Source organism: Streptomyces sp. NPDC047869 (assembly GCF_040704065.1).
GTDB lineage: Bacteria > Actinomycetota > Actinomycetes > Streptomycetales > Streptomycetaceae > Streptomyces.
In genome coordinates this window covers 1-57,671 of the sequence record NZ_JBEYRK010000037.1, presented here as the reverse complement: position 1 = coordinate 57,671, position 57,671 = coordinate 1, and the positions used below count along the sequence as shown (strand labels likewise).

The window sequence follows — 57,671 nt, the reverse complement described above, 5'->3', positions numbered from 1 at the left end:
GCGGAACCGGGCCACTTACAAGTTGTGAACTCCAAGCTCGGCTGTACGGGTTACATCAGTCAAGTCCTTGACGGAAATCGCTCTCGCTTTCACCGTTCCGCCCAGGGCACCCGGCGGACATGTACAGGCCACCCGCGAGCAGGGCGGAAGGGCGCCGCGGCGGATGCCCCGGGAGGGGGCCGGAGCGGGCGGTGCGCGGCCGGGACGGGTTCCGGCGGATCGTTCAGCCGCGGAATGCGGAGACCTGGCCGTGACCTGGGCGTGCCCCGGAGCGGTACCGGGGCGCGGGACGGCGGTGCGAATCGCGAGTGCGAAGAACGCGGGGCGGCGGGGCGCGCGGGCCACCCGGCGCGGCAGGGCCCGGCGGGCGGGACACGGGGGCCGTCGGGACGGCCGCGGACACGGACGGGCCCGGGCGCCCCCGTGGGGGACGCCCGGGCCCGTCGGCGGGGCTGCCGCTACTTCAGGGCCCCCGCGGTCAGTCCCGCCACCACCTGGCGCTGGAAGACGATGTACGCCGCCAGGACCGGCAGCATCGCCATCACCAGGCCGGCGAACAGGCCGGACCAGTCGCCCTTGTAGCCCTGGCTGACCGCGAGCTGGACCAGGCCCTGGGTGAGGACGCGCTTGTCGGGGTCGGTGTTGAGGACCGTGGGCAGCATGTACTGGTTCCACTGTCCGAGGAAGTTGAAGATGCCGACACTGATCAGGCCCGGCTTGGCCATCGGCAGCATGATCTGGAAGAACGTACGCGTGTGCGAGGCGCCGTCGACGAAGGCCGCTTCCGCCACCGAGGTGGGCAGCGTGCGGAAGAAGGCGGTCAGGAAGAACACCGTGAACGGCAGCGAGTACGCGATGTAGACGAGGATCAGGCCGTGGATGGTGTTCAGCAGGCCCATGTTGTTCACCACGTAGAACAGCGGGACCAGCGCCAGCATGATCGGGAAGCTCATGCCGCCGATGAACAGGAAGTAGATGAAGCGGTTGCCGGGGAAGTCGAAGCGGGCCAGGACGTAGGCCGCCATGGAGCCGAGCACCAGGGTGCCGACGAGCGAACCGCCGACCACCAGGATCGTGTTCAGGAAGTAGTCGCTCATGTTGGCCTGGGTCCAGGCCCTCGACCAGTTGTCGAAGTGCAGCCGGTCCGGCAGCGACCAGGGCGAGCCGAAGATGGAGGCGTCGTCCTTGAAGGACGTCATCACCGCCCACAGCAGCGGCAGGACCACCATGATCGCCCACAGGACCAGCATGCCGTGGGAGAAGACGTTGAGGACGGAACCCTCCTTCTTCTCCACGGCCGGCCGCGCCGGGGCCACCTCGACCTTCGACACGGTCGCGCCGGACTCGGCCGGCAGCGGGGCGGGGGTCTCGGTCGTCTTCATCGCTTCAGTACTCCAGCCGCTCGCGACGGCCCAGCCGCATCACGATCGCCGCGAAGGCGAGCGTGACCACGAGGAGGGCGACGCCGATGGTGGTGGCGTAGGCGGCCTGACCGTCCCGGAACGCCTTCTGGTACACGTACAGGACCATCACGGTGGTCGAGTAGTCGGGGCCGCCCGGCCCGGTCGTCATGATCTGGACGACCGCGAAGGACTCGGCGCCGAGCGCGAGGATGCCCATGTAGACCCAGCCGGACTGCACGGTGTCCCACAGCAGTGGCAGGGTGATGCGGAAGAACGTGGTGAAGCGGCTCGCCCCGTCGAGCAGGGCCGCCTCGTACATCTCGGCCGGGATCGACGCCATGCCCGCCGAGAACAGCACCACGAAGAAGCCGACCGTGGACCACACCAGCACGGCCATCACACACCACAGGGCGAGGCCCGGATCGCCCAGCCACAGGGGCTGGACGCCGTCCAGACCGATTCCGCGCAGGAAGGAGTTGATGGCGCCGCTGTCCGGGTTGTAGGCGAAGGCGAACAGCAGCGCGACGATCGCGATCGACAGCACCTGCGGGAAGAAGTAGACGATTTTGTAGAACCCCGAGCCGCGGACACCGGAAATCACCGGGCCGCCCCTCCGGCGCCGTCCGCCCACATTGATCATGAAGGAGAAGAACAGCGCCAGACAGATCGTCACCAGCGGCAGGACCAGCGCGAACAGCAGGCTGTGCTGCAACGACTTCCAGAAGATGTCGTCGTCGAACATCCTCCGGTAGTTGTCGAAGCCGACCATCTTGAATTCGGGACTCAGTCCGGTCCAGTCCGTGAACGAATAGTAGATGGACTGGATGAAGGGCCATACGACGAAAAGCGCGTAGAGCCCGAGGGGTGCCGCGAGGAACCCCACGATGAACCGGTACTTGCCGTGCTGCATTACTGCCGACCCCGATCTCCGGTCAGGTGCTGCCGCTGGTGACGAGCCCTCACTTCGGGCCTACTGGTGCTTGTAGTGCTTGATCGACGTGTCCTTCGCGGCCTCGTCGGCGAAGCCCTGGATCTTCTTGATGGCCTCCGCCGGGGTGAGGCGGCCGGCCATCATCTCGCCGAGCCCGGCCACACCGATCTTCTCCTTCTGGAGCTGCACGTACCAGTCCTGCAGCCGCGGATTCACCACGTTGGCTCCGGCCTTGTCCAGCGCCGCCACGCCCGACTTCAGGCCCGGGGTGAGGGTGATGCCGTCGGTGCCGCCGTTGAAGGCGGTCAGCGACTTCACCTTGGCGGTGAAGTTCTTCGAGGAGGCCTCGGAGAGCATGATGCGCAGCTGCTCCATGCCGCCCTCGGAGTTCGCCGCCTTGGCCGGCACGACGAAGGGCTCGCCGCCGGACGCCCAGATGGTGCCGAACGGCATCTTGTCGGAGCCGTCGAGGCCGGTGGGCGCGGAGACCGCGAGGTTGAAGTCGGCCGGGATGACGTTGGCCGACTCGTTCTCCACCCAGGAGCCGTTCGGGATGAACAGCGCCTTGCCCTTGGCCCACGCCGTCTGCGACTGGATGTGGTCCAGGCCCGGGGTGCCCTTGAGGACGTAGCCCTTCTTGTAGAGCTCGTAGTAGGCCTCGAAACAGGCCTTGACGGCCGGGTGCTTCCAGGCGTTCGGCTCCAGGTTGTCGATGGCGTCCAGCACCTCGCGGCCGCCGACCTTGCCGATCATCGGGTACAGCGAGAAGGGCAGGTAGTACGGGTACTTGCCCGCGTACGTCCAGCCCGCCATGCCCTTCTTCTTGGCCTTCTCGCAGACCTTGAGCATCTCGTCCCAGGTCTCCGGGTACTTCTCGTCGAGCGAGTCCAGGGCCTTCTGCGAGTACCAGACGCCGTACACCGTGTAGGCGTAGTACAGGATCCAGACCTTGTCGCCGTCGAACTGGCCCATCTCCACGATGCCCGGGCGCAGCGTGTCGCGGACCTTCTTGCCCGGGTCGTCGAACGACGGCGCGTCCAGCAGCGGGGTGAGGTCGGCGAGCTGGTTCTTGCCGACGAGCACGCCCATGTCCATCTGCTCGGCGCCGGAGTTGTCGATGAGGTCCGGCGGGTTGCCCTGGTTGAAGCGGGGCTGCAGGGTGGACTGGATCTTCTGGGTGGCGGAGAACTTCACCGTGGCCTTGGGGAAGTCCTTCTGGTAGATCTTCACCGCGTCCTGGGCGTACTCCTTGCCGAAGCCGCCGTCGAAGAGGACGAACTCCATCTTCGCGCCGTCGTTGACGCCGAGCGGGTTCTTCGCGGTCTTCTTGCCGGCCTTCGCCTTGTCCTGTCCGTCGCCGCCGCTGCTCGCGCAGGCGGAGAGCAGGCCCATTCCGGGGGCGGCCACCAGGCCGAGCGCCGCCGACCGCTTGATCAGATCGCGGCGGCCGACACCCTCGCCACCGTGGTGCGCAGTGGATCCCATGCTCAAGTCCTCGCCTTCTCCAGGACTCAGGCGGTGAACCGGATCCTCCCCGGCACCGCTGTCGGGTAGTGCAGGGTCATGCGGGAAACGTCGACAGGTATAGTCCACTTCCCGCCAGCGGAGCAAGATCGAATGCAAGGTTCGCGATGGGTCTTTTCCGACTTGAGACCTCGCGGAAATATGAGGCGCCTGTGGGCGCCGTGCTGGAAAAAGTCGCGACATAAGACCCTGAATGCCACGCTCAACACCCTTGACAGCACCGGCCACTTGACCACCTACTGGTTCCTGCGCATCGAGCTGACAACGTTGTCCGGAGTGAGCGCAGGAGGGGAAGCTGTAGATGCAGCGCAGAAGTCGACTCAGAAACGGTCCGGCGGTCGTGCTCACGGCCGCCTTTGTCATGGCCGTCGGCACCCAGGGCGCGGCGGTCGCCCTGCCGGCGAAGGCACCGGCCGCCGACCGGGAGTTCGCATCCTCGTTCGAGGCGGGCGATCCGGCGCCGGACTGGCTGAACACCGTGGACACGGGGGCGGACGGGGGCAAACGCGCCTCGGGCGTGGACGGCGGCTACAGCACGGGCATCCCGGGCAACGTCGACGACCATGTGACCGAGGTCCGGGCCAGCGACGAGAACGCGGGCGCGGGCGAGGTGAAGGAGAACCTCGTCGACGGCGAGCCCGGCACCAAGTGGCTGGCCTTCCAGCGCACCGGCTGGGTGGAGTTCGACCTGGACAAGCCGGTCAAGCTGGTGACGTACGCGCTCACTTCGGCCAACGACTACGCCGAGCGCGACCCGAAGGACTGGACGCTCCAGGGGTCGGCGGACGGCAAGGACTGGAAGACGCTCGACACCCGCTCGGGTGAGAGCTTCAAGGAGCGGTTCCAGACGAAGTCGTACGATCTGGCCGAGCCCGCCGAGTACCAGCACTTCCGGCTCGACGTGACCGCGAACAACGGCGCCTCGGGCATCCTGCAACTCGCCGACGTGCAGTTCTCCACCGGCGGCGGCGACACCACGGTGCCCCGGGACATGCTGTCCCTGGTCGACAAGGGGCCGATCGGCTCGCCCACGGCCAAGGCCGGCGCCGGATTCACCGGAAAGCGTGCCCTGCGCTACGCCGGACGGCACACGGCGGACGGGCGGGCGTACTCGTACAACAAGATCTTCGACGTGAACGTGAAGGTCGGCGGCGACACCCGGCTGTCCTACCGCGTCTTCCCGTCGATGGCCGACGGCGACCGCGACTACGACGCCACCAACGTCTCCGTCGACCTGGCCTTCACCGACGGCACCTACCTCAGCGGCCTCGGCGCCACCGACCAGCACGGCTTCGCGCTGACACCGCGCGGCCAGGGCGCGTCGAAGGCGCTCTACGTCAACCAGTGGAACAACGTGGCCTCCCGGATCGGCTCGGTGGCGGCCGGCAAGACGGTGGACCGGATACTGGTGGCGTACGACTCGCCGGACGGCCCGGCGAAGTTCCGCGGCTGGATGGACGACATCGCCCTGAAGCCGGTGGCGCCCGAGAAGCCGAAGGCGCACCTGTCGGACTACGCGCTGACCACCCGCGGCACCAACTCCAGCGGCAGCTTCTCGCGCGGCAACAACTTCCCGGCGACGGCCGTCCCGCACGGCTTCAACTTCTGGACGCCGGTCACCAACGCGTCTTCGCTGAGCTGGCTCTACGAGTACGCACATGCGAACAACGGCGACAACCTGCCGACGATCCAGGCGTTCAGCGCGAGCCATGAGCCGAGCCCCTGGATGGGCGACCGGCAGACCTTCCAGCTCATGCCGTCGGCCGCCTCCGGCACACCGGACACCGGTCGTGCGGCGCGCGAGCTGGCCTTCCGGCACGAGAACGAGACCGCGCGGCCGTACTACTACGGCGTCCGGTTCGAGAACGGCCTGAAGGCGGAGATAGCCCCGACCGACCACGCGGCCGCACTGCGCTTCACCTACCCGGGTGATGACGCGAGCGTGGTGTTCGACAACGTGACCGAACAGGCGGGGCTGACCCTGGACAAGGAGCACGGCGTCGTCACCGGCTACTCGGACGTGAAGTCGGGCCTGTCCACGGGCGCGACCCGGCTGTTCGTGTACGGCCGGTTCGACAAGCCGGTGACCGGCGGCGACTCCAGCGGGGTGAAGGGCTTCCTGCGTTTCGACGCGGGCGCCGACCACACGGTCACCCTGCGGCTCGCGACCTCGCTGATCAGCGTGGACCAGGCGAAGGACAACCTGGCGCAGGAGATCCCGGACGGCACCTCCTTCGGCACGGTGAAGGAGCGGGCCCAGCGGGCCTGGGACACGCTGCTCGGCAAGGTCGAGGTGGAGGGCGCGACCCCGGACCAGCTGACCACCCTGTACTCCAGCATGTACCGGCTGTACCTGTACCCGAACTCGGGCTTCGAGAAGGTCGGCGGCAAGGACCAGTACGCCTCGCCCTTCTCCCCCATGCCGGGCCCGGACTCCCCGACGCACACCGGGGCGAAGATCGTCGACGGCAAGGTGTACGTCAACAACGGCTTCTGGGACACGTACCGGACCACCTGGCCCGCGTACTCGTTCCTGACCCCGTCGCAGGCGGGTGAGATGGTCGACGGGTTCGTGCAGCAGTACAAGGACGGCGGCTGGACCTCCCGCTGGTCCTCCCCCGGCTACGCCGACCTGATGACCGGCACCTCCTCGGACGTCGCGTTCGCCGACGCGTACGTCAAGGGCGTGAAGTTCGACGCGAAGGCGGCGTACGACGCGGCGGTCAAGAACGCCACGGTCGTCCCGCCGTCCTCGGGCGTGGGCCGCAAGGGGATGAGCACCTCGCCGTTCCTCGGCTACACCAGCACCGACACGCACGAGGGCCTGTCCTGGGCGATGGAGGGCTACGTCAACGACTACGGCATCGCCAAGATGGGCGAGGCCCTCTACAAGAAGACGGGCGAGAAGCGGTACAAGGAGGAGTCGCAGTACTTCCTCAACCGCGCCCGCGACTACGTCAACCTCTTCGACTCCAAGGCCGGCTTCTTCCAGGGCCGGGACGCCAAGGGCGACTGGCGCGTGGACTCCTCGAAGTACGACCCGCGCGTGTGGGGCTACGACTACACGGAGACCAACGGCTGGGGCTACGCCTTCACCGCCCCGCAGGACAGCCGGGGCCTGGCCAACCTGTACGGCGGCCGGCAGGGCCTCGCCGACAAGCTCGACGAGTACTTCGCCACACCCGAGACGGCCTCCCCGGACCACGTCGGCTCCTACGGTGGTGTCATCCACGAGATGACCGAGGCGCGGGACGTCCGGATGGGCATGTACGGCCACTCCAACCAGGTCGCGCACCACGTCATCTACATGTACGACGCGGCCGGTGAGCCCTGGAAGGCGCAGGCGAACGTGCGTGAGGCGCTGTCCCGGCTCTACACGGGCAGCGAGATCGGCCAGGGCTACCACGGCGACGAGGACAACGGCGAGCAGTCGGCCTGGTACCTCTTCTCCTCGCTCGGCTTCTACCCGCTGGTCATGGGCGGCGACGAGTACGCCATCGGCTCCCCGCTGTTCAAGAAGGCGACCGTGCACCTGGAGAACGGCCGCGACCTGGTGATCAAGGCGCCGCACAACAGCGCGAAGAACGTGTACGTGCAGGGCGTGAAGGTGAACGGCAGCCCCTGGACGTCCACCTCGCTCCCCCACTCGCTGCTGTCCAAGGGCGGGGAGCTGGAGTTCTTCATGGGGTCCAGGCCCTCGACGTGGGGCACGGGCGCGAAGGCGGCCCCGGTCTCCGTCACCCAGGACGACAAGGTGCCGGCGCCCCGCGCGGACGTGCTGAAGGGCGACGGCGCGCTGTTCGACAACACGTCGGCGACGAGCGCGACGCTCACCACGGTGGACCTGCCGGCCGCTGACGGCGCCAAGCCGGTCCAGTACACGCTGACCTCGGCGGCGGACCACACGAAGGCGCCGGCCGGCTGGACCCTGCAGGGCTCCGCGGACGGCACGGCCTGGAAGACCCTGGACCACCGCTCCGGCGAATCGTTCCGTTGGGACCGGCAGACCAGGGCGTTCACCATCGCCGCCCCGGGCACCTACGCGAAGTACCGCCTGGTGCTCGACGGTGAGGCGACGCTGGCGGAGGTGGAGCTGCTGGGCTGACCGGCGCATGAGCGAGGGGGCGGACCCGGACGGGTCCGCCCCCTCTTCGTGTGCGCGCTCAGCCGGTGGCGATGATGAAGACGTGCAGGTCGGTGTCGTTCGGGAGGGTCACGCTGCGGACGGCCTTGCCGTCCGGGGCCGCGACGGGCTTCGTGGCGAACACGTAGGTCGCCACCGGGTCCTTGTCGGCGCCCGCGACATTGCGGTACGCCGCCTTCGCGACCACCTCGTTGCCGTAGGCCACGGTGCCGCCCCCGCCGCCGACGGTCCAGTCGGTGAAGGCGAGGTCGACGGTGCCGGTGGTGCCGTCGGTGTAGGTGACGGTGGCCTTGGTCTGCTGGTTGCCGTTGACGGCGCTGCCGATGAAGGACAACCGGGCCGCGGGCTGGGCGAGTTCGATCGTCTGACCGGAGGCCGAGGCGTTGTCCGGGCGGCCGGCGGGCGAGTTGGGCCAGTTGAAGGCGAGACCGTCCACCGTGCCGTGGCCGCCCGGGGTCAGACCGGCCGCGGCGAGGGCCTGGCGGGAGTAGCTCCAGCCGCCGCCGTCGTAGTCGGCCTCGTCGTGGTCGCCCGCGTCGTCCGAGACCCCGGTGTTGTCGTAGGCGGACAGCAGGGTGCCCTGAGCGGCCACGGTCAGGGAGACCGGCTGGTCGTAGGAGGTGTCGCCGGAGGTCACCGTGACCTTGACGTCGTAGAAGCCCTGGGTGGCGTCCTTCGCCGCGGCCAGGGTGATCCGCTGGGCGCCGTCGGTGACCGTGCCCTCGGCGGGCGTGGCCGTGACACCGGCCGGCGCCTGGACCCGGAAGCGCACCTCGGGCCCGGTGCCGCCGCTCAGCGCCAGCGCGCGGATGCCGATGCCCGTGCTGTCACCGGGTGCGACCGTGGCGGTGGTGGGGCCGACGCCGATCTGGTACGGCTGCTCGCCCTCCCGGAAGGACGGCGGCGGCGCGGACGCGCCCCAGGTGCGGTTCGGGGTGGCGGACAGGGTGTAGTCCAGCCGGCCGCCGTCACGGACGAACGAGGCGGGCAGCCAGGGGCGGTCACTGTCGCGGCCGTCGACCTTCAGGGACTGGACGTACGGCGCGTCGGCCGCCGCTCCGGTGGCCCGGACGGAGATGTCGTTGCCGTGCGGGCGGGCTATCTCCACCCGCTCGAACAGCGGTGAGGCCAGGACGAGTTCTGCACGGGAGGGCACCTGCGGGTACATGCCGAGCGCGGAGAAGACGTACCAGGACGACATGGCACCGAGGTCGTCGTTGCCGGGGATGCCGCCCGGTTCGGTCGACCAGAGCCGGCTCATCGCCGCACGGACGGTCTCCTGCGCCTTGTACGGGGCTCCGGCGTAGTCGTACAGGTAGGGCACGTTGATGGACGGTTCGTTGTCCAGCTCGGACTTGGCGCCGCCCTTGCCGCTCAGGACCCAGCTCCCGTCGGCGTTGTGGAAGAAGTCGTCGAGCCGGGCGAGCGCCTTGCCGGTGCCGCCCATCGCCGCGAAGAGCCCGGCCGGGTTGTGCTGGACCATCCAGGTGTACTGGGCGGCCGATCCCTCCACGAAGCCGTTGCCGGTGTCCGGGGTGAAGCCGGTGACCCAGCTCCCGTCGGCCTTGCGGTTCGCGATGTAGCCGCCGCCCTGGTCGGCCGCGAGGTTGAAGTTGTTCTGCCACCACTGGGCCCGGCGGGCGAAGGCGCCGGCCGTCTCCTTCTCCCCCGCCGCGGCGGCCAGTTGGGCGAGGGAGAAGTCCGCGGTGGACATCTCCAGGGTCTCGGCGGCGCCGCCCCAGGCGTTGGAGACGCTCGGCATGTAGTGCAGCTTCAGGTACTTGTCGAGCGACGGGCGCTGGCCCACCGACAGCACCGGCTTGCCGGCCGCCGACAGGTCCTGCGCCGTGGGCACGGTCGCCGCCTTCACCAGCGAGTCCAGGGCGCCCTGCAGGTCGAAGCCGGTGCCGCCGAAGGCGCGGATGCCGGCCAGGGCGGTGGGCGCGGGGTCGCCGTTCATGACGTGGGTGCCGCTCGCGCCGTGCAGCCAGCGGTCCCAGACGCCGCCGTTCTGCCGGGCGAGTTCGTACAGCGACTGGGCGATGTCGGAACCCGTGTCCGGGTCGAGCAGGGTCAGCAGCTGCACCTGGTCGCGGTAGACGTCCCAGCCGGAGAAGGTGCCGTACTGGGCGCGGTGGCCGCGGCCGGTCCGGTGCACCCTGCCGTCGGAGCCCCGGTACCGGCCGTCGGCGTCGCTGATGACGTTCGGGTGCAGCAGGGCGTGGTAGAGGGCGGTGTAGAAGGTGGTGCGCTCGGCGTCCGTGCCGCCGCCGACCCGGACGGCGCCGAGCCGGTCGCGCCAGGCGCGGCGGGCCGCGTCCGCGACCGCGTCGAAGGACCGCTTCGGGGGGTTCTCCGCCTTGAGGTTGGCCGCGGCGGCCGCCTGGCTGACGTAGGAGATGCCGACCTTGGCGTTCACCGGTCCGGTGCCGGGCGCGAACTCGACGTAACCGCCGGCGCCCTTGCCCGCCACGGGCCGGCCGCCGTGCGAGAAGCCGCCGGTGCCGCCGGTGGCCCGGGTGGAGCCGGCCTGGAGCTTGTCGTCCTGCCAGGTGCCGGTGGCCTTGAAGGCGCGGTCGAAGCGGGCGGTGAAGTACAGGGTGTAGTAGGAGCGCTGCCCCTCCGGGTCGAGGTAGCCGCAGAAGTCGCCGGAGGTGACGGAGCCGGACACGGTACGGGTCGCCGGATCGATGGTGACCGAGGAATCCTCGGAACCCAGCTCGGAGTTGGCGGTGCGGACGAGCAGCGAGGCGGGCTTGTCCGCGGGGTAGGTGAAGCGGGCCGAGCCCGTGCGGGCGGTCGCCGTGAGGTCGGCGGTGACGCCGGAGGCCAGGTCCACCTTGTAGTGCCCGGGCCCGGCGTTCTCGTCGGAGTGGCGGAAGTCCGAGGCGTAGACGGCGTCCTTGGTGTCGCTCGCCGGGGAGGAGGTGACCTCGCCCGCGTAGGGGAAGAACGGGATGTCACCGCTGCCGCCCGCGCAGCCGGTGCCGGACATGTGGGTCAGGCTGAAGCCCCGGATGCGGGTGGCGTCGTACTGGTAGCCGCCGGGCGCGGCGGTGCGGGTGGCGTCGCCTCTGGTGTTCTCCGGGCTCCAGGAGAGCATGCCGAACGGCACCACGGCGCCCGGGAAGACGTTGCCGCCGTTCCTGGTGCCGATCAGCGGATCGACGTACGGGGTCGGGTCCTTGACGAGTTCGGGGGGTGCTGCGGTCGCCGCGAGGGCGGGGGTGGCCCCGCCGGTCGCGAGCACCGCGGCCAGCAGCAGGGACGTGGGACGGAAACGCATGACGCGGCCCTTCCTCGGGATGGACGGGTCGCGCACCACAGGTCGCACAAGCCGCAGGGACAGTAGCGCGCGCCACCGGTGACACGGAAGACCGCGTGCTCCCCCGGGGCACACTCCGCTGTCACCCGGCCGGGCTATCCCAAGTGGGTTGACATCGTTGTCCGTTGGCGCGATAGAGTCATGTACGGACCATACGACAACGTTGTCGCGCTCCACTCGGTCGAGGCCTGCCCACGGCCCGGCCGCCACAAGCCAGCACCACCCGGACAGGGACCGAACCCCCCTCACCTGCCCGGCTCGCGGACCCGGTGCGTCACTTCACCGGGTCCGCCCAGAGCGGCTCAGCCGACCCGGCAGGGAAGGCCGGTGGAGCCGTCGGCGCCCGAGCCCCGGACCACATAGCCGAACGTCGTGCTCTGCCCCGGACTCAGGGAGCCGTTCCAGCCGGCGTTGTGCACCATCACGTCCTGCCCGGTGTAGGTGGCGTCGCCGTTCCAGAGACTGGCCACCGACTGGCCGGCGGGCAGGGTCCAGTCGACCATCCAGCCGAGCATCGGCACGGTCCCGGTGTTGGTCACGGTCACCTCGGACTGGTGTCCGCCGGACCAGGTGCCGGTGGTCCTGCGGCTCGCGGTGCAGGCGCCGGGCGGGGGCTCGCCGGGGCCGCCCGGGTCGTGGACGCCGGTGACCTCGCCGTCGCCGCCGTCGAAGACGACGTCGGAGCAGGAGTAGAAGGTCTCGGCGCTGTCCGAACGCTGCCACACCATGTAGACGATGTGGCGGCCCGTCTTCCCGGCCGGCAGCCTGCCCGACCAGGAGTAGTCGGCGTCGACCGTGCCGGGCGTGCCGTTCAGCGGCGGGTGGTCGACGGTGAGGAACGGCTGGTCCTCCATCTCGGACCAGGTGAGCGGTTCGGCCGGGTCGTAGCCGTCCTTGGTGACGTACACGTAGAACCAGCCGGGGTGGGCGGCCCAGGCGTTGTAGGAGAAGTCGACCGTGGCGCCGGCGGTCAGATGGGTCACCGGCCAGTCGTCGCGGGCCAGGTCGAATCCGGTGAAATTGGGGTTGCCGCCGCTGCAGAGCCGCCCGTCCGGCACGAAGCCGCGGGTGCGGCCGACGCCGTCCGAGCGGAGCACCGAGAACCAGTTGTAGAAGGGGGTCGTGCCGCCGGCCTGCTGGGCCGCCTTGCAGGCCGGGTTCACGGGCTTGATCTCACCGGTGTCGGTGAGCCCGTCCCGCCAGCACAGGAAGGTACGGCTGCCCGGCTTCATGGGGGTGCCGTGGGCGGCGGCCGGGATGCCCGCGGCGAGCATCAGGCCGAGGGCGGGGAGAGTGGTCAGCAGGGCGAGGACGACCAGGAACAGGCCTCTGCCGCGGGTGGGGTGCGGTAATCGCGGGCGCCTCGGGAGACCGGGCGCGACTATTGGCGCAGACATGACACGTACACCTCCGACTGTGTCCGGGGCCGTACGGACGGGCGGAAAGCGGACGGACGGAAAGGGGAAGGGCGGGACGGGGTGGGAGCGGACCCGGCCCGGCCACGGCGGGTTCCGGTCCACCGGGGCCGGCCCTGATATGGGAGCGCTCCCACCCCTAGTCCGTGAAGTTAGCGCGCACGGCACCCGCTGTAAACGCCTGCCGCCACACCTGTGACACGGCACTGGTGAGAAGGCGTGGGGCGCACGGGGCAGGAGGGGCGGGGGCGTCCACAGCTCGGGACGGACGTAGCCATCGTCAATCACCCAGTGCTAGAAATGTCGCATGTCGGACCAATTCGGCCGATTCAGGCGCCTGTCTTGGCGCTCGATGGTCGGCAGAAGCCCACGCAGTGTCGCCGGACAGGTCTTCCTCCTGCAGGTGGCCCTCGTGGTCCTCCTCGTGGTCTGCGCCGTCATCGCCCTCGTGCTGCAGTCGGAGCGGGACACCGCCACGGAGGCCAAGCGCCGTTCCATAGCCGTCGCGCAGACCTTCGCCCACTCGCCGGGCGTCCAGCAGGCACTGAAGAGTCCGGACCCCTCGAAGGTCCTTCAGCCGCTCACCGAGGCGGGACGCAAGACCGCGGGCGTCGACTTCATCGTGGTCATGGACACCAAGGGCATCCGCTACACCCATCCGATACCGGACCGGATCGGCAAGCGGTTCGTGGGGCGGATAGGCCCCTCGCTGGCCGGCCGGGTCTATACCGAGAGCGTGCACGGCCCGCTGGGCCACGAGGTGCAGGCGACCGTGCCCATCCGGAACGCCGACGGCAAGGTGACCGCCCTGGTCTCCGCCGGCCTGAAGGTCAAGAACGTCACCAGCGAGGTCGACCGGCAGCTGCCGATCATCCTGGCCGCCGGGGCCGGCGCGCTCGTGCTGTCGACCGGCGGGACGGCCCTGGTGGGCCGGCGGCTGCGGCGGCAGACCCACAGCCTGGCCCCGGAAGAGATGACCAGCATGTACCAGCACCACGACACGGTGCTGCACTCGGTACGGGAAGGCGTGCTCATCGTCGGCCACGACGGGCGGGTGCTGCTGGCCAACGACGAGGCCAGGCGACTGCTGGAGCTGCCCCCGCAGGCCGAGGGACGCAATGTGCGGGAGCTGTCGCACCTGGAGCCCGACACGGTGGAACTGCTCGGCTCCGGGCGCGAGGCGAGCGACGAGGTGCACTTCGCCGGCGGGCGGCTGCTGGTGGTCAACCAGCGGCCCACCGACGGCGCCGGCGCCTGCGGCGGCACCGTGGTGACGCTGCGCGACTCCACCGAGCTCCAGGCGGTGTCCGGCAGGGCCGAGGTCACCCGGGAGCGGCTGGAGCTGCTGTACGACGCGGGCCTGGGCATCGGCACCACCCTCGACGTGGTCCGCACTGCCGACGAGCTGGCCGCGGTCGCCGTCCCCCGCTTCGCGGACTTCGTCACCGTGGACCTGGCCGACAACGTCCTGCACGGGGAGGAGCCCGCCCCGACCGCCACGGACATCCGGCGGGTCACCGTGACCGGCATCCGGGACGACCACCCGCTCTACGAGAAGGGCCGGCTGATCGACTTCCTGCCCTCCACCCCCCAGGCGCGCGGTTACAACGCCGGCCGCTCCGAGCTGGTGCCCAATCTGGCGAGCGCCCCGGGCTGGCAGGCCCAGGACCCCTCCCGCACCCAGCGAATACTGGAGTACGGCATCCACTCGCTCATCGCCGCCCCGATCCAGGCGCGCGGTGTCGTCCTCGGCATGGCCAACTTCTACCGTTCCAAACAGGAGCCCTTCGACGAGGAGGAGCTGTCGCTCGCGGACGAGCTGGTGGCCCGGGCCGCGGTGAGCATCGACAACGCCCGCCGGTACACCCGTGAGCACGCCCTCGCGGTCACTCTGCAGCGCAGCCTGCTGCCGCGGGCGCTGCCCGAGCAGAGCGCCCTGGACGTCGCCTACCGCTACCTTCCGGCGCAGTCCGGCGTGAGCGGGGACTGGTTCGACGTGATCCCGCTGCCCGGGGGCCGGGTGGCGCTGGCCGTGGGCGACGTGGTCGGGCACGGCCTGCACGCGGCGGCGACGATGGGCCGGCTGCGCACCGCGGTGCACAACTTCTCCACGCTCGACCTGCCGCCGGACGAGCTGCTCAGCCATCTGGACGACCTGGTCGGCCGCATCGACCAGGACGAGGCCCGCGCCGAGGCGGCGGCGGAGATCGTCGGGGCCACCTGTCTGTACGCGATCTACGACCCGGTGACCCGCCGCTGCGCGATGGCGCGGGCCGGGCATCTGGCGCCCGCGCTGGTCTACCCCGACGGCGGGGTCACCTTCCCCGACGTACCGGCCGGGCCGCCGCTGGGCCTGGGCGGCATGCCGTTCCGTACGGCCGAGCTGGAGCTGCCCGAGGGCAGTCAGCTCGTTCTCTACACCGACGGGCTCATCGAGGACCGCAGGCGGGACCTGGACGTGAGCATGGAGCTGCTGCGCCTGGCGCTGTCGGGCCATCCCGACCGGTCGCCGGAGGAGAGCTGCCGGGCGGCGCTGGACGAGCTGCTGCCCGAGCGCCCCAAGGACGACGTGGCCCTGCTGATCGCGCGTACCCGGGCGCTGCCGCCGGAGAACGTCGCCGACTGGGACGTGCCACGCGACCCGGCCGCCGTGTCGGGGATGCGCGGTGCGGTGTCCGCCAAGCTCGAGGAGTGGGGCCTGTCGGAGCTGGGCTTCGGCATGGAACTGGTGCTGAGCGAGCTGATCACCAACGCGATCCGCTACGGCTCGGACCCGGTCCATGTGCGGCTGATCCGGGACCGTGTGCTGATCTGCGAGGTGGCCGACGGCAGCAGCACCTCGCCGCATCTGCGGTACGCCGCGACGACCGACGAGGGAGGCCGGGGTCTGTTCCTGGTCTCCCAGATGACCGAGCGCTGGGGCACCCGGTACACGCCGCAGGGCAAGGTGATCTGGGCGGAGGTGGCGCTGCCGGACCTCTCGGCGCTCCTCGGGGAGTGAGCCGCGGGCCGGCACAGTGCGGACGAGGGCCGCACCCCCGGTGCCGGGGGTGCGGCCCTCGTCCGCACTGTGCCGTGCCGCTTACTTGCGGATCAGGCTGCGCAGCACGTACTGCATGATGCCGCCGTTGCGGTAGTAGTCGGCCTCACCGGGGGTGTCGATGCGGACGACCGCGTCGAACTCGACACCGGTGTCGGTGGTGACCTTGACGGTGCGCGGGGTGGTGCCGTTGTTGAGCTCCTCGACACCGGTGAAGGAGAAGGTCTCCTCGCCGGTCAGGCCGAGGGACTCGGCGGACCGGCCCTCGGGGAACTGCAGCGGCAGGACGCCCATGCCGATCAGGTTCGAGCGGTGGATGCGCTCGTAGGACTCGGCGATGACGGCCTTGACGCCGAGCAGCGCGGTGCCCTTGGCGGCCCAGTCGCGGGACGAGCCGGAGCCGTACTCCTTGCCGGCCAGGACGACCAGCGGGATGCCCTGCTCGATGTAGTTGCGGGAGGCGTCGTAGATGAACGACACCGGCGCGTCCGCCTGGGTGAAGTCGCGGGTGTAGCCGCCCTCGGTGCCCGGCGCGATCTGGTTGCGCAGGCGGATGTTGGCGAACGTGCCGCGGATCATGACCTCGTGGTTGCCTCGGCGGGAGCCGTAGGAGTTGAAGTCACGACGCTCCACACCGTGCTCGGTGAGGTACTGGCCGGCCGGGGTGTCGGCCTTGATGGCACCGGCCGGGGAGATGTGGTCGGTGGTGACCGAGTCGCCCAGCTTGGCGAGCACGCGGGCGCCGGCGATGTCCTCGACCGGGGCCGGCTCCATGCCCATGCCCTCGAAGTACGGGGGCTTGCGGACGTAGGTGGACTCGGCGTCCCACTCGAAGGTGTTGCCGGTCGGGACCGGGAGGGACTGCCACTGGGCGTCGCCTGCGAAGACGTCGCTGTAGGACTTGGAGAACATGTCCTCGCCGATGGCGTTGGCGACGACGTCGTTGACCTCGGCCTCGGAGGGCCAGATGTCCTTCAGGAAGACCGGGTTGCCGTCGGTGTCGGTGCCCAGCGCCTCACGGGTGATGTCCACCTTCATGGAACCGGCGAGGGCGTACGCGACGACCAGCGGCGGGGACGCCAGGTAGTTCATCTTGACGTCGGGGTTGATGCGGCCCTCGAAGTTCCGGTTGCCGGAGAGGACCGAGGTGACGGCGAGGTCGTGGTCGTTGACGGCCTTGGAGACCTCCTCCGGCAGCGGGCCGGAGTTGCCGATGCAGGTGGTGCAGCCGTAGCCGACCAGGTTGAAGCCGACCTTGTCGAGGTACGGGGTCAGGCCCGCCTTCTCGAAGTAGTCGGTGACGACCTTGGAGCCCGGGGCGAGGGTGGTCTTGACCCACGGCTTGCGGGTCAGGCCCTTCTCGACCGCCTTCTTGGCCACCAGGGCGGCGGCGACCATGACGTACGGGTTGGAGGTGTTGGTGCAGGAGGTGATGGCCGCGACCGTCACCGCACCGTGGTCCAGCTCGTAGGTGGTGCCGTCGGGGGCGGTCACCTGGACCGGGTTCGACGGGACGGAACCGGTGCCCTGGCCGTGCCGCGGGGCGCCGGCGCCGTTCTCCTCGTGGCCGTAGGCGGGGGCGTCGGAGGCCGGGAAGGACTCGGCGCTCGCCTCGTCGACCACCGAGGCGGCGGCGGCCGGCGTCTGGGCGACGGGGGCCTCGACGTAGTTCAGGATGTCCTTGGCGAACTGCTGGGCGGCCTCGGCCAGGACGATGCGGTCCTGCGGGCGCTTCGGGCCGGCGATGGACGGCACGACGGTGGACAGGTCCAGCTCGAGCTTCTCGGAGAAGTCCGGCTCGGCCTTCGGGTCCAGCCAGAGGCCCTGCTCCTTGGCGTACGCCTCGACGAGCGCGACCTGCTGGTCGGACCGGCCGGTCAGGCGCAGGTAGTTCAGGGTCTCGTCGTCGATCGGGAAGATCGCGGCGGTGGAGCCGAACTCCGGCGACATGTTGCCGATGGTGGCGCGGTTGGCGAGGCTCGTGGCGGACACGCCCTCGCCGTAGAACTCGACGAACTTGCCGACCACACCGTGCTTGCGCAGCATCTCGGTGATGGTGAGCACGAGGTCGGTGGCGGTGGTGCCGGCCTGCAGCTCACCGGTGAGCTTGAAGCCGACGACGCGCGGGATGAGCATGGAGACCGGCTGGCCGAGCATGGCGGCCTCGGCCTCGATGCCGCCGACGCCCCAGCCGAGGACGCCGAGGCCATTGACCATGGTGGTGTGCGAGTCGGTGCCGACCAGGGTGTCGGGGTACGCCTGGCCGCCCCGGACCATCACGGTGCGGGCGAGGTGCTCGATGTTCACCTGGTGGACGATGCCGGTGCCCGGCGGGACGACCTTGAACTCGTCGAAGGCGGTCTGGCCCCAGCGCAGGAACTGGTAGCGCTCCTTGTTGCGGCCGTACTCCAGCTCGACGTTCTGCTTGAAGGCGTCGTTCGTGCCGAACTTGTCGGCGATGACGGAGTGGTCGATGACCAGCTCGGCCGGCGCCAGCGGGTTGATCTTCGCCGGGTCGCCGCCCAGCTCCTTCACGGCCTCACGCATGGTGGCGAGGTCCACGACGCAGGGGACGCCGGTGAAGTCCTGCATGATCACGCGAGCCGGCGTGAACTGGATCTCCTGGGACGGCTGGGCCTGGGAGTCCCAGCCGCCGACGGCACGGATGTGGTCGGCGGTGATGTTCGCGCCGTCCTCCGTGCGGAGCAGGTTCTCCAGCAGGACCTTGAGGCTGTACGGCAGGCGAGCGGAGCCCTCCACCTTGTCCAGCCGGAAGATCTCGTACGACTCGTCGCCCACCTGCAGCGTGCTGCGGGCGTCGAAGCTGTTCGCCGACACGACAGTCTCCTTCATTGATGTGCGCGTACCACCGTCAATCGTGCCGCCACGTCGGCTTGGCCGATTCAGTAAGGTCAGGCTAAGTTAGGCAAGCCTTACTGAAATGGCGGCTACGGTGCGCCTCGGCAGATATCTCGATGTCGAGATAACTCTAGTACATGGGGCCCGGCTGGTCATGCCCGGCCGGGTCCGGCCCCGCCGTTTTCCGGTGGCGTCCGCCACAGCGGAGCCCGTCGCGCGGGGCGGAACGGCGCACACCGGACACGGCCTCGCGGCCGTCCGCGACAACCCCGCCATCTCTCCGCGGTTACGGGGTATCCGGGTTGAGCACCACCCGGCCCTAAACCATCGAAGGAGGCACCCATGCCGCTCACTTTCCGCAAGAGCTTCCGGATCCTGCCCGGGGTACGGCTGAACATCAACCGGCACTCCTGGTCCATCACCACCGGCGGAAAGAACGGCCCGCGACACACCCACAGCAGCACCGGACGACGTACGACATCAGTGGATTTGCCCGGACCTTTCGGATGGCGCCGCACCCGTACGAGCAGGGACCATTGACGGGGCATCACCCGAATGGACCCCCCAAGAGGCGCCATCTCATATCTGAGATAACCTCGGCCTCATGGCAGACGACTACCTCGTACGCATCGGCAAGCTCATCCGTGACGCCCGGCAACACCGGGGCTGGACACAGGCACAGCTCGCGGAGGCGCTCGGCACCAGCCAGAGCGCCGTCAATCGCATCGAGCGCGGGAACCAGAACATCAGCCTTGAGATGATCGCCCGGATCGGTGAAGCCCTGGACAGCGAGATCGTGTCGCTGGGCTACGCGGGTCCGATGCATCTGCGGGTGGTCGGCGGCCGCCGGCTGTCCGGTGCCATCGACGTCAAGACCAGCAAGAACGCCTGCGTGGCGCTGCTGTGCGCCTCACTGCTCAACAAGGGGCGCACGGTGCTGCGCCGGGTGGCCCGGATCGAGGAGGTGTACCGCCTGCTGGAGGTGCTCAACTCCATCGGCGTGCGCACCCGCTGGATCAACGACGGCGTCGACCTGGAACTCGTCCCGCCGGCCGAGCTGGAGATGGCGGCGATCGACGCCGAGGCGGCCGTCCGCACCCGCTCCATCATCATGTTCCTCGGCCCGCTGCTGCACCGCATGGACAGCTTCAAGCTGCCGTACGCCGGCGGCTGCGACCTCGGCACGCGGACCATCGAACCGCACATGATCGCGCTGCGCCGGTTCGGCCTGGACGTCGCGGCCACCGAGGGCCAGTACCACGCCCAGGTGGACCGCACCGTCAGCCCCGACCGCCCGATCGTCCTGACCGAGCGCGGCGACACGGTGACCGAGAACGCCCTGCTCGCCGCCGCCCGGCACGACGGCGTGACGGTCATCCGCAACGCCTCCTCCAACTACATGGTCCAGGACCTGTGCTTCTTCCTGGAGGCGCTGGGGGTCAGGGTCGAGGGCATCGGCACCACGACCCTGACCGTGCACGGTGTGCCGAACATCGACGCCGACGTCGACTACTCCCCTTCCGAGGACCCGGTCGAGGCGATGAGCCTGCTGGCCGCCGCCGTGGTGACCGAATCGGAGCTGACGGTACGCCGGGTGCCGATCGAGTTCCTGGAGATCGAGCTGGCGGTCCTGGAGGAGATGGGCCTCGACCACGACCGGTCCCCCGAGTACTTCGCGGACAACGGCCGCACCCGCCTGGTCGACCTCACCGTCCGCCCCTCCAAGCTCGAAGCCCCGATCGACAAGATCCACCCCATGCCCTTCCCGGGCCTGAACATCGACAACGTCCCCTTCTTCGCTGCCATCGCGGCGGTGGCCTCCGGCCAGACCCTGATCCACGACTGGGTCTACGACAACCGCGCGATCTACCTGACCGACCTCAACCGCCTCGGCGGCCGCCTGCAGTTGCTCGACCCGCACCGCGTCCTGGTCGAGGGCCCGACCCGCTGGCGCGCCGCCGAGATGATGTGCCCGCCGGCCCTGCGCCCCGCGGTCGTGGTCCTGCTGGCGATGATGGCGGCCGAGGGCACCTCGGTCCTGCGCAACGTGTACGTCATCAACCGGGGTTACGAGGACCTGGCGGAGCGGCTGAACTCGATCGGGGCGCAGATCGAGATCTTCCGGGACATCTGAGGATCCTCGGAGAGACATCACCGCACCCCTCCGGCCCGCGCCAACGCCGGCCAGGAGGGGTGCGGTGGCGTCACCCCATGGGGTTCGAGGGCTTCTCGCGCTTCCCGGAGGTGACGACGAAGGCCATGATCAGCGCGCCGGTGAGGAACACCCCGGCACCGCCGGCCAGGGCGCGCGTGTAGCCGTACGTCATGGCGTCCTGGGCGCGCGCCACGAGGGCCGTGTCACCCCGGTCCACGGCGTCCAGGTAGACCAGGCCGGCCCGCGGCAGGCGGGTGTCGGCGACGGTGGCCGCCAGCATGGCGAGGCCGGCGATGCCGAGCGCGCCCCCGATCTGCTGGGCGGTGTTGAGGAGGCCCGACGCGCTGCCCGAGTCGGACTCGTCGACGCCGCTCACCGCGCCGAGCGTCAACGGCACGAAGGAGCAGCCGAGTCCGGCGGCGGTGACGAACATGGCGGGCAGCAGGGTGCTCGTGTAGGAGGAGTGCGGGGTCAGCCGGCTCAGCCACAGCATCCCGGCCGCGGCGACGGCCAGGCCGGGAGCGGCCACCAGCCGGGGCGGCAGCCTGACCACCAGCTTCGAGGCGATCGGGGCCGTCATGCCGATGCCGACGCTGAACGGCAGGTACGCCAGGCCGGTCCTGACCGCTCCGTAGTCCAGCACGTGCTGCATGTAGAAGGTCAGGAAGTAGAAGGTCGAGAACATGCCGAACCCGGTGAGGAACAGCGTCGCGTACGTGCCGGCCCGGTCGCGGTCCTTGAGGATGTGCAGGGGCAGCATGGGGTGTGCGATGCGCGCCTGCCGCTCCATGAACACCACCAGCAGCACCGTGGCGACCGCGATGTAGACCGATGTGACCAGGCCGGTCCAGTGGGTCTGTCCGCCGCGGGTGACCCCGTAGATCAGGCAGAGCAGACCGGCCGTGCCGACCGCCGCGCCCAGGGCGTCGAGCCGGCCGTTGTCGCGGTCGGCCTCTTCGAGCACCGTCGTCCCGGCCAGCACGCCGATTCCGATGGGGATGTTCACCAGCAGCACCCAGCGCCAGTCGAGGTACTCGGTGAGGAGTCCGCCGAGGATCAGGCCCAGGACCGACCCGACGCCGGCCATCGCGGCGTACGTGCCCATGGCCCGGTTGCGCGGCTTGCCCTCGGGGAAGTTCGTCGCGATCAGTGCGAGCGCCGTGGGTGCCGCGACGGCCGCGCCGAGGCCCTGGAGCACCCGGGCGGAGATGAGCAGCGCCGCGTTGGGGGCCAGGCCGCCGAGCACGGAGGCCAGCACGAAGGTCACGATGCCGATCCGGAACACGCGGCGGCGGCCGAAGAGGTCGCCGGCCCGGCCGCCGAGGAGCATCAGCCCGCCGAAGGTGACCGCGTACGCGTTGACCACCCAGGCCAGGCCGCTGTCGGACATGTCCAGCCCGTTCTGGATGCTCGGCAGGGCGATGTTCACGATGGTGGCGTCGAGCACCACCATCAGTTCCGCCGCGGCGATGACCAGCAGGGCGAGTACCGGACGGCGGCTGAACCCCGCGGCCTTTGTGCCGGGGCTCGCGCCGGTCTGTACTGCGGATGACATGGGACCTCCAGGTCGTGGCCCCCGCTACCGTGGACTCCTCGTCCCCGCGGCGATGTGTGCAGCAAGAGCCTGATTGCTCAACTGAGGGAAGACAAATGCGTGTTCGCGTAACGAAGGCCATTGCGGTCACCGCCACCGGACTGCTCGCCGGCGCGTTCGGCTACGGCGCGGTCAATCTGGGACCGACCTTCTGGAGCGTGCCGCTGGACATGCGGCTGTCGTTCCACGCCGAACTCATGAAGATGAACTCTCCGGTGATGCTGACGGCGATGGGCACCGCCGCTCTCGGCTCACTGGCCCTGGCCCTGCAGACGAGGGGCCGCGAGCGCGGGCTCGCGGCCGGGGCGACGGCGTTGACCGCGACCTCGTTCCTGGTCACGCGCTTCGGCAACGTACCGATCAACGCGCGGATCAAGACATGGGCGGTCACCTCGCCACCGGCCGACTACGCCGAGATCCTGCACCGCTGGGACCTGTTCAACCGGACCCGCACCGTCACGGCGCTGGCCGCCTTCGTGCTGCTGGTCATCGCTCAGAGTGGTTCCGGGCCGCGTGAGACCCCTTCCGACAGCCCTTCGAGCTGACGGTCGAGAGCCAGCTCCGTCTCCGTCAGGGGCTGGTGCCGGAGCATGCTTTCGGGGTGCCCGGATGCCGCCGGCCGGCCGGGGTCCGGGCCGGGGATGAAGAAGTGGCTCTGGCCGTAGGCGGTGAAACCGTCCGCGCAAAAGCGCCACAGGGACCTCAGGAACAAGCGCATGTGAACATCGTGGCCGGTCATGAAAAAGCACGGATAAAGCCCGGATTTCCTCATGACCGGCCGTCGTCCGTCCCTCAGGCGGACGCGCGCAGCAACGTGTGGAACGCCTCGTCGTCGGCGAGCACGGTCTGGTGGGCCATGCGCAGTTCCAGCCCCGGTTCGATGCCGAGTTCCTCGATGAGGTGCGCCCGGGTGCGACGGTAGGAGGCGAGAGCGTCGCCGCTGCGGCCGCTGCGGTGCAGCACCGTCATGAGCCGGGCGCAGAACCCCTCGCTGAGCGGGTTCTCCGCCACCAGCCTGCTGAGTTCACCGATGAGTTCGAGGTGCCGGCCCAGCTCCAGGTCCAGGTCGATGCGCCGCTTGAGCGCGCTCATCCAGGCCTCGTCGTACTGCAGCGCGGTGCCCGAGAGGGCCGAGCTCTCCCGCAGGCCCTCCAGCGTGGGCCCCCGGCGGAGGTCCAGCGCTTCCCGGTACTGCTTCGAGGCCAGTTCATGGTGGCCCGCCGCCGCGGACTCCGCGGCCATCGCGCAGAGCCGGTCGAAGCACACGGTGTCCAGGATGCCCTCGTTGACCTGGAGCTGGTAACCGGGTGCCCGGGTGCGCAGGGTGCACCAGCGGCCGTCGAGCTCGTATCGGATCAGGAACTTGCGGAGCTGCGAGACGTACACGCGGAGGGCGGCGAGCGCGGTGGTCGGCGGCGTGTCGCCCCACAGCTCGCGGATGAGGGCCTCGTTGGACACCGTCGCGTTGGGCCGCACGAGCAGGGCGGCCAGGAGCTGGCGCAACTTACGCTGGGGCAGCGGGACTTCCGACGCCCCCACGACGATCTCGAGTGGGCCCAGCAGGCGCAGCGCGACCCCGCGCGGGGTGATGTCCTGCAGCCCGTGCGTCGGCTGCTCCTCCATGGTGACGGTCATCCCTGCACCTCCAGGCGCGGGTGGCCGCTGCGGAAGTAGGTCAGCGGCTGCTCCTCGCGCAGCAGGCCCAGGTCGACGACCTCACCGACGACGATGGTGTGGTCCCCGCCCGGGAAGGTGGTGTGCAGCCGGCAGTCGAGGAAGGCCAGCGCGTCCCCCAGAACCGGGGAGCCGGTCACGCCGGCGTCGTGCGGCAGGCCGCCGAAATCCGCGGTGTCGCGGCGTGCGAAGGCCCGGCACAGGGCCGCCTGGTCGGCTGCCAGGATGTTGACGGCGAAAGCGCCGGCTTTCTCGACCGCGGCGAGCGCCCGCGAATCCCTGTGCATGCAGAACAGCACCAGGGCCGGGTCGAGGGAGACCGAAGTGAAGGAATTCACAGTGACCCCGACCGGGTTCTCTCCACCGGCTCCCCGGCACGTCACCACGGCGACTCCGGTCGGATAGCGGCCGCAGATCTCGCGCAGCACCCGTGTCTCCACGGGCGCTGCGCCCCTATCTCCAGTCACGGAAACGGTCATGCTGTCCAACGTGTTTCCCCCTAGAAATACAGCGCTCGCCTCTCTCACCGGCACCAAGCGTGCGCCGGGAACGGGCCGCGCTGACACCCGACCCTAACGAGACCGGTCGGCACCGCCTACGTCCCAAAGGACGAGGCGGGACGTACTTTCGGCCGGGCAGCCCCTACCTGAGCACGGTACTGATCACATAACCCCTGCTCAAGGCCTGGTCGGGAGGACGATTCGAGCCAGGACGACACCACCGACTGGGCAATCTGGGAGAGCCGGGGGACGGGCACGCGGCGGGCCGCCGGCTCCGGCCGCGGCCAGGGTCACCGCGCGGCACCCCCGCGGTCGCCGCTCTTTCCCCGGCCGTTTTTCCCCGCCCTCATCCGCGCTTTATCGCACCGAGTGAATCTGTTTTGGCCGGTCACCCAGCGACCGGACCCGGAACGGAAGGAATCCGAATGCGCAGCACTCTCATCGTGGCTCGCATGAAGCCGTCCGCCGAATCTGACGTGAAGCGCATCTTCGCCGAATCCGACGCCGGCGAACTTCCCCATCTGATCGGCGTGAAGGAACGCAGGCTGTTTCGCTTCCACGATCTCTACATGCATTACATGGCGTCCGACAAGGACGTGCGCGGACCGATCTCCGAAATGAAGGGGCACGAGCTCTTCGCCTCTGTCAGCGAGCGGCTGAGCCCCTACATCGCGGCTTACGCCCCGGAGACGTGGCGCGGCCCTCAGGACGCCATGGCCCAGGAGTTCTACACCTGGCGCGCGGAGGGCTGAGGCAACCCGCGCCCGCACGGCCCGGCGACGACGCGTCACCGGTTGGGGGGCCCGCACCGCCGGTGCGGGACAGCGAGAGGAGGCTGGCGTGGCCAGCGAAGGAATGACCAAGATCGCGGCGAAGGACGTCGAGTCCAACCGGCGCCGGGGCGGTGACCTGCGCACGCTGCTCAGCCCGGCCACCGCACAGGCCACCGCGGGCTTCATGGGGGTGCTCACTCTCCAGCCGGGCGAGGTCGTCACCGAGCACTACCACCCGTACTCCGAGGAGTTCCTGTACCTGGTCAGCGGGAACCTGCTGGCGAGGATCGACGGGAAGCCCGTCCCGCTCGCCTCGGGTGAGGCGCTGCATCTGCAGATCAACGTCCGTCACCGGCTGGAGAACCACGGCACGGAGCCGGCCTTCATGGTCTTCCAACTGGGCCCGCTGGCGCCCCGTCCCGAGCTGGGGCACGTCGACACCGAGCCCCTGCCGGGCCAGGAGCCGGCGTGACCCGGCGCAGGGCCGTCATCACCGGGATCGGGGTCGTGGCTCCGGGCGACACCGGCACCAAGGCCTTCTGGCAGCTGCTGACCGACGGCCGTACCGCCACCCGCGCCATCTCCCACTTCGACGCCTCGGCCTACCGCTCGAGGATCGCGGCGGAGTGCGACTTCGACGGCACCGCCGCGGGGCTCGCCCCCGAGGAGGTCGAACGCATGGACCGGGCCGCGCAGTTCGCCGTGGTCGCCGCGCGGGAGGCGCTGACGGACAGCGGCGCGGTGACCGAACGGGTGCCGCCGCACCGCATCGGCGTCTCGATCGGCAGCGCGGTGGGTGCCACCAGCACGCTGGAGCAGCAGTACGTCAAGGTCAGCGACCGCGGCGACAACTGGGTCGTGGACGCCTCGAACCCGTACCCGCACCTGTACGGGGCGCTGGTTCCGGGCACGCTCGCCGCCGAGGTGGCGTGGACGGCCGGCGCCCAGGGGCCGGTCCGGGTGGTGTCGACGGGCTGCACCTCGGGGCTCGACTCCGTGGCCCAGGGCGCCCAGTTCATCGAGGACGGGTCGGCGGACGTCGTCCTGGCCGGCGCCACCGAGGCGCCCATCTCGCCGATCACCGTCGCCTGTTTCGACGCGATCAGGGCGACCTCGCCGAACAACGCGGACCCCGCTCACGCCTCGCGGCCCTTCGACCGGGACCGGGACGGCTTCGTGCTCGGCGAGGGCGCGGCCGTACTGGTGCTGGAGGACGAGGAGTCGGCGCGGCGCCGTGGGGCGCGCGTGTACTGCGAGGTGGCGGGATACGCGCAGCGCAGCAACGCGTTCCACATGACCGGGCTGCGCCCCGACGGCAAGGAGCTGGCCGAGGCGGTACGGGTGGCGCTGGACCGCGCACGGGTGCCGGCCGATGCCGTGGACTACGTCAACGCCCATGGTTCGGGCACCCGCCAGAACGACAAGCACGAGACGGCCGCGGTGAAGGTCTCGCTCGGCGAGCACGCGTACCGGGTCCCGATGAGTTCGATCAAGTCGATGGTGGGTCACTCCCTCGGTGCGATCGGTGCCCTGGAGGTCGCCGCCTGCGCCCTCGCCATCGAGCAGGACACCATCCCGCCCACCGCCAACCTCCATGTCGCCGATCCGGAACTCGGCCTGGACTACGTCCCGTTGACGGCGCGTGAGCAGCGGACCGACACCGTGCTCAGCGTGGGCAGCGGCTTCGGCGGGTTCCAGACGGCGATGGTGCTGACCGCGCCGGGGAAGGCGGGCCGCCATGTCTGACACCGTGACGGCCACGCGCCGTGCGGTGGTCACCGGGATCTCGGCGGTGGCACCGAACGGGGTCGGCGTCAAGGAGTTCCGCGAGGCCGTACTGGAAGGCCGCGGCGGTCTCGGTCCGGTGACGCACTTCGAGGCGGACGGCTTTCCCGTGCGTACCGTCGGCGAGGTCTTCGGGGACGGCACCCTGCCCGGCGTCGATCCCCGGCTGGCGGTGCAGACCGACCGCTGGAGCCAGTTCGCGCTGCTGGCGGCGGACGAGGCGCTGGCGGACGCCGGCGTGCGGCCGGAGGAGTTCTCCCCGTACGACCTCGGAGTCATCACGGCGTCCTCTTCCGGGGGGAACGCCTTCGGCCAGCGCGAGATCGCGGCCCTGTGGTCGAAGGGGCCGCGGCACGTCGGCCCGTACCAGTCGATCGCCTGGTTCTACGCGGCCACCACCGGCCAGCTGTCCATCCGGCACGGCATGAAGGGACCGTGCGGTGTCGCCGTGGCCGAGCAGGCCGGCGGCCTGGACGCGATCGCGCAGGCCCGCCACGCGCTGCGGCGGGGCGATGCCAGGGCCGTCCTGACCGGCGGCACCGAGGCGCCGCTGAGCCCCTACGCGCTGACCTGCCAGATCACCTCCGGGCGGCTGAGCGACAGCGCGGACCCGGAGCGTGCCTACCTGCCGTTCGACGCGACCGCCCGGGGCCACGTGCCCGGTGAGGGCGGAGCGATCCTCGTGCTGGAGGACGAGGAGAGCGCGCGCGAGCGCGGCGTCGAGACGCCGTACGGAGAGATCGCCGGTCACGGGGCCACCTTCGACCCCGCTCCCGGCACACCGCGGGCCGGGACCGGCGACGCGCTGCGCCGGGCCGTCCTGCTCGCCCTGGCCGACGCCCGGGTGCGGCCGGACGAGGTCGACGTCGTCTTCGCGGACGCGGCCGGCACGCCCGAACTCGACCGGGCCGAGGCGGACTGCCTGGCCGAGGTCTTCGGGCCGTGCGCGGTGCCGGTCACGGCGCCCAAGGCGCGCTACGGGCGGCTGTACGCGGGCGGCGCGCCACTCGACGTCGTGACCGCCCTGCTCGCCCTGCGCGAGCAGGTCGTCCCTCCGACCGGGCCGGGTGTGGTGGCGGACGCCTCCTACGGCCTCGACCTCGTGACGCGGCCGCGGCCCGCGCGGCTGCGCACGGCCGTGGTCATCGCCCGCGGCCACGGCGGCTTCAACTCCGCGCTCGTCGTCCGGGCCCTCACACCATGACGACGCATCAGACGAACCCAGATCCATGCGACAGCGAAAGGACCCCGCCCATGACCGCGGCGCCCCTTGAGTACGACTTCTTCCTGACCATCGTCGAGCAGTGCACCGGCGTCTCCCGGGACACGCTCCGGACGGACGACCCGACGACGAGCGTCGTCGACCTGGGCATCGACTCGCTGGGCCTGATCAACGTCCTCACCGAGGTGGAGAACCGCTACGACATCCGCCTGGACGCCGAGGGCCTCACCCGCCTCCCGGAGGTCTGTGCCCTGATCAACGAGCAGCTCCGGCCGGCGGCCGCGCGCACCGGGAACAGCATCGTCATCGACGCGCCGTTCGACCTGGTCTGGGAGATGACCAACGACGTGGCGAACTGGCCGAACCTGTTCAGCGAGTACGCCTCGGCCGAGATCCTGGAGCGGCACGGCGACACGGTGCGCTTCCGTCTCGCCCTCCACCCTGAGGCCGACGGCAAGGTCTGGAGCTGGGTCTCCGAGCGCGTCATGGACCGCGCCGGCCGGACGGTCAGGGCGCACCGGGTCGAGACCGGCCCGTTCGCCTTCATGAACATCAACTGGACGTACGTGGAGACCGGCGCCGGTGTGGAGATGCGCTGGGAGCAGGAGTTCCGCATGAAGCCGGACGCCCCGGTGGACGACGCGGCCATGACGGAGCGCATCAACAGGAACTCGAAGATCCAGCTGGCGCTCATCAAGCAGCGCGTGGAGGCGGCCGCGCGCGCCGGCGCGGGTGCGGTGGTGGCCCGATGAGCGGCCTGGACTTCGGTCTCAAGGGCCGGCACGCCCTCGTCACCGGCGGCGCCCGGGGCATCGGGCGGGCCACCGTGCTCGCCCTGGCGGAACAGGGCGCCGCGGTGACGGCCTGCTACGTCAACGAGAGCGAGCAGGTCGGGACGCTGCGCGCGGAGCTGGCGCAACTGGGCGCCGACGGCACCCTCGTGCGCTGCGACATAGCCGATCACGGGCAGGCCGCCCGGCTGTCGGCCGGGGCGCGCGAACAGTACGGGCCGATCGACGTCGTCGTGAACAACGCGGGTGTCATCAGCCACCTCCCGCTCACGGACCTGTCTCCCGACGAGTGGCACCGCGTCCTCGACACCAACCTGTCCGGCATGTACCACGTGATCCGCGGGGCACTGCCGCACCTCACCAAGGCCGCCTCGATCGTCAACATCAGCTCCGCGGTGGCCCACCACGGCATGCCGGCCGCCGCCCACTACGTGGCGTCCAAGGCCGGCGTGATGGGCCTCACCCGGGCGCTGGCCAAGGAGCTGGGCCCGCGTGGCGTCCGGGTCAACTGCATCGCCTCCGGACTGGTCGAGACGGACCAGATGAAGGCCGTCACCGCCGAGGGCCGGGCCGCCTACGAACAGCGGATCTCGCTGCGCAGGCTCGGCCGGCCGGCGGAGATCGCCGACGCGGTGCTGTTCCTCGCCTCGGACGCCGCCCGCTACGTCACCGGCGCCACGCTCGACGTCGACGGTGGCATCTGACTGACGAGGAGACCGAACGCCGTGCTCCGCACCGTGTTGGAGATGACGGTCCGGGAGGGCTGCGAGGACGCGTTCCGAGCGGCCTGGCTGGAGACCGCGCGGGCCGCCGCGCGACTGCCGGGCTCCGTGGCCCAGTCACTGCTCCGGGACCCGCGCGACCCCAGGACGCACCTGGTGATGGCCGACTGGGCCGACCGGGCAGCCCTCGAGGCCTTCCAGAACGGCCCCGAGAGGGAGCGGCTCAGCGCCCGTCTGGAGCCGTTCCGTGAATCCGCCCGCAAGCACGTGCTCGACGTCGTCGAGCACGTGCCGGGCGCCGCATCGATGAAAGGTGGTCCGTCGTGACCGTACGCATCATGGTTTCCGCCCGGGTCCAGGAGAAGGACCGGGAGGCCTTCGAGGAGGCCTACCGGCAGGTCACCGCCGTGGTCCAGGGCACCCCGGGCCACCTGCGCGACGAGCTGCTGCACGACGCCGAGCAGCCCGGCCGCTACATCCTGCTCGCCGAGTGGGAGAGCGAGCAGGCGTTCCGCGCCTGGGAGGACGCCCCTTCCCACCGCGAGATGGCGGCCCCGATGTACCCGTACTGGAGCGGCGGCGACATCGAGCGGCGCATCTTCGATCTGCGCGCCCGCCTCGACGGCGTGCCGACCCAGGCCTGAGCGGGTCACTTCCATGGCGACCATCCGCAAGGCCCTGGTGATCGGGGCCGGTATCGGCGGACTCACCACGGCGGCGGGCCTGCTGCGGCAGGGCATCGCGTGCGAGGTCTTCGAGGCGCGTGCGAGCCCCGGCCGGCTGCTGACGGGCGGTGGGTTCATGCTCTGGCACAACGCCTTCCTGGCGCTGCGGCGGATCGGACTCGACGAGGCCGTCGCCGCGGACGCGGTGCGCATGCGCTTCCACGAGTTCCGTTCCGACTCCGGGCGGCGCCTCGCGCGATGGCCGCTGGACGGTCCGACGGAGCAGGCCGGCGCGCCGGCCTGCGCGCTGCGGCGGTCCGTTCTGCACACGGTGCTCACCGAGGCGGTCGGTGAGCACCGGATCCACCTCGGCCGCCGGCTGACCGGCTGTACCGAGGACGCCGACGGAGTCGTCGCGCACTTCGAGGACGGATCCACGGCCCGGGGCGACGTGCTGGTCGGGGCGGACGGCCTGCGCTCCACCGTGCGGGCCGCGATGCGGGGCGGGTTCGAGCGGCCGCCACGGTACGCCGGCTACACGGCCTGGCAGGCCATCACCCGGCTGCCCGGGGAGTCGCTGGTGCCCACCGGCACGTTCTTCAACCTGTGGGGCAAGGGCGGGCTGCGCTTCCTGTACTGCCGGCTCAACGAGAACGAGGTCTACTGGGACGCCATCACCAGTGACAGGGCGTCGGCCGGTATCGACACCCTGCGTCTCACGCGGGGGGCGGCGCTGTCGGCCGCCTACCGCGACTGGCCGGACCCGATCGGCACGATCATCTCCTCGACGGACGAGGAGGCGATCCTGCCGGTGCCCATCCACGACCGGCCGCCGGCCGGCGGCTGGAGCAAGGGCCGGGTCGTGCTCGTCGGTGACGCCGCCCACCCGATGACCCTCAACCTCAGCCAGGGCGCCGGACAGGCCATCGAGAGCGGCGTGGTGCTCGCCGACATGCTGGGGCGCTGCGAGCCGGACGCCGTGCCCGCGACGCTGGGTGCCTTCGAGGCGGCGCGCCGTCCGCGGGCCGCGGACATGGTGACGACCTCGTGGCGGATCGGCACGCTGGGGCTGGTGCACTCCGGTCCGCTGTGCCGGCTGCGCGACGTGATGATGTACGCGTTCTTCGACTCGGTCGCACGTGCCCAGAGCTACTCGCTGATGCTGGACGACCGGCTGGAGCGGGCTCCGCTGCGGACGGCCGAGCCGCTCGGCCACGGGGCGGGGTGAGCCGGCCCGTGCTGGTCGAGTTCCTGGCCGTCGTCCTCGTCCTGTGCACGGGGGTCCTGGCGGGTGCCCTGATCGCGGTGGAGCGCGCCGTCGTGCCCATGTTGCTGCGGCTGCCGCGGCAGACGTGGTCCGACGTGCACCGGCTGCTGGATCCCGGGTTCGACCCGCTGATGCCGACCGTCAACAAGGTGGGCCTGGCAGCGGGTCTGGGCCTCGCCGTACTGGCCCCCGGTGCCGCCGCGAAGACCGTCTTCGCGGCGGCACTGGCCGCGGTGGCCGGCGTCGCCCTGGTGTCGGAGCTGCGCAACGTCCGGATGAACCGGCGGATCGACGACTGGGCCGCGGCCGGGGTGATCCCCGACGACTGGGACACGCTGCGCGCCCGCTGGGCGCGCGCCAACCGGCTGCGGACCCTCTTCGCCGCCCTCGCGTTCTGCGTCACGCTCGGCGGCTGCTGGCTGGTGTGGGCCTGAGCGGGCCCCGCGGGTCCTGCCGGCCCCGCCCGTCTCCCGCCCGCGCTTCGTTTCCGTACTCCGTCCTCCGGACGACGAGTACCCGTTCCCGATGTGAGGAGCTGATCCGGTGAACCCGGCACACATGGAGCCCGAACCGCACGCGTCCGAGCCCGAGGCCGCCGGGCGGACGCCCGAACCCCCCGAGTTCCAGGGCCGGGTCGCCCTGGTCACGGGCGCCGCCCGCGGCATCGGCGCGGCCACCGCGCGCATCCTGGCGGCCCGCGGCGCCCGGGTCGCGGTCAACTACCACAAGAGCGCGGACCGGGCCGAGGAGGTCGTGGCCGCGATCCGGCAGCGCGGCGGGGAGGCGGTGGCCGTGCAGGGCGACGTCACCGACCCCGACGGGGTGTCGGCTCTGGTCGGGTCCGTCGGGGCCGAACTGGGCCCGGTCGACGTCCTGGTGCTCAACGCCGCGGGCCTGGGCGCCCACGAGGCGCGCATCGCCCCGGCCGCCGACCTGGCCTGGGAGGACCTCGAGCACGTGGTGAACCAGCAGCTCAAGGCGCTGTTCCTGTGCGTGCGCGCGGTGCTCCCGGAGATGACCGCCCGGGGCGGCGGCTCGGTGGTGGCGGTCGGGGCGGCGCTCGCCCGCCGGCCGGCGCCGCGGTTCCTGCCGCTGACCGTGGCCAAGGCCGGTGTCGAGGCCGCCGTGCGCACCCTGGCCCTGGAGGCGGGGCCGCACGGGGTGCGGGTCAACGCGGTGGAGCCGAACCTCATTCTCACCGAACTCGCCCGCTTCATCCCCGAGGAGCAGCGCCGGGCCGCCGCCGAGCGCGCCGCGCTGCGGCGCAACGGCACTCCGGAGGACATCGCCGAGGTCATCGCGTTCCTCGCCTCGGAGCGCGCCGCGTACCTGACGGGCAGCTGCCTCGTCGCGGACGGCGGCACGGCGCTCGCCTGACCGGGACCGGGCCGGCGCCCGCCGTGAGGTAGCGCAGCTCGTCGGGACCCTCGTGGCGCAGCCACTTCGCCATCCGCCGCCTTCGGATTTTCCCCGTCTTTATCAGCGCCTTTGCGGCCGCTGATTGCCTGTCACCACGGTTGCCGTCCGCTTCGGACGACCCCAGCGAGAGGAATGAACCTTGTCGAAGACCGAACGGAAGGTCGTCAGCCGCGACGACGTCGAACCCGTCTGCTGGTTCGGTGAGGAGGGCCGGTTCCTGCTGCGCAAGGAGGACACCGGCGGGCTGTACAGCTTCTACCAGATCACCACTCAGCCGGGCAGCGGCCCGCCGCTGCACGTCCACGAGAGCGCCGACGAGGCGTTCTTCGTCAACAAGGGCACCTACGAGTTCGAGGTCGGCGGGGTCACCGAGACGATCGGCGAGGGCACCGTGATCTACGGCCCGCGCGGGGTGCCGCACCGTTTCCTCAACGTCGGTGACGAGCCGGGCCAGCTCCTCGTCATCGCGACACCCGGTGGTGTGGAGAACTTCTTCATCGGCCTGTCCGAGCTCGTCTCGGGCGGCGGCATGCCGGACTGGGAGAAGATGCAGCAGCTCGCCAACGACAACGAGATGCGCGGGTTCATGCCGAAGCCGGGCGCACGCGGCGACCTCGGCGGTCCGCCTGCCGGGCTGCACGGCCGCCCCGGCGCACCGGCCGGCGCGCCGTCCCGCGGCTGACCGCCCGGCCCCCGGGCCGCGCCGCCGCCTTCCGGCGCCGGACGTCCCGCGCGTCCGCCGCCGCGGGCCGCACACCCCCGGCCGGGGCAGCGCGCCGTTCCGCGCCGCCCCGGCCGGCCCCGTTCCCCTCCGGCGCACTTCCGGCGCCGCCCAACCGCTTCCAGTCCGACCAGTCCGACCAGGAGGACACATGCCCGGACAACCCTCCGGCGACCGCGCCGGTCTGCGGCTCGCCGCGCCGGCCCCGCACGACGTGATCATTCTGGGTTCCGGTATCGCCGGGTCGACCCTGGGGGCCATCCTGGCCAAGCAGGGCGTCTCCGTCCTCCTCCTCGACGGCGGCACCCATCCCCGGTTCGCCGTGGGGGAGTCGACGACGCTCTACACCCTGAAGGTCTTCCGGCTGCTCGCCCGCCGCTACGGCGTTCCCGAGCTGGAGTCGCTGACCTCCACCGACGGCATCCGCGACGACATCGCGCCGACGTCGGGTACCAAGCGGCACTTCGGGTTCATCCGGCACGAGGAGGGCAAGGAACCGGATCCCGCCGAGTTCCTGCAGTTCAGCCCGCCGTCCAAGGCCCTGCAGACCGGTCACCTGTTCCGTCAGGACACCGACGCGTACCTCTTCCACACCGCCATCCGCTACGGCTGCGACGTCCGGCAGGCGTTCCGTGTCGAGGACGTCGAGCTGGCGGCGGACCACGTCGCGGTGACCGGCCGGAACGGCGAGCGGCACGAGGGCCGTTACCTGGTGGACGCCAGCGGTTTCCGCTCACCGATCGCCGGCAAGCTAGGGCTGCGCCGGCCGCCGGAGGCGCTCCAGCACCACTCCCGTTCCATGTTCACCCACATGCTGGGCGTACGGCCGACCGACGAATGCCTGCGCGTGGGTCCCGAGGACGCGCCGCCGATCCCGTGGGTCGAAGGCACCATGCACCACCTCTTCGATCGCGGCTGGTTCTGGTCGATCCCGTTCAACAACACCTCGGGATCGAGGAATCCGCTGGTCAGCGTCGGGCTGACGCTCGACGAGCGGATGTACCCGAAGAACAACGACATCTCCCCGGAGCAGGAGTTCCGCGAGTTCGCCTCGCGCTTCCCCGCGGTGGAGCGGCTGTTCGCGGACGCGCGCACCGTACGGCCCTGGGTGTCGGCCGACCGGATCCAGTACTCCTCGACGAAGTCCGTGGGTCACCGCTGGTGCCTGATGTCGCACGCGGCCGGGTTCATCGACCCGCTGTACTCGCGCGGCCTCACCAACACCGGCGAGGTGGTCAACTCGCTCGCGTGGCGGCTGCTGGACGCGCTTGCCGAGGACGACTTCGACGAGGAGCGCTTCGCTTACGTCGACGAGCTCCAGCAGGGGCTGATCCGGTACAACGACGAACTGGTCAACTGCTCCTTCGTCTCCTTCCAGGACCACTCGCTGTGGAACGCCGTCTACCGCGTCTGGTGCGCCGCCGAGGTTCCGATCAACCTGCGCTTCGACCGCTTCACCGAACGCTTCACGGAATCCGGTGACGACAGTGTGCTGCGCGCGATGGAGAAGGCGGACCACCCGGGACTGCCCGTCCCCGGATCCCACGGCTACAAGGCGCTGTTCGACGACATGGTGCGCGTCTGCCGGGCGGTGGACCGGGGCGAGCGGACGGCCGCCGACGCGGGCGCCGAGCTGCTGAAGACGGTGGTCGAGGCGCCGGTGGTGCTGGACCACCTGGGGCTGCGCGACCCCGAGTGCCGGTTCGTCTTCCCGATGCCCGACGATCTGCGGCGGATGGCGAAGTGGCTGCGCCACGAGGGTCCCGACGAGCTGCGCTACCTCATCACCGGGGTCGACGGTCACGGTGCGCCGATGCCGGCCGAGCCGGACACCGAGAAGGCGCTGCCGCACTGACCCGGAAGAACGCGGACACAGCGGTGAGCGGGCGGACCCCACGGATTCGTGGGAGCCGCCCGCTCACCGCTGTGCGCGGCCCGCGGGCGCGCCGCGGGCCGCGCCTCAGGGCGTGCGGGGGACGACGCGGAAGACGGGGCAGCGCGCCGCGGCCGCCGCGAAGTGCTCCGGGGAGCCGGACTCGACCAGCCCGTTGCGTACGAACGCGGCGACGCCCCGCGGCACTTGGCCGGGGAACTCCCGCAGGACGCGGCCCCGCTCCTCCTCCGGCAGCTCGACGAGGTCCACCTCCTGCGAGTGCCGGCCCCGGGTCAGCACCCCGTGTCCGGCGGCCCGGGCGTTCCTGACCCAGTCGGACCGCGGGTACGCCTGCGCGATGTAGCGGGTGCCGTCGACGACCACCGGGGCCACGGGACTGGTCCGGGGCAGGCCGCTGCGGCGGCCGGGCACCGTGAGCAGGTGCATGGGGCCGAACGGGAGCCCCAGCCGGTGGAAGAGGATGACGACCTTGTTGCGGGCCCTGTGCCGGGGCGGGAGGGAGCGCTGCGCGGCCATGCGGGTCACCTCTCGTGGACGCGTCGTGTGATGGCCCGCACCACGGACCTCGGCATCGCCCGCATGAGGGGAAGCCTGATCCGGTAGGCCAGCCCCGGCACGGTGGACGTCCGCCCCTCGGCCACCGCCTCCAGGCCGGCCGCGGCCACCTGGTCGGCCGTCAGCCACTTCATGCTGGGCAGCGCCTCGGTCGGCACTCCTGCGGCCTCGTGGAACCCGGAGCGGGTCAGGCCCGTGTGCACGGTGGTGACGTGGACGCCGTGGCGGGCGACCTCCATGGCCAGGCTCTCGCCCAGCGACGACAGGAAGGCCTTGGAGGCGGCGTACGTCGCGGAGCGCGGCTTGGGCAGGACGGCGACGAGCGAGGAGACGTTCACGATGCCGCCGGCGCCGCGGGCGATCATGCCCGGCAGGCAGGCACGGGACAGGCGCAGGGGGACGACCGCGTTGAGCACCGCCGTGTGCAGCTCGCGTTCGGCGGGCAGCTCCGCGAAGTAACCGGAGCCGCTGGAGCCGGCGTTGTTGACCAGGAGCTCCACCGGCCGCTCGGGATCGGTGAGCCGTTCCTCGGCGACCGCCAGCTGCTTCTCGTCGGTGAGGTCGAGCCGGAGCACCTCCACGGTGACGCCGTGCGCGGACTCCAGGTCGCTCGCGAGCCGCTCGAGCAGATGTCCCCGCCTCGCCACGAGGACGAGATCGACCCCCTTCTGGGCGAGGAGTCTGGCGAACCCCTCACCGATTCCGCTCGACGCCCCGGTCACCATCGCCGAGGCGTACGGAAATCGCCGCATGACATTCCTCGAATCTCTTCGGAAATACGACTGGATACGCCTCGACACATTAGCCGCCGAAACGCGTGACGAGCCAGTGAATGGCGGACTTGAAACAGGTCCGCGGGGCGGGTTTATTCGGCCTTAAGCAAGGGTTCATCGACCGGTGGTGAAATACTTCCGCACGATTGGCCGGCTTCGAGAGTCCGCCGCCCGCGCCACGTCCCCGTCCTCGTCGAAATGGCTGGTGTCGTCTCCATGAATCCCTCCGCGCAAACGCGGAATTCACAGTCCCCGACGGCTCTCGCGTCCGGCGGTACGACCGACCGGCTGCCCTCCCTCACCGGCCTGCGCTGGATCGCGGCCCTCGCCGTCTTCCTCAACCACGTCGCCACCCTGCTGCCGCTGCCCGATGCCAGGCCGGTGCTGATTCTTGGCTCCTCCGGCGTGACGTTCTTCTTCGTGCTGTCCGGCTTCGTCCTCACCTGGACGTACACGGCGGGCGACCGGGCAGTGCCGTTCTACGGCCGCCGGTTCGCCCGCGTCTGGCCGATGCTGCTGGTGGGCGTGCTGGTGCCGCTCTTCCTGCAGCTGCCCGACGCGGCGCCGGGCCAGGGCCACGACCTGGAGCTCATGGCGCTCTCCGCGGTGCTGCTGTACCAGGCGTGGGTGCCCGGCCACATCCTGGGCAGCACGAACCCGGTGACCTGGTCCCTCGCCTGCGAGGCGTTCTTCTACGCCCTCTTCCCGTTCGTCGTGAGGTTCGCGGTGCGCCGGTCGGTGCGCTGGCTCGGCGGGGCGGCCGTGGGCCTGGTGCTGGTGGGCTGGGGCATCAAGCTGTGGCTGTGGGACGCCTATCCGCCGCAGATCCCTCCGGCGTTCACGGGCGTGGACGGCCTGATCTTCGGCATCTACTCGCCGATCGCCCGGGTCTGGGAGTTCCTCCTCGGCGTGGTCGCGGCGGCCGCCCTGCGCAAGGGCTGGCGCCTGCCGCTGAGCGTGGCCTCGGCCACCGCCCTGCTCGCCGGCGGCTTCCTCGCCCTGTGGGTACTGCGTTTCGAGACCTGGCGCCTGTTCACCATCTACGACGCCCTGCCCCAGTTCACCGCTCCACTGTTCGCGCTGCTGGTGGTCACCGTGGCCCAGCGGGACATGGCCGGCGGCGGATCGTGGCTGAAGACGAAGCCGATGGTGGCGCTCGGCGAATGGTCGTACGCGTTCTACCTTCTGCACTTCACCGTGCTTTTCGAGATCGCCTCCGTGGTGTTCGACAGGAAGAGCGTCATGGAGTTCTACATGCGTCCTGCCGCGGCGAGCTGGTCGAATGCCGGATACGCGGCGCTCGCGCTTGTCATCAGCGTCGCGATCGCCGCACTTCTGTACCAGTTCTACGAGCGCCCCGTGGAGCGCCGGCTGCGTCTGCGGATCGGACGGCGGGATCCGCGAATTCCGGCCTCCGGCCTTCCGTCGGCGGCCTCGGGGAAACCACGCGCCGAAAGCGGTGACGGAGCGAAGAACGAGGTTCGGCAGGCATGACGTCGACAGAATTCGAAACGGACGGGGCCGCCCTGCGGCGGTCCCGGCGGACCGGGGAGCAGCCGCCGCTGGAGGACCCGTTCGACGTGATGTTCGTCGGATGGTCCTTCTTCCGGAGCAAGCTCCTGACCGCGGCGATGGAGCTGCGGGTCTTCTCGATCCTGGGCGAAGGCTCGCTGGAGGAAGCCGAGCTGGCCGGCCGGACGGGGCTGCACCCGCGCGCCGGCCAGGTCTTCCTCGACGCGCTGGCCGCCGTCGGTCTCCTGGTGCGGCAGGACGGCCGCTACCGCAACAGCCCCGGCACGCTGCGGCACCTGCTGCCGGACCGCGACGGGTTCGTGGGCGGCTTCCTGCGGATGACCACCGAACTCATGGGCAGTGACCAGGAGTCCTTCACCGGACTGCTGCGCGGCGGCACCGCCCGCGGCCAGGGCGCCGGCGGCGAGGTCCCGTTCACGAAGATCTTCCACGACCCGGAGCGGCTGCGTCAGTTCCTGTCCGCCATGGACAGCTTCAGCGGAGCCGTCGGGGCGGAACTGGCGGAGGTCTTCGACTGGTCGCGGGTGGCGTCGTTCAGCGATGTCGGCGGTGCCCGGGGCAACCTGGCGGCGCACCTCGCGGCCGCCCATCCCGGTCTGACCGGCAACGTGCTGGACCGGCCGTCCATGGCCGAGCACTTCGACCGGCTCGTGTCCGAGCGTGGCGTCGGGGAGCGACTGCGCTTCGTCGGGGCCGACTTCTTCCAGGCCGAACTGCCGCGCGCGGACGTCGTCATCCTCGGCAGCGTGCTGCACGACTGGCCGATGGAGCAGCGTACGACCCTGCTGCGCAAGGCGTACGACGCCGTCCACGACGGGGGCTGGGTGATCGTGTACGACACCATGCTGGACGACGAGCGGCGCGACCCGGACAGCCTGATGCTCAGCCTCATCATGATGCTGCAGTCCGCTCAGGCCGGCGGTTTCACGCCGGCCGAGTGCGGCGTGTGGATGACGGACGCGGGTTTCGCGGTCGAGCGAACGGTCCGGCTGCCCGCCCTGACGACGGCGGTGGTCGGGCGCAAGATCTGACGGAAACGACGAACCGAACATCCGCTGCCGGACCGGCGATCGGCCCGGCAGCGGATGTTCGGCACGTCCTCCCGACGGCTCGCACTACGGCGGAAAGCCGGCCACAGACCTGCATCCGCGGGCAAGAGGGACCGAGTTATTCTGGCCAGTCACTGCACAACTGCGCTCGGGGGAGAAACATGTCTGTGACGCCACAGCTCAGCATCCTCGTCATCGATTCCCACCCCATCTCGCTGACGGGACTGCACACAATTCTCGACAATTACCCGGATTTAAGGGTGGTTGGCACGGCGCACGACGGCGAGACCGCGGCCGCCCGGTACCACGAGCTGAGCCCCGACGTGGTCGTCCTCAATACGCACAAAGACGCGGGCCAGGCCCTGGACATCGTCCGAGCGATGTCCAGGGCCCGTTCCCCGCTGTCCGCGGCCAGGGCTCTCGTCCTGATCGACGACGTCGACGCGGTCACCGACCAAGTTCTGCAGGCCGGCGTCCAGGGCGTGCTGTCGAGCGGGAGCAGTCCCGAGGAACTCGCGGCCGCGGTCCGTATCACGGCCACGGGCCGGTCACTGCTCATTCCCCGGGCCCGCAAGGAGGCCGGCGAGTCTCCACTGGAGATTCTCACGGACCGGGAGGCCGAGGTATTCCGCCTCATGACGCGCGGATACAGCAACGCCGAGATTTCAGCGGAATTGGCACTCAGCCAGAGCACCGTCAAATCACACATCCAGAAAGTAATGGAGAAACTGTGCCTCCGCAACCGCGTGCATGCCGTCATTTTCGCTTACGAGAACAACGTCATCCGCGAAGGTCCGTAGCGAACGGGGCCGGTCCCGAGACCTGCCCGTCCGGGGCCCGCAACTGGCGCAGGACCCGCTGCACGTCGAAGACATTGCGGTCCTCGACGACCAGACCGTTTTCCACCCGCCACAACTGAATTCCCTCCGACGAGATCAGGCGTCCGGTGGGCGCCACCCCGGCGAACTCCCCCACGTGCGAACCCCGCGTCGTGTACCAGCTGGCCACCCACGGACCCTCGGCCACCTGCAGTCCGACCTCCACCGTGAGCCCGGCGAACGCCGCGCGCCGCAGCCGCACACTCTCCTTGGGGCCCTCGGGGCCGACCGGCTTGCCTCCGAGCAGGAACCGCGGGGCGAAGATCTCGTCGGCCACGTCCAGCGCCCCGCGGCTCCAGCCCTCGTCGAACCAACGGCGGGCGAGGACCTTGTTGGCTTCCTGGACGCTGGTCCGCCCGTCCTGGGCCGCGGCTGTCACCGGCCCACCGCCCCGGGACGGGAGGCCGGCGCGCCGCCCGCGGAACGCAGCGCCTCGAGACTCTCCCGGCCGATGCTGCTGAGCGCCGGAACGGGGGACCGCGCGGCCCATTGCAGGAAATCGGCTATCTGATCACGGCCCGGGTGGATGAAGCGCTGGTTCACGTCCTTCCAGCCGAACCCCGGGTGCACCGCCTCGGATTCCTCGATCAGCCCGAGAATGATATCCGCCGCCCGGTCGCCGTCGATCTCCTTCGCCTCGTACTGCGCGCAGGCACGGGCCGTGCCGTCGAGGAGGGCCTTGAAATGATCGTTGTCGGGCCACCAGAGGCCGGTGTGCGGCACCTTCTCCAAGGCGTCGAAGACGCTCGGGTCGCGGTCGGCGCGGTACTTGCGCAGCGCATTGTTGATCCGCAGGGTGCCCGGCGTGTTGCCGCTTCCCCAGATCCGGAATACCGCGTCCCAGAGGCGGAAGTGCGAGAAGGCGATGAACGAGCAATTGACGAGCGTGTCGTTGTGGTCGAGCAGACCCTGCTCGAGCTCCTCGACGTAGCGGAACCGCTCGTCGTCGAAGTCGTCGTCCGCGAGGGCGGCGAGGAGCCGCGGGGCGAGGGCGTGGATGATCTCGAACGTGTTGGACATGCCGCGCGAGTACAGCGGGTCCAGGAAGCCCGCGGCGTGGGACATCAGGCACCACCGCTGTCCCACGGTCCGGTCGGAGGAGTACTGCAGCCGGCCGGTGGACACCCACTCCCTGACCTTCCGCGCCCCCTCGAACTGCCGCTCCACCGCCGGGAACAGGCTCACCAGCCGCGCGAACTCCTCCTCCGCGCCGATCCCCTCCGGCTTGGGGTACAGCCTCGGGTCGAGTGTGACGCCCACGCTGCACAGCGGGTTGCGGGAGAGCTCGTGGTTGTCGAAGGGGATGATCCAGAACCAGCCCCGCTCGAAGAGGTGGTGCATGGTCCCGTTGTGCCAGGGCACCGGCGGCCGGCTCTTCTCGGGCACGTCCAGCACGTCGTCGAAGGGCTTCACGCCGATCATGTGCGTGAACAGCGACCGGGAGTGGTGCCGGAACCGGGCCGGCTGCTCGCGCAGACCGAGCTTGTCGGCCAGCGGCGAGCGGAACCCGCTCGCGTCCACCAGATAGCGCGCGCGGACCACGTGCCCGTCGGTGCCGGTCACGGTGACGCCGTGGTCGTCGAAGTCGATGCTCTCCGCGCGCCACTGCTGGCGCGTGTCGCAGCCGTGCCCGACGGCGACCCGCAGCAGGTAGGCGTCGCTGTCCTGGCGGAAGAGGTGGCTGGCGGAGGTCAGCGCGTCGGGGATGACGAACTGGTGCGACTCGTCCGGATCGGGCTCCTGGCCCGGGCGGTGCAGCATGAAGCCGAAGTGCTGCTTGCGGCCGAAGGTGTTGCTCACCTTCTCGTTGATGGTCGTCGCGTCGGTGAGGGCCTCGAACTCGGGGATGTCGTAGCGCTCGGCGAGCACCTGGAGCCAGGCGACGAGCTGGGGAATCATGGACTCCCCCACCGCGAACCGGGGGTGGGTGCCCGCGTCGGCGATCAGCACCTTGGCCCCGCTGCGGGCCAGCACCGCGCCAAGGGTGGAGCCGGCGATTCCCGATCCCAGGATCACCACGTCGTGGCTGGGCCTGTGTGTGGACACTGTCGGTTCCCTTCGCACTCGTATGGTCGGGCCGCCGTATTGCCGTCGGCGCCCGCGCGACCACCCTTGCCTACGCCGATGAAGGCGTGAGAAAGCGCGCGCAGGTCACCGCGCCGCGGCGCGGTGACCTGCGTGGTCAGGCGCGGCTTCGGGAGCCGGCCTGCTCGGTGGGGTCCGCGGCGGCGGACGCCGCCTGTTGCCCCCCGCACCCGGCCGCGTCGTCTTCGGCGGGGTGGGTCCTCGGGCCGGGTGCCTGTCCGGGGGTCGTGACGAGCAACCGGCCCAAGGAGCGCGGGAACCACCAGTTGGACCGCCCGAGAAGGGTGACCAGAGCCGGGGTGAGCAGACCCCGGACCACGGTGGCGTCGATGACGATGCCCGCCGCCAGGGCGGTGGCGAACACCTTCACGTCGGTGATCGGAATGCTGGCCAGCGCGGTGAAGGCCAGGAAGAGGATGAGCGCGGCGGAGGTGACGAGCCGGCCCGTGCGGCTGATGCCGGTCACGACGGAGGGGACCACGGTGTCGCGTTCGCCCCCGGCCGTCAGCTCCAGGTGGGTCTCCCGGATGCGGTGGAGGATGAACACCTCGTAGTCCATGGAGAGCCCGAAGAGGAAGGCGAAGACGGCCATGGGGATCCAGATGGTGATCGCGCCGATCGCCGGGGTGTCGAACAGCGCCTCGCTGCCGTAGCCCTTCTGCCACACGAGGACGACCACACCGTAGGCCGCGCAGGTGGAGAGCGCGTTGAGAACCAGGGCCTTGAGGGGCAGGACGACCGAGCGCAGGGTCCGAGCGAGCACGACGAACGTGAGCAGGGCGACGAAGGCAAGGATCAGCCCGAGGGAGCCGTAGACCGCGTCGATGAAGTCGACGTCCGTGGCGGGTCCGCCGCCGGCGAGGGCACCGGGGGTGTCCTCGGCCAGGTCCATGACCGCGGTGACGGTGGACCGGCCGGTACCGCTGGACGGGTCGGCCGTGGTCCACACGTCGATGACGCGCTGTCCGCCGCGGGTCCAGTCGGCCGGGGCCGCGGATCCCGCGACGCCGTCGATCCCGGCGAGTGCGGTGTGCACGGCGTCGCCGCGCCCCTCGGGAACGATGACCTCGAGGGGCCGGGCGATGCCCTCGCCGAAGCCCGCGTCGACGATCCGCTGGAACGCGGCGGCGGGCTTGCCGCCCTGGGCGAGGGTCGCGGTGGCCGGCTGCCCCAGCCGCAGGGCGAGGACGGGCGCGGCCAGAGCGAGCAGTACCGCGCCGCTGAGCACGGCGCACAGCGCCGGACGGCGCGTGGTGAGCCCGGCGATCCGGCTCCACACCTTGCTGTCCGGGCGGTGGGCCCGGCGCGGCCGGTCGAGCTTGTCGCCCCAGCCGTACAGCATGACGGGCAGCAAGGTGACGGCGATGGCGACGCTGACCAGCGGGATCAGCAGGCCCGCGTATCCGACGCTGCGCAGGAACGGGACGGGCAGGACCACGAGCGCGGCGAGGGAGATCGCCACCGTGGCGCCGCTGAGCGCGACCGCGTGACCGGCACTGGCGACGGCTCGTACGACCGCCTCGCGTCGCGCCTCGGGGTCGGCGCCGTCGGCCCCGGGCTTCTGCCGCTCCTCGCGCCAGCGGGTGACGATGAGGAGCGCGTAGTCGATCGCGATGCCCAGCCCGATGAGCGCCACCAGGAACTGGACGATGAAGGAGACGTCGGTGACACCGGTGATGCCGCGCACCAGCAGGAAGGTGGTCGGGATGGCCACCGCGGCCATCAGCAGGGGCACGACGGCGAGGCCGCTGGCGAAGACCAGGGCCAGGACCACCAGGGCCCCGAGGGCGCCGATCAGGGTCTCGTAGATCGGGCTCCGGGTGGCTCCGCTGTCACGGCCGGAGAGGACCGGCTGGCCGGTCAGCTCGACCGGGGCGCCGGCGATCCTCGCGTGCTCGACGGCCGCCTTGACGCCGGGGAGGGACTGGGCGTACGGGGCGTTGGAGCGGTTCGCGGGCGGATAGACCAGCGCCACGGTGGTGCGCTGGTCCTTGGAGACCAGGGACTCGCCGCCGGGGCCGGCGTAGGAGACGCTGCGGCCGCCCTTCGGGGTGACCTTGGCGATCAGGTCGCGCCACTCTCCCCGGACCTCGTCGTCGTCGACGGTCGCACCCTGGGGCACGGTCACCACGAGCAGCAGCGGGGCGTTCTTGCCGCCGGTCTGCGAGAACCGCTGGGCCAGGGCGTCGTTGGCCGCCTGCGACTGCTTGTCGGGAAGCCTCGACTCGTAGGAGAGCTTGTCGATCGTGCTGCCCGACAGGGCACCTCCGGCCAGGGTGAGCACCACCCAGACCAGTACGACGGGCAGTCGATGGGAGAGCACCCATCGCGTCATGCGCTCCAAGGTAACCCTCCTGTAGGGACGCTACTGTGTAGCCACGCTACATATGTCGATGGACAAGCTAGCCGGGCCGTCGACATGACGCAACATCAAATGGGATCTACTCGGCACCAGTTGGCGTGGAGCAGCGCGCTCCGGAAACGACGGAGCCCTCGGCGAGCGGCGCTCCCGAGCCGGGAGTACCGCCCGTCGAGGGCTCTCTTCGCGGGCCGAGAGGCCCTAGGGGCGGTCGGCTCCGCGCAGGACGCCGAGGAAGCGCTTCAGGGCCGTGCCGAAGTACGCGCCGGCCAGGAGGGTCAGCGTCGCGGGGATGGCGACCATGGGCCAGTCCAGCGACTCCGGGTGGCTCAGGCCCCGGTTGAGCAGCAGCAGGACCAACGCGGCGAGCACGCCGAGCATGCCGATGAGCGCCGCGAGGGTGCCGGTGGTCACCATCTGGTCGCGCCGGGCGGCCGCCGCGGCGATACCGGTGCCCTTGCGGAGCCCGGAGAACGCGCCGGCCAGGGACAGCACGCAGCTGAAGGCCACGACCGACAGCCCCATCAGCAGCAGCGGCGGATGGTACGGCCAGGGCCCGGCGGGGCCACCGAGCAGCGCGGACGCCCAGGTCGCCGCGAGCAGCGGCAGGGCGCAGATCGCGTGCAGGGACAGCCGGTTGGCGCTGATGCGCAGCGTGGCGTCGTTGTAGGCGCGGGCGACCTCGGACGGCGGGCCCCACTCCAATACGGCGCGGTTCGCCGCTTCGTCGACGTCGGTGCAGTCGTCCAGATTGCACTCGGCCGCGCACTGCAGACCGTCCAGCACCTCGTCGATGATCGCCGAGCGGCGCGAGTCGGGTCCGACCAGGTGCCGGGCCAGATGGTCGGTGTAGCGCTCCAGTACGGCCGTCACGCCTGTCCGCCCAGTACGACCGAGATGAGGGAGGAGACCTCCTGCCACGCCGTCCGCTTGTCGGCCAGGGCCCGACGTCCGGCGGCGGTGAGGAAGTAGTTGCGGCGGCGACGGCCGTTGTGGGTGTTCCACTCGCTGCCGACCAGTCCCGCGGCCTCGAGCCGGTGCAGTGCCGGATAGACCGTGCCGGTGGGGAGGTTGATGGCATCGCCGCTGCGCCGCCTGAGTTCCTCGATGACGGCGTAGCCGTGCTGCGCGCCGGGCTCGAGCACCGACAGCAGCATGCCTTCCAGGTTGCCTCTCAGGTTCTCCGCCTTCACGTCTCCCCACATTACACAGCGGGACCGGAACCGGACACGCCCGTTTGCGCCGGACCGTCCGGCACCGCTGTCCCGTTGGGGCGGGTCCTCCCCAACGCGACCGGCCCGCAGACCGGTTCAGCCGGCCGCACGGGTGTCCCGTGCGGGAGTGTCCACGCCTTCCCCGGCCGCGTCGGCGCCGGTGGCACCACCCGGCTCGGGCACCACGGCCAGGCCACGCCGGGAGCTCCTGGCACGGATGAAGTTCAGCATCGGCCCCGTCATGGCGGTGGTCACCAGAGCCATGACGACCATCATGGAGTACAACTGGGCGTCGAGAAGGCCCAGTTCCAGGCCCACCCCGAGGACGACCAGCTCGGTCAGGCCACGGGTGTTCATCAGCGCCGCCAGGGTGCCCGAGCTCTCGGCGGGGAGCCCCTGCGAACGCGCGCCGAAGTAGGTGCCGCCGAACTTGCCCGCGACGGCGACGAACAGTACGGCGGCGAGCTCGGTGAGCCCTTCCAGGCCCAGGCCGCGCAGGTCGACCTTGAGCCCCGCGACCACGAAGTAGACGGGGAGCAGCAGCGAGGTGATCTCACCGGTGCGCTCGTGGATCTCCTTGCGCAGCGCCTGCGTGCCCTCGCGGGGCATCAGCGCGCCGAACAGGAAGGCGCCGAAGATGTAGTGCAGGCCCATCATCTCGGTCGCCACGCCGGACAGGAAGATGCCGGCCATCACGCCGGCCATGCCGGTCGGGGTGAGGGTGCCGGAGCCGCCGTGGACGAGGAACCGGCGCAGCAGGGGCCGCACGGCCAGCAGGAGCAGCATGAACGGGATGAGCAGGGAGACCTGCCAGTAGTCGTCGGCGCCGGCGACCACCGCCTGCACACCGGCCAGCGCCGACCAGGCGAAGACGTCGACGACCGCGGCGGTGGCCAGCGCGAGGCCGCCGATGGCCAGCCGGGACATGCCCCGGCCGACCAGGATGCGCGCGAGGACGGGGAACGCGGTCACCGAGACCGACAGGCCGATGAACACCACGAAGGCGGCGTGCTGCTGGGCCGGGTGGTTGCGCAGCAGGAAGAAGGCGAGCGGGATGCCGAGGGCGAACGGCACCAGGGTGGAGCCCAGGGCCGCGCCGAGGGTGATCCTCACCCGGCCGCGCAGGAAGCGGTGTTCCAGCTCCAGTCCGACGACGAACATGAACACCGCCACTCCGATGTTCGCCAGCGCGCCCAGGAGCGGCCGCACATCGGCGGGGACGAGGTGGTCGGTGACCGAGGCACCGAACAGGGTGGGACCCATGAGGACGCCGGCCAGGATCTCGCCGACCACGGGCGGCTGGCCGAGGCGGCCGGCCAGGGCACCCAGGCCGCGGGCGAGCAGCACGATCAGCCCGAAGTCCAGGAAGAGGAATTGCACTTGATGACTGGTCATGATCGTTACGGTCCTCGATCGGCTGGCGTCGACGGGCGCGGGTGGCGGGGCGCCATCCGCGCGATGGAGCACGGCAGCGAGGCGGTTCACGGTGTTCACGGGGGACGACCACGTGGCGAACGGCTCACGTGACGCCTCGCGGCCATGCGGTGGCGCGGCCCCGGTGCGGGACAGGCGCGCGGCCTCGGGGGACAGGCGAGGGCGGTGAACGAACCCGGCGCGCCGGCCGCCCCGTTCGGCGGCCGCGCCGCGGGCGGCGATTCCCGGCGGGAAGGACGCACGTCCCCGGCCGGCGTCCACAGCATGGCGCCCGGGCCGCTCCCCTGTCATCGCCCAGATTGCTCAAGTGGCCGGTACGCACCGGCCGGAATCAGCCGGGTGGCACTCCGACCGGCCCCGGGTTCCAGATCCTTCGCTTCCCCGGACGTACAGGGATATCGCCGGAGAATCGCCGAGACCGCCCTTTGCCGCCACCATTCCGCGGTGGCGCGTTATCGGTTGCTCCGGGGCGTACTCGTGTGCGAAGCTCAATCAGTCGTGACAGATTGCAACGGGGGTTGCCACATGTTCAAGATTGAACTTAGGCGTTTGCAACGCAGATTCCGGCGCGCCGAGCCGCACAGCCGGTTCCACTGATTCGCCGCTCATTCCTTCACCTCGCCTCCCGGCGGGAGTTCCCACTCGCCATCCGGCACGCACGCAACGCCCTCGGCGCCTTCGGCTGAGGATGCGGCCGTGCGCGCGGCCGACCCCTCGGCCCCGGACCCGAGGGCCCCTTCAGACCGGCTGAGCTGCAAGGCCGCGGTCCGGTGCGAGGTGTGCGGCACACCCGCGCGGGGTCTCGCCCGCTTCAGGGTTCCTGCTCGGCGAGCACTGCCCCGCGTTCGTGCGGGTGCGTTTCCGTGCTGCCGTCACTCGTCTCGGCGAGACGGCGCGGGCCCCATGACGGCCACACATCCATGCCGTACCGTCGTCGACCAGATCAGGGAGTGCCCAGACAATGGAGCGTCTCACCCGCCGCGCCGTCACGACCATTCGCGAGAACTACCAGGAGCCATTGGTGCTGGACGACCTGGCCCGATCGGTGATGATGAGCAAGTTCCATTTCATCAGGGTTTTCCAGCGCACCACGGGCGTGACACCCGGGCGTTTTCTGAGTGCCGTACGCCTGCATGAGGCGAAGTCACTGCTCATTCACAGCTCTTTTAATGTGGCCGATATATCCGCACGGGTGGGTTACAGCAGCGCCAGCACCTTCTCGCGGCGTTTCACGGGCTCGGTCGGGCTCTCCCCCACCCAGTTCCGGCGGGCCGGCCGGGGCGACACGCTCGGAGATCCGCGGATCGCGCCCGCTCCCGTCGCGGGCGGTGCCCACGGGTCCGTGGCGGGGACGGTCCGTACGCAGGGAAGGTCGCGGCACCCGCTCTACATCGGCTTGTTCGACAGCCCCATCCTCCAGGGGCAGCCCGTGGCCTGGACGAAGCTCGACAGGGCCGGGGCGTACCAGCTGCAGCGCGTTCCGCCCGGCATGTGGCACCTGCACGCCGTGACACTCGGCGCCCGGGCGACGGGCGACCAGTGGGGCGACTCCCCCCTGCTCGTGGGGACGGTCGGCCCCGTGCAGGTCGGCGCGAACGGCTGCACACGCGTCGACGTGGTGCTCCGGCGGGAGGACTGGACCCGTCCGCCGGTCCTGCTGGCCCTGCCCGGCTTCGGCTCGCGTCCGGCGCGGCCGCGAGCCGCTGACGGTGCCTGTCCGGCCGGACCGCACCGCTCCGAAGCCGGGTTCCGGGCCCCGCACCGGCGCGCGGCGGCGGGCGCCTGACACCGGCTGCGCCCTGCACGGCGATCGGGAGCTTTCCGTCGTCGGCCGCACCGGCGTACCGCATGACCACCGGTCAGCCGGGCCTGACGGCGAAGACCCGCCAGAACCACATCTGGCCCAGCGCCACGAGAACCAGCGCCGGAAGCACGGTCGCGGTCAGCAGCGTCAGGGAGCCGGAGTCGGCGATCGCGCGGGAGAGCTCCACATCGCCCACACCCGAGCGGGTGGCCAGAACCGCGGTGCCGTTCGCCGCGCCCACCATGGCGGGCAGGGCGGCCAGCGGAGCGGCCCCCAGCAGCAGGGCCGCTCCGGTGCGGCCCGTCGCCTGCACCCGGTCGGAGGCGTACACGCCGGCCGCGGCCAGGGCGGCGGCGGTGCCCACCGCCACGGGGGCGCCGGTCACCATCCCGCAGGTGGCCACGACGAGCAGCGGCAGCACGAGCAGTACCGGGGTGAGCACCCGGGTCAGGCGGCCGAGCGCGACCCGCAGCGCGCTGCCCTCCGGCAGGCGGCGGGCGGCGTGGAGCGACCCCTGGCGCAGGCTGCCGGTGACGGCCAGGGCCGCGCAGAGCAGCGTGAAGGGGTGGGTCAGGTCGGCCATGGTGACCACGGCGTGCCCGTCGGACGAGGTGGACAGGCCCCGGACCAGCACACCCAGGACGATGCCCCAGCCGGCCGCCAGTACCAGGCTGGCGCCCGCCAGCGTCGCGTCCCACGCCCGTCGCCAGCCGGCGCCCTCGTGCGCCGTACGGAACCACAGCGCGCCGTCACGCAGGAACCACGCGGTGAGCACGGCGAGGAAGGGCAGCCGCAGCGCCCGCAGCACCTCGCCCTCCGCCACGGGCAGGGCCCCGAAGAGCAGTCCGCCGAAGGCGACCAGCCACACCTCGTTCGCGAGGAAGAACGGGACGATCGAGCGCCGCAGCCGGGCGCGGCCGGTCTCCGTGCCGGCGAACGGCATCAGCATGCCGACGCCGAAGTCGGCACTCTCCAGCGCCAGATAGCCGGCGAGGAGGAGCCCGACCAGGGCGTACCAGAAGACATCCACGGTTGATTCCCCGTCAGCTGGTTGTAGGTGCGGTCATCGAGGTTTCAGTAGGAGGGGCGGACGTCCGCCGCGGGTGTCCCGCGCTCGTCCTCCCGCAGCACCCGGCGCTCCTCGTCGTCCGGGAAGAGCCCCGTGTCACCGAGCAGCCCCACGTCCGGTCCGAGCCGCGCGAACCGGGTCATCAGCACCCAGTCGACGACGGCCAGGACGACGAGGACGAGCGTGAACAGGACGAACGAGGCGAGCATGCCCCCGGGGGAGACGTCGGCGACGGCGTCACGGACGGTGAGCTCGCCGGTGACCATCCACGGCTGCCGGCCGACCTCCCTGCTGAGCCAGCCGCACACCAGGGCCAGGAACCCCAGGGGCAGCATGACCGCGGGGAGCCGCAGCCTGAACCGCCGGCGCGCGAGCGTCTCGCCCGGTGCCCCGCCCCGGGCCGCCGTGGCGGGGATCCAGGCCACGCAGGCCAGCAGGACGCCGATGACGAGCATGATCACGGAGGCCACGCCCACCCAGGCGGGCGGCATCCAGTCGCCGGCGCCGTACCGGGCCGCCGCATCGGCCCGCACGGCGTCGAGTTCCGCGCCGCCGCGGCCCATCAGCACGGCGTACTTCTCGGGCTGGTAGTCCTTCAGCGCGCCCAGGTGCACGAAGCCCGCCACGACGGTGACGAGCGCACCGCCGCCCGCGAGGAGCGAGCCCTGGACCAGCGTCGGGCGGAAGAAGTCGGTGTCCCGGCCGCGGCGCAGGTGGTGGGCGCTGACGGTGGCCAGGAGCAGTCCGGCGAGCAGGGCCACGGCCCCCGCGATGTGCAGTACGGCGTACCAGGTCGCGCCGTTGGCCAGGAGGGCGCCCCAGTCGGTGACGACCGCGGTGCCGTGGCGCATCTCGTAGCCGACCGGCTTCTGCATGAAGCCGTTGACCACCATGACCCAGAAGGTGGAGACGTACGCGGTGAGGGCGACGCCCCAGATCAGCGCGAGATGGACGCGGGGCGGCACGCGGTTGAAGCCGAAGGCCCAGAGCCCGAGGAAGGTCGATTCGAGGAAGAACGCGACGACGCTCTCGACGGCCAGCGGAGCGCCGACGACATTGCCCATGACGTGGGAGAGACCCGACCAGTTCAGCCCGAACTGGAACTCCTGGACGAGTCCGCTGATGATGCCGAGCCCGTAGTTGATGACGTAGAGGCCGCCCCAGAAGCGCACGCGGCGCATGCGGGTGGCCCGCAGGGCGAGTTCCTCGGTGCGTAACGCCCGGGTCTGGGTCAGGGCGACGACCGTGACCAGTCCGAGGGTCACCGCGACGAACAGGAAGTGCAGTGTCGCGGTGACGGCGAACTGGAGTCGGGCGAGGTCAACTGCGTTCACGTGGCGCTTTCGGTGAGAGTGGGGGTCAGGGACGGCCGGCCGGCGGTTCGTGCTGGTGGGCCGGCGTCGCGGACCAGCCGAGCTGGGTGCGCGCCTGTGCCACGAGGGCCCTGGCCGCCGGGCTCATGCGTCCGCCGGCCCGCCAGGCGAGGGCGAGGCCGCCACGCAGGTGCATGCTCGGGATGGCGACGGGGTGCAGCTCGTCCGGCCGGGAGAGCACGAACCGCTCCGGAAGGATCGCCATCCCCACGCCGCGCGCGGCGAGTTGGGCCAGGACCCGCGGGTCGCTCGCCTCGAAGGCCACGCGGGGCTTGACGCCCGCGGCCGCCCAGGCGGCGTCGGACGCTGCCCGCAGGGCGCTGCCGCCGGGCAGGCACATCAGGGGGTGGCACTCCACCTCGTCGACGGTGATGCCGGTGCGCTGGGCGAGCGGGTGGTCGTGGCTCACCGCCCCGATCAGCAACTCGTCGGCGATGACCAGTGTTTCGAGGCCGGCCGGCGAGTCGGAGCCGACGCCTATGACCGCGACGTCGATCCGTCCCGCCCGCACGGCGTCGACCAGTTGCTCCGTGCTCCCCTCGCTGAGGGATATCTCCACGGCGGGGTGCTGTTCGCCGAAGTCCGCGACCAGTTCGGGAAGCCGCATGGACAGGGAGGAGGCGACGGAGCCCAGCGTCACGGGACCCTGCACGACGCCGGACACGCTCTCCACCGCGTCCCGCACACCGTCGATACCGGCCAGCACCGCGCGCGCGTGCGGCAGTACCGCCGCGCCCACGCCGGTCAGCTGGACCGTCCGGCCACCGCGGTCGAGCAGGTCATGTCCCAACTCGCGCTCCAGCCGCCTGATCTGCGCACTCACACAGGGCTGGGTCACGAAGACACGCGCGGCCGCCTTCGTGAAGCTGGCCTCTTCGGCCACCGCCACGAGGTACTCCAGCTGACGCAGTTCCATGCGCTGATCGTACCGGCGGGCCCGTGACGGAGGCCTCGCATTCCGGACAACCTGGGAACGACATGTACACGAACTCTCAAATGCGCTTGCGGGAAACGTCAGATCACTGTGAACCCGTCGCCGCGGCCTCCGGCACGGCGAGCCGGTTCAGCGTGCCGGCCAGGTACTGCTCGCGGCAGGGGCGGCGGCGCACCTTGCCGCTGGTCGTCTTCGGCAGGGTGCCGCGGCGGATCAGCACCACGTCCGCCACGTCGATCCGGTGGTTGCGGCGCAGCGCCTCCCGCACGGCGGTCGTCACCTCCTCCGCGCTCGCGTACCTGCTCACCCGGCTGTCCCCCTCGACCACCACGACCACGGACTCCTCCGTGCCGTCGTCCACCGGGAACGCCGCGGCGGACGCCGGGCGCAGCAGCGGGTGGCTGCCCTCGACGGTGTGCTCCAGGTCCTGCGGGTAGTGGTTGCGGCCCTTGACGATGATCAGGTCCTTCAGTCGGCCGGTGATGAAGACGTCACCGCCGTGCACGAATCCCATGTCACCGGTGCGCAGGTACGGACCGTCCGACTCGGCGCCGGCGATGCGTGCGCGGAAGGTCCGCTCGCTCTCCTCCTCGCGCCCGAAGTAGCCGGCCGTCACGCACGGGCCGGACACCCAGATCTCGCCGACCTCGTCGGGTGCCGCCTCCTTAAGGGTGTGGGGGTCGACGATGCGTACCCGGGTGTCCCCGACGGTGCGGCCGACGCTCATGACCGTGCTGGTCGCCACCGTCGCACGCGGCTCGTCGGGGACCGGTGCCACCGTGCCGAGGCTCAGCGCCCGCGCGTCCAGTACGAGGGGCGCCGGCTCGGCGTCGGGCGCGCTTCCGCTGACCTTGAGGGTGTGCTCCGCCAGGCCGTAACTCGGTGAGAGGGCACGGCTGTCCAGGCCGTCGGCGGCGTACTTGCCGACGAACTCCCGCAGCGTGTGCTCACGGACCGGCTCGGCGCCGTTGGCGGCCATCCGCCAGCTCGAGAGGTCGATCGAGCCGCGCACGCTGTCGCTGCGCACGCACAGGTCGTACGCGAAGTTCGGGGCCGAGGAGTGGGTGCCGCCGAACCTCGAGACCGCCTCCAGCCAGCGCCCGGGCCGGCGTATGAAGGCCTCGGGACCCATCAGGTACGAGGGCCGGCCCGCCCACAGGGGCAGCACGATGCCCAGCAGGAGGCCCATGTCGTGGAAGAACGGCAGCCAGGAGACGACGGAGCCGTCGTCCTCCATGGGCCAGAGGCGGTCCGTCTCCCAGGCGTTGAACCAGAAGTTGGAGTGCGTGACCATCACGCCCTTGGGCGTTCCGGTGGAACCGGAGGTGTACTGCAGCAGCGCCACGTCCGAGACGGCCGGCACGGGCAGCTCCGTCCCGGCGGACGGCGCCGGGAGCTCGTCGGTGGCGACGATCTCCAGGCCGGCCAGCTCGGGCGACCCGGCGAAGTCGGCGAGCACCTGGTCGCGGACCTCACGGGTGGTCAGCACCAGCGTGGTACGCGCGTCGTCGGCGATGGTGCGCAGCCGCTGCACCGCCTGCGTGCGCGTCGGCACCTGGACCGGGGCTCCCATGAGACCGGCCGTGGTGCAGGCCAGCCAGGCCCGGATGAACTCCAGGCCGTTGGGATACATCAGTACGGCGCTCCGGCGGGGGCCGGCCAGCTCGGCGAGGGCGCCGGCGCGTGCCCGCACCTCGTAGTGCAACTGCCCGTAGGTGACCTGCTCGCCGATCTCCTCGCCGTTGCGCAGGTAGACGTAGGCGACGGTGCCGGGCATCTCGTCCGCCCGCCGGGCCAGCAGGGCGGGCAGCGGCAGCGGGGTGCGCTCTGTCATGGAATCAGTGGTCATTGCCGTCCGTTCGTCGCGTGGCAGGCGGACATTTCCCGGGGACCGTTCAGGCGAGGCCGGTGAGCCCCGCCCGCGGCGCGTTGATGAGCGCGGCCATGTTTCCGGGGGGCTGGCGGTTCTCGTGCATCAACTGGTGGGCCTCGCCGATCTCCTCGAGGCCGAACAGCCCCGAGAGGCAGGGGTCGAGCTGCCCGGAGGCGACCAGGTGGATCAGGGCGCGGCACTGGGCCGGGTTGAAGCCGTGCGAGCCCTGCAGCCGCTTCTGCCGCATCCACAGGAAGCGCAGGTCGACGTCGGCCGCGTAACCGGAGGTGCCGCCGCAGATGGTGACCATGCCGCCGTTCTCGCACAGGTACATGGAGGTGGGGATGGTGTCCTGACCGCTGTGTTCCAGGACGATCCTGGGCGCGCGGCGCTCGCCCAGCGCCTTCCAGTAGGCGCGGCCGAAGCGCCGCAGCTCCCCCATCCACGTGCCGAAGGCGACGGGATCGTTGAGGTCGGGCATCCGGCCCCAGTGCGAGAAGTCGCGCCGGTTGACCGTGCCGACGGCTCCGAGGCCGCGGCAGTACTCGGCGCGTTCCTCGCTGGAGACCACCGCGACGGGCAGGCCGCCCGCGTTGCGCACCAGCTGGATGGCCATGGAACCCAGCCCGCCGGCGCCGCCCCAGACGAGCACCGGGTCCCCCGGCTTGACCGTGTTGGGCGCCCAGCCGAACAGCTGGCGGTACGCGGTCGAACCGGTGAGGATGAAGGAGGCCGCGGACTCCCAGGTGAGGTTCTCCGGCTTCGGGTGGCACTGGTAGTCGTCGACGAGCGCGAACTGGGCGAAGGTGCCGTAGTTGGACTCGTATCCCCATGCCTGGAGGGTGGGCGAGAGGGTCGGGTCTCCGCCGAGGCGGATGTCCTCCGCGGTCTCGTCCCACTGGCCGCCGGAGAGCACCACCTGGTCGCCCACGGAGACCCCGGAGACCCCCTCGCCCACGGCGAAGACCACGCCCGAGCCCTCGGAGCCGCCGATGTGGAAGTCCTCGGGCTCGCCGCGCTTCTGGCGGGCGGCGATCACGTCCAGCGGGTAGCCGAGGCCGGCCCAGACGTTGTTGTAGTTGATGCCCGCCGCCATCATCCAGACGAGGACCTGGCCGCGCCCCGGCTTCGGGGTGTCGATGACCTCGGTGGTGAAGGACTTGCGCGGCTCGCCGTAGCGGTCCGGGCGGATCACGGACGCGTACATCTTCTCGGGAACGGTGCCGAGCGGCGGCATCTCGCCCAGCTCGTAGAGGCTCTTGCCCATGGTCGAAGCTCTCCTGGTCTGCGTGGTCGGTGGGTGGGTCGAGCGGAATGCGAAGTGCGGGAGGCGCCCGGTCAGGCCGCGGGCGCGGGGAACGCGGTGCGCTCGTAGGGGTAGCCCGGCAGGGAGGTCCTGCGGGGGGCGCGCCCGGGGTGCAGCGCCGGCCAGGCGATGTCGACGCCGGCGGCCCACAGCGCACCGACCGCCGACAGCAGGACCTTGGGGTCGGGCGTCTCGTCGGTCGGGTGCGGCAGGGCGGGCAGGATCGGGTGGTTCCAGCGCAGCTCGGCGTGGCGGCGGGCCAGCGAGGTGAGGGTGGTGCCGGGACCGACCTCGACGAGGGCACAGCCCTGGAAGGCGTTCAGCGTCTCCAGCACGTCGTGGTACCGCACCGCGTGGCGCATGTGGCGGCACCAGTACGCGGGCGTGCGGATCTCCTCCGGGTCGGCCCAGGTCCCGGTGGTGTCGGAGACCACCCGGATCGCCGGCCGGTGGAACGTGATGTCGGCGAGGAAGGCCTCGTACTCGTCCAGCACGGCGTCGACCAGCGAGGAGTGGCCGGCGCCCGGGACCTTCAGCAGGCGCGTCTCCAGCCCCTTGGCCGCGTGCTCCTCGACGAACCGCGCCACCTGCTCGCGCGGCCCGGACACGGTCACCTGGTCGGGGCCGCTGATCACGGCGATCCCGACGCCCTCGGGGAGCAGCGGGAGCAGTTCGGCCTCAGGCAGCCGTACCGCCGCCATGGCGCCCGGCGCGAGGCTCAGCAGCAGCTCGGTGCGCTTGAGGACCATCCTGACCGCGTCGGGGAAGGAGAACACCCCGGCGACGCACGCCGCGGCGTAACCGCCGAGGCTGTGACCGACGACCGCCGCCGGCCGGACGCCCCAGCGGATGAACGTCTTCGCGAGGGCGTACTCCAGCACGAACACCGCGAGTTGCGCGATCCGGCCGTCCGCGACGGACCGCCGGGCCGCCTCCTCGCGCTCCTCCCCCTCGGGGTCGAAGACGACGCCGAGGTCGATGCCGGAGGCATCCCGGACGTGCGCGACGCACGCGTCCAGGTCGGCCCGGAAGCGCGGATCGAGGCGGTACAGCCCGCGTGCCATGCCGGCGTGCTGGCCGCCGTGCCCGGGGAAGGTGAAGACCACGGGCGGCGGGCTCCCCGCCGGCGCCCCGCCGGACCGGTCCTTGGTCCTGACCTTGACCTCGGCGAGCGCGGCGGCGGCCTCGTCCGCGTCCTGGGCCACGACGAAGCCCCGGTGCGCGTACCGCGTCCGGCCGGTCTGCAGGGTCCACGCCGCGTCCTGGAGCTCCTCGCCGCTCCCGGCACGCCGCAGCCGCTGTCCGAGCCGCGCCGCCACCGCGGCGAGCGCGGTCGCCGACCTGGCCGAGTACGGCAGCAGCTGCCAGCCCGTGGCGGCCGGGGAAGTCCCGGCGACGGCCGCCGGGGGCTGTTCCACGATCGCGTGGGCGTGCGTGCCGAAGGGGCCGCGGGCGCTCACCGCGGCGCGGCGCGGCACGCCCTCGTGGCCGGCCCGGCCGTCCTCGCCGTGCACTCCAGTACCTCGGCCGCCTGCTTCGGGTCCCGGACACCGGGGAGTTCGACGATGATCCGGTCGTCACCGGAGCGGACGAGGCTGGGTTCGGCGAC

Annotated in this window: 46 protein-coding genes and 1 pseudogene; 23 read left to right on the top strand and 24 right to left on the bottom strand. The window is 71.0% G+C overall.

Annotated features, from left to right (window positions below):
• Positions 1 to 458 precede the first annotated feature (458 nt).
• Genes AB0924_RS33310 through ngcE form a run of 3 tightly spaced genes read right to left on the bottom strand, consistent with a single transcriptional unit; the run spans position 459 to position 3,819 of the window.
• Entirely contained in the window at positions 459 to 1,382 is a 924-nt protein-coding gene (locus AB0924_RS33310; protein ID WP_366913462.1) for a carbohydrate ABC transporter permease, read from the bottom strand.
• A 4-nt stretch (positions 1,383 to 1,386) separates the two neighbouring features.
• On the bottom strand, positions 1,387 to 2,313 hold the full coding sequence (locus AB0924_RS33305; protein ID WP_366913461.1) for a sugar ABC transporter permease: 927 nt from the start codon (positions 2,311 to 2,313) through the stop codon (positions 1,387 to 1,389).
• Between the two features lie 60 nt (positions 2,314 to 2,373).
• Positions 2,374 to 3,819 (bottom strand): N-acetylglucosamine/diacetylchitobiose ABC transporter substrate-binding protein, encoded by a 1,446-nt coding sequence (ngcE, locus tag AB0924_RS33300; protein WP_358934479.1) that lies wholly within the window; start codon positions 3,817 to 3,819, stop codon positions 2,374 to 2,376.
• Positions 3,820 to 4,159: 340 nt separating this feature from the next.
• Between ngcE and AB0924_RS33295 the strand changes: the two genes are divergently transcribed.
• Complete coding sequence (locus AB0924_RS33295; RefSeq protein WP_358934481.1) at positions 4,160 to 7,963, top strand: GH92 family glycosyl hydrolase; 3,804 nt, start codon at positions 4,160 to 4,162, stop codon at positions 7,961 to 7,963.
• A gap of 58 nt (positions 7,964 to 8,021) precedes the next feature.
• On the opposite strand, the gene AB0924_RS33290 is transcribed toward AB0924_RS33295, so the two are convergent.
• Both AB0924_RS33290 and AB0924_RS33285 read right to left on the bottom strand, forming a co-directional pair.
• Complete coding sequence (locus tag AB0924_RS33290) at positions 8,022 to 11,288, bottom strand: GH92 family glycosyl hydrolase (protein ID WP_366913460.1); 3,267 nt, start codon at positions 11,286 to 11,288, stop codon at positions 8,022 to 8,024.
• Positions 11,289 to 11,629: 341 nt separating this feature from the next.
• Positions 11,630 to 12,724: a lytic polysaccharide monooxygenase gene (locus AB0924_RS33285; protein WP_366913459.1), complete on the bottom strand. Its 1,095-nt coding sequence runs from the start codon at positions 12,722 to 12,724 to the stop codon at positions 11,630 to 11,632.
• 370 nt (positions 12,725 to 13,094) lie between these two features.
• On the opposite strand from AB0924_RS33285, the gene AB0924_RS33280 reads away from it, so the two are divergent.
• On the top strand, positions 13,095 to 15,743 hold the full coding sequence (locus AB0924_RS33280; protein WP_358934651.1) for a SpoIIE family protein phosphatase: 2,649 nt from the start codon (positions 13,095 to 13,097) through the stop codon (positions 15,741 to 15,743).
• Positions 15,744 to 15,824: 81 nt separating this feature from the next.
• Here the strand turns inward: AB0924_RS33280 and AB0924_RS33275 are convergent, their stop codons facing one another.
• Positions 15,825 to 18,620: an aconitate hydratase gene (locus AB0924_RS33275; RefSeq protein WP_358934489.1), complete on the bottom strand. Its 2,796-nt coding sequence runs from the start codon at positions 18,618 to 18,620 to the stop codon at positions 15,825 to 15,827.
• A 363-nt stretch (positions 18,621 to 18,983) separates the two neighbouring features.
• Between AB0924_RS33275 and AB0924_RS33270 the strand changes: the two genes are divergently transcribed.
• The gene (locus AB0924_RS33270) at positions 18,984 to 19,181 is read left to right on the top strand and encodes a DUF4236 domain-containing protein (protein ID WP_358934491.1); all 198 of its coding nucleotides are present in this window, start codon (positions 18,984 to 18,986) and stop codon (positions 19,179 to 19,181) included.
• Positions 19,182 to 19,245: 64 nt separating this feature from the next.
• A complete protein-coding gene (locus AB0924_RS33265; RefSeq protein ID WP_250401081.1) occupies positions 19,246 to 20,775 on the top strand; it encodes a UDP-N-acetylglucosamine 1-carboxyvinyltransferase in 1,530 nt (509 codons plus the stop codon).
• Between the two features lie 70 nt (positions 20,776 to 20,845).
• Here AB0924_RS33265 and AB0924_RS33260 read toward each other — a convergent pair whose 3' ends face one another.
• Positions 20,846 to 22,351, bottom strand: coding sequence for an MFS transporter (locus tag AB0924_RS33260; RefSeq protein WP_366913458.1), 1,506 nt, complete (start codon positions 22,349 to 22,351; stop codon positions 20,846 to 20,848).
• A gap of 95 nt (positions 22,352 to 22,446) precedes the next feature.
• Between AB0924_RS33260 and AB0924_RS33255 the strand changes: the two genes are divergently transcribed.
• Entirely contained in the window at positions 22,447 to 22,935 is a 489-nt protein-coding gene (locus AB0924_RS33255) for a DUF1772 domain-containing protein (protein ID WP_366913457.1), read from the top strand.
• On the opposite strand, the gene AB0924_RS33250 is transcribed toward AB0924_RS33255, so the two are convergent.
• From AB0924_RS33250 to AB0924_RS33240, 3 genes are all read right to left on the bottom strand, one after another.
• Complete coding sequence (locus AB0924_RS33250) at positions 22,884 to 23,108, bottom strand: DUF6059 family protein (protein WP_366913456.1); 225 nt, start codon at positions 23,106 to 23,108, stop codon at positions 22,884 to 22,886. The two genes, AB0924_RS33255 and AB0924_RS33250, sit on opposite strands and share 52 nt — an antisense overlap.
• Positions 23,109 to 23,182: 74 nt before the next feature.
• The gene (locus AB0924_RS33245) at positions 23,183 to 24,025 is read right to left on the bottom strand and encodes an AfsR/SARP family transcriptional regulator (protein WP_358934499.1); all 843 of its coding nucleotides are present in this window, start codon (positions 24,023 to 24,025) and stop codon (positions 23,183 to 23,185) included.
• Positions 24,022 to 24,543, bottom strand: coding sequence for a flavin reductase family protein (locus tag AB0924_RS33240; RefSeq protein WP_358934501.1), 522 nt, complete (start codon positions 24,541 to 24,543; stop codon positions 24,022 to 24,024). Before AB0924_RS33240 ends, AB0924_RS33245 begins: the two co-directional genes overlap by 4 nt.
• Positions 24,544 to 24,989: 446 nt before the next feature.
• Between AB0924_RS33240 and AB0924_RS33235 the strand changes: the two genes are divergently transcribed.
• The 14 genes and pseudogenes from AB0924_RS33235 to AB0924_RS33170 all read left to right on the top strand — a co-directional run bounded on the left by AB0924_RS33235 (position 24,990) and on the right by AB0924_RS33170 (position 35,784).
• A complete protein-coding gene (locus tag AB0924_RS33235; RefSeq protein WP_366913455.1) occupies positions 24,990 to 25,316 on the top strand; it encodes a TcmI family type II polyketide cyclase in 327 nt (108 codons plus the stop codon).
• Between the two features lie 88 nt (positions 25,317 to 25,404).
• On the top strand, positions 25,405 to 25,809 hold the full coding sequence (locus AB0924_RS33230; RefSeq protein WP_358934505.1) for a cupin domain-containing protein: 405 nt from the start codon (positions 25,405 to 25,407) through the stop codon (positions 25,807 to 25,809).
• Positions 25,806 to 27,083 (top strand): beta-ketoacyl-[acyl-carrier-protein] synthase family protein, encoded by a 1,278-nt coding sequence (locus AB0924_RS33225; protein WP_358934507.1) that lies wholly within the window; start codon positions 25,806 to 25,808, stop codon positions 27,081 to 27,083. Before AB0924_RS33230 ends, AB0924_RS33225 begins: the two co-directional genes overlap by 4 nt.
• The gene (locus tag AB0924_RS33220; RefSeq protein ID WP_366913454.1) at positions 27,076 to 28,326 is read left to right on the top strand and encodes a ketosynthase chain-length factor; all 1,251 of its coding nucleotides are present in this window, start codon (positions 27,076 to 27,078) and stop codon (positions 28,324 to 28,326) included. The genes AB0924_RS33225 and AB0924_RS33220 overlap by 8 nt, the downstream gene beginning before the upstream one ends.
• A pseudogene (locus AB0924_RS33215) lies at positions 28,323 to 28,559 on the top strand (acyl carrier protein); the annotation flags it as partial. The gene AB0924_RS33220 and the pseudogene AB0924_RS33215, both read left to right, overlap by 4 nt.
• 39 nt (positions 28,560 to 28,598) lie before the next feature.
• Complete coding sequence (locus tag AB0924_RS33210; RefSeq protein ID WP_366913475.1) at positions 28,599 to 29,096, top strand: SRPBCC family protein; 498 nt, start codon at positions 28,599 to 28,601, stop codon at positions 29,094 to 29,096.
• Positions 29,093 to 29,839, top strand: coding sequence for an SDR family NAD(P)-dependent oxidoreductase (locus AB0924_RS33205; protein ID WP_358934511.1), 747 nt, complete (start codon positions 29,093 to 29,095; stop codon positions 29,837 to 29,839). Before AB0924_RS33210 ends, AB0924_RS33205 begins: the two co-directional genes overlap by 4 nt.
• A 21-nt stretch (positions 29,840 to 29,860) precedes the next feature.
• Positions 29,861 to 30,184 (top strand): antibiotic biosynthesis monooxygenase family protein, encoded by a 324-nt coding sequence (locus tag AB0924_RS33200; protein ID WP_358934513.1) that lies wholly within the window; start codon positions 29,861 to 29,863, stop codon positions 30,182 to 30,184.
• Positions 30,181 to 30,501, top strand: a complete 321-nt coding sequence (locus AB0924_RS33195; RefSeq protein ID WP_366913453.1) for an antibiotic biosynthesis monooxygenase family protein — start codon at positions 30,181 to 30,183, stop codon at positions 30,499 to 30,501. Before AB0924_RS33200 ends, AB0924_RS33195 begins: the two co-directional genes overlap by 4 nt.
• 13 nt (positions 30,502 to 30,514) lie before the next feature.
• Positions 30,515 to 31,750 carry an FAD-dependent monooxygenase gene (locus AB0924_RS33190; protein ID WP_366913451.1) on the top strand — a complete coding sequence of 412 codons (1,236 nt, stop codon included), beginning with the start codon at positions 30,515 to 30,517 and terminating at the stop codon, positions 31,748 to 31,750.
• Positions 31,751 to 31,758: 8 nt separating this feature from the next.
• A complete protein-coding gene (locus AB0924_RS33185) occupies positions 31,759 to 32,223 on the top strand; it encodes an anthrone oxygenase family protein (protein WP_366913450.1) in 465 nt (154 codons plus the stop codon).
• A 109-nt stretch (positions 32,224 to 32,332) separates the two neighbouring features.
• Positions 32,333 to 33,166 (top strand): SDR family oxidoreductase, encoded by an 834-nt coding sequence (locus tag AB0924_RS33180; RefSeq protein ID WP_366913449.1) that lies wholly within the window; start codon positions 32,333 to 32,335, stop codon positions 33,164 to 33,166.
• Between the two features lie 181 nt (positions 33,167 to 33,347).
• Complete coding sequence (locus tag AB0924_RS33175) at positions 33,348 to 33,890, top strand: cupin domain-containing protein (RefSeq protein ID WP_358934524.1); 543 nt, start codon at positions 33,348 to 33,350, stop codon at positions 33,888 to 33,890.
• A 190-nt stretch (positions 33,891 to 34,080) separates the two neighbouring features.
• Positions 34,081 to 35,784 carry a tryptophan 7-halogenase gene (locus AB0924_RS33170; RefSeq protein ID WP_366913448.1) on the top strand — a complete coding sequence of 568 codons (1,704 nt, stop codon included), beginning with the start codon at positions 34,081 to 34,083 and terminating at the stop codon, positions 35,782 to 35,784.
• 105 nt (positions 35,785 to 35,889) lie between these two features.
• On the opposite strand, the gene AB0924_RS33165 is transcribed toward AB0924_RS33170, so the two are convergent.
• Positions 35,890 to 36,339 carry a nitroreductase family deazaflavin-dependent oxidoreductase gene (locus tag AB0924_RS33165; protein WP_358934528.1) on the bottom strand — a complete coding sequence of 150 codons (450 nt, stop codon included), beginning with the start codon at positions 36,337 to 36,339 and terminating at the stop codon, positions 35,890 to 35,892.
• A gap of 5 nt (positions 36,340 to 36,344) precedes the next feature.
• Positions 36,345 to 37,130 (bottom strand): SDR family oxidoreductase, encoded by a 786-nt coding sequence (locus AB0924_RS33160; protein WP_358934530.1) that lies wholly within the window; start codon positions 37,128 to 37,130, stop codon positions 36,345 to 36,347.
• Between the two features lie 237 nt (positions 37,131 to 37,367).
• Here AB0924_RS33160 and AB0924_RS33155 point away from each other — a divergent pair, with 237 nt between their 5' ends.
• The 3 genes from AB0924_RS33155 to AB0924_RS33145 all read left to right on the top strand — a co-directional run bounded on the left by AB0924_RS33155 (position 37,368) and on the right by AB0924_RS33145 (position 40,533).
• Entirely contained in the window at positions 37,368 to 38,645 is a 1,278-nt protein-coding gene (locus tag AB0924_RS33155) for an acyltransferase (protein WP_366913447.1), read from the top strand.
• On the top strand, positions 38,642 to 39,715 hold the full coding sequence (locus AB0924_RS33150) for a methyltransferase (protein ID WP_366913446.1): 1,074 nt from the start codon (positions 38,642 to 38,644) through the stop codon (positions 39,713 to 39,715). Before AB0924_RS33155 ends, AB0924_RS33150 begins: the two co-directional genes overlap by 4 nt.
• Before the next feature lie 185 nt (positions 39,716 to 39,900).
• Entirely contained in the window at positions 39,901 to 40,533 is a 633-nt protein-coding gene (locus tag AB0924_RS33145; RefSeq protein WP_358934536.1) for a response regulator transcription factor, read from the top strand.
• On the opposite strand, the gene AB0924_RS33140 is transcribed toward AB0924_RS33145, so the two are convergent.
• From AB0924_RS33140 to AB0924_RS33115, 6 genes are all read right to left on the bottom strand, one after another.
• On the bottom strand, positions 40,514 to 40,990 hold the full coding sequence (locus AB0924_RS33140) for an ester cyclase (RefSeq protein ID WP_358934538.1): 477 nt from the start codon (positions 40,988 to 40,990) through the stop codon (positions 40,514 to 40,516). The genes AB0924_RS33145 and AB0924_RS33140 overlap by 20 nt on opposite strands.
• Positions 40,987 to 42,657: a tryptophan 7-halogenase gene (locus tag AB0924_RS33135; RefSeq protein ID WP_366913445.1), complete on the bottom strand. Its 1,671-nt coding sequence runs from the start codon at positions 42,655 to 42,657 to the stop codon at positions 40,987 to 40,989. The genes AB0924_RS33140 and AB0924_RS33135 overlap by 4 nt, the downstream gene beginning before the upstream one ends.
• A 136-nt stretch (positions 42,658 to 42,793) precedes the next feature.
• On the bottom strand, positions 42,794 to 45,031 hold the full coding sequence (locus AB0924_RS33130; protein WP_366913444.1) for an MMPL family transporter: 2,238 nt from the start codon (positions 45,029 to 45,031) through the stop codon (positions 42,794 to 42,796).
• Positions 45,032 to 45,256: 225 nt separating this feature from the next.
• On the bottom strand, positions 45,257 to 45,928 hold the full coding sequence (locus AB0924_RS33125) for a hypothetical protein (protein ID WP_366913443.1): 672 nt from the start codon (positions 45,926 to 45,928) through the stop codon (positions 45,257 to 45,259).
• The gene (locus AB0924_RS33120; protein WP_358934546.1) at positions 45,925 to 46,248 is read right to left on the bottom strand and encodes a helix-turn-helix transcriptional regulator; all 324 of its coding nucleotides are present in this window, start codon (positions 46,246 to 46,248) and stop codon (positions 45,925 to 45,927) included. Before AB0924_RS33120 ends, AB0924_RS33125 begins: the two co-directional genes overlap by 4 nt.
• 117 nt (positions 46,249 to 46,365) lie before the next feature.
• The gene (locus tag AB0924_RS33115) at positions 46,366 to 47,664 is read right to left on the bottom strand and encodes a cation:proton antiporter (RefSeq protein WP_366913442.1); all 1,299 of its coding nucleotides are present in this window, start codon (positions 47,662 to 47,664) and stop codon (positions 46,366 to 46,368) included.
• A 1,000-nt stretch (positions 47,665 to 48,664) separates the two neighbouring features.
• Between AB0924_RS33115 and AB0924_RS33110 the strand changes: the two genes are divergently transcribed.
• On the top strand, positions 48,665 to 49,489 hold the full coding sequence (locus AB0924_RS33110; protein ID WP_366913441.1) for an AraC family transcriptional regulator: 825 nt from the start codon (positions 48,665 to 48,667) through the stop codon (positions 49,487 to 49,489).
• 73 nt (positions 49,490 to 49,562) lie between these two features.
• Here the strand turns inward: AB0924_RS33110 and AB0924_RS33105 are convergent, their stop codons facing one another.
• From AB0924_RS33105 to AB0924_RS33080, 6 genes are all read right to left on the bottom strand, one after another.
• Positions 49,563 to 50,537, bottom strand: a complete 975-nt coding sequence (locus AB0924_RS33105) for a cytochrome d ubiquinol oxidase subunit II (protein ID WP_366913440.1) — start codon at positions 50,535 to 50,537, stop codon at positions 49,563 to 49,565.
• A gap of 44 nt (positions 50,538 to 50,581) precedes the next feature.
• Positions 50,582 to 51,910, bottom strand: a complete 1,329-nt coding sequence (locus tag AB0924_RS33100; RefSeq protein WP_366913439.1) for a cytochrome ubiquinol oxidase subunit I — start codon at positions 51,908 to 51,910, stop codon at positions 50,582 to 50,584.
• A 25-nt stretch (positions 51,911 to 51,935) separates the two neighbouring features.
• Positions 51,936 to 52,865, bottom strand: a complete 930-nt coding sequence (locus tag AB0924_RS33095) for a LysR family transcriptional regulator (RefSeq protein WP_366913438.1) — start codon at positions 52,863 to 52,865, stop codon at positions 51,936 to 51,938.
• A 103-nt stretch (positions 52,866 to 52,968) separates the two neighbouring features.
• The gene (locus AB0924_RS33090; RefSeq protein ID WP_366913437.1) at positions 52,969 to 54,717 is read right to left on the bottom strand and encodes a fatty acyl-AMP ligase; all 1,749 of its coding nucleotides are present in this window, start codon (positions 54,715 to 54,717) and stop codon (positions 52,969 to 52,971) included.
• Positions 54,718 to 54,778: 61 nt separating this feature from the next.
• Positions 54,779 to 56,023: a crotonyl-CoA carboxylase/reductase gene (gene ccrA, locus AB0924_RS33085; protein ID WP_366913436.1), complete on the bottom strand. Its 1,245-nt coding sequence runs from the start codon at positions 56,021 to 56,023 to the stop codon at positions 54,779 to 54,781.
• Positions 56,024 to 56,094: 71 nt separating this feature from the next.
• Positions 56,095 to 57,576, bottom strand: coding sequence for an acyltransferase domain-containing protein (locus AB0924_RS33080; protein ID WP_366913435.1), 1,482 nt, complete (start codon positions 57,574 to 57,576; stop codon positions 56,095 to 56,097).
• Positions 57,577 to 57,671 lie beyond the last annotated feature (95 nt).

What these genes read in the sequence shown, in the direction of transcription:
- AB0924_RS33310 (WP_366913462.1), bottom strand. Translation starts at nt 1,382, where the DNA reads ATGAAGACGACCGAGACCCCCGCCCCGCTGCCGGCCGAGTCCGGCGCG.
- AB0924_RS33305 (WP_366913461.1), bottom strand. Translation starts at nt 2,313, where the DNA reads ATGCAGCACGGCAAGTACCGGTTCATCGTGGGGTTCCTCGCGGCACCC.
- ngcE (WP_358934479.1), bottom strand. Translation starts at nt 3,819, where the DNA reads ATGGGATCCACTGCGCACCACGGTGGCGAGGGTGTCGGCCGCCGCGAT.
- AB0924_RS33295 (WP_358934481.1), top strand. Translation starts at nt 4,160, where the DNA reads ATGCAGCGCAGAAGTCGACTCAGAAACGGTCCGGCGGTCGTGCTCACG.
- AB0924_RS33290 (WP_366913460.1), bottom strand. Translation starts at nt 11,288, where the DNA reads ATGCGTTTCCGTCCCACGTCCCTGCTGCTGGCCGCGGTGCTCGCGACC.
- AB0924_RS33285 (WP_366913459.1), bottom strand. Translation starts at nt 12,724, where the DNA reads ATGTCTGCGCCAATAGTCGCGCCCGGTCTCCCGAGGCGCCCGCGATTA.
- AB0924_RS33280 (WP_358934651.1), top strand. Translation starts at nt 13,095, where the DNA reads ATGGTCGGCAGAAGCCCACGCAGTGTCGCCGGACAGGTCTTCCTCCTG.
- AB0924_RS33270 (WP_358934491.1), top strand. Translation starts at nt 18,984, where the DNA reads ATGCCGCTCACTTTCCGCAAGAGCTTCCGGATCCTGCCCGGGGTACGG.
- AB0924_RS33265 (WP_250401081.1), top strand. Translation starts at nt 19,246, where the DNA reads ATGGCAGACGACTACCTCGTACGCATCGGCAAGCTCATCCGTGACGCC.
- AB0924_RS33260 (WP_366913458.1), bottom strand. Translation starts at nt 22,351, where the DNA reads ATGTCATCCGCAGTACAGACCGGCGCGAGCCCCGGCACAAAGGCCGCG.
- AB0924_RS33255 (WP_366913457.1), top strand. Translation starts at nt 22,447, where the DNA reads ATGCGTGTTCGCGTAACGAAGGCCATTGCGGTCACCGCCACCGGACTG.
- AB0924_RS33250 (WP_366913456.1), bottom strand. Translation starts at nt 23,108, where the DNA reads ATGCGCTTGTTCCTGAGGTCCCTGTGGCGCTTTTGCGCGGACGGTTTC.
- AB0924_RS33245 (WP_358934499.1), bottom strand. Translation starts at nt 24,025, where the DNA reads ATGACCGTCACCATGGAGGAGCAGCCGACGCACGGGCTGCAGGACATC.
- AB0924_RS33240 (WP_358934501.1), bottom strand. Translation starts at nt 24,543, where the DNA reads ATGACCGTTTCCGTGACTGGAGATAGGGGCGCAGCGCCCGTGGAGACA.
- AB0924_RS33235 (WP_366913455.1), top strand. Translation starts at nt 24,990, where the DNA reads ATGCGCAGCACTCTCATCGTGGCTCGCATGAAGCCGTCCGCCGAATCT.
- AB0924_RS33220 (WP_366913454.1), top strand. Translation starts at nt 27,076, where the DNA reads ATGTCTGACACCGTGACGGCCACGCGCCGTGCGGTGGTCACCGGGATC.
- AB0924_RS33205 (WP_358934511.1), top strand. Translation starts at nt 29,093, where the DNA reads ATGAGCGGCCTGGACTTCGGTCTCAAGGGCCGGCACGCCCTCGTCACC.
- AB0924_RS33190 (WP_366913451.1), top strand. Translation starts at nt 30,515, where the DNA reads ATGGCGACCATCCGCAAGGCCCTGGTGATCGGGGCCGGTATCGGCGGA.
- AB0924_RS33170 (WP_366913448.1), top strand. Translation starts at nt 34,081, where the DNA reads ATGCCCGGACAACCCTCCGGCGACCGCGCCGGTCTGCGGCTCGCCGCG.
- AB0924_RS33165 (WP_358934528.1), bottom strand. Translation starts at nt 36,339, where the DNA reads ATGGCCGCGCAGCGCTCCCTCCCGCCCCGGCACAGGGCCCGCAACAAG.
- AB0924_RS33160 (WP_358934530.1), bottom strand. Translation starts at nt 37,130, where the DNA reads ATGCGGCGATTTCCGTACGCCTCGGCGATGGTGACCGGGGCGTCGAGC.
- AB0924_RS33155 (WP_366913447.1), top strand. Translation starts at nt 37,368, where the DNA reads ATGAATCCCTCCGCGCAAACGCGGAATTCACAGTCCCCGACGGCTCTC.
- AB0924_RS33150 (WP_366913446.1), top strand. Translation starts at nt 38,642, where the DNA reads ATGACGTCGACAGAATTCGAAACGGACGGGGCCGCCCTGCGGCGGTCC.
- AB0924_RS33130 (WP_366913444.1), bottom strand. Translation starts at nt 45,031, where the DNA reads ATGACGCGATGGGTGCTCTCCCATCGACTGCCCGTCGTACTGGTCTGG.
- AB0924_RS33115 (WP_366913442.1), bottom strand. Translation starts at nt 47,664, where the DNA reads ATGACCAGTCATCAAGTGCAATTCCTCTTCCTGGACTTCGGGCTGATC.
- AB0924_RS33110 (WP_366913441.1), top strand. Translation starts at nt 48,665, where the DNA reads ATGGAGCGTCTCACCCGCCGCGCCGTCACGACCATTCGCGAGAACTAC.
- AB0924_RS33095 (WP_366913438.1), bottom strand. Translation starts at nt 52,865, where the DNA reads ATGGAACTGCGTCAGCTGGAGTACCTCGTGGCGGTGGCCGAAGAGGCC.
- AB0924_RS33090 (WP_366913437.1), bottom strand. Translation starts at nt 54,717, where the DNA reads ATGACAGAGCGCACCCCGCTGCCGCTGCCCGCCCTGCTGGCCCGGCGG.
- ccrA (WP_366913436.1), bottom strand. Translation starts at nt 56,023, where the DNA reads ATGGGCAAGAGCCTCTACGAGCTGGGCGAGATGCCGCCGCTCGGCACC.